Source organism: Candidatus Hydrogenedentota bacterium (genome assembly GCA_016791475.1).
Taxonomy (GTDB): domain Bacteria; phylum Hydrogenedentota; class Hydrogenedentia; order Hydrogenedentales; family JAEUWI01; genus JAEUWI01.
Genome location: JAEUWI010000011.1, coordinates 1 through 57,671 on the forward strand (window position 1 = coordinate 1; position 57,671 = coordinate 57,671).

47 protein-coding genes (1 of these 47 running past the window's edge) are annotated in these 57,671 nt (G+C 62.3%); 24 read left to right on the forward strand and 23 right to left on the reverse strand.

The window, feature by feature from the left end:
* The 5 genes from JNK74_07775 to JNK74_07795 form a co-directional block, all read left to right on the forward strand.
* On the forward strand, window positions 1–331 hold a 331-nt coding region (locus JNK74_07775), incomplete at its 5' end, for a hypothetical protein (GenBank protein MBL7646069.1).
* Between the two features lie 319 nt (window positions 332–650).
* Window positions 651–2,906 carry an alpha-L-fucosidase gene (locus tag JNK74_07780; protein ID MBL7646070.1) on the forward strand — a complete coding sequence of 752 codons (2,256 nt, stop codon included), beginning with the start codon at window positions 651–653 and terminating at the stop codon, window positions 2,904–2,906.
* Window positions 2,907–3,050: 144 nt separating this feature from the next.
* Window positions 3,051–6,299, forward strand: coding sequence for a PAS domain-containing protein (locus JNK74_07785; GenBank protein MBL7646071.1), 3,249 nt, complete (start codon window positions 3,051–3,053; stop codon window positions 6,297–6,299).
* Between the two features lie 264 nt (window positions 6,300–6,563).
* Window positions 6,564–7,820 (forward strand): PepSY domain-containing protein, encoded by a 1,257-nt coding sequence (locus JNK74_07790; GenBank protein ID MBL7646072.1) that lies wholly within the window; start codon window positions 6,564–6,566, stop codon window positions 7,818–7,820.
* 13 nt (window positions 7,821–7,833) lie between these two features.
* Complete coding sequence (locus JNK74_07795) at window positions 7,834–8,019, forward strand: hypothetical protein (GenBank protein ID MBL7646073.1); 186 nt, start codon at window positions 7,834–7,836, stop codon at window positions 8,017–8,019.
* Window positions 8,020–8,037: 18 nt separating this feature from the next.
* Here JNK74_07795 and arsB read toward each other — a convergent pair whose 3' ends face one another.
* From arsB to wecB, 6 genes are all read right to left on the reverse strand, one after another.
* Window positions 8,038–9,207, reverse strand: coding sequence for an ACR3 family arsenite efflux transporter (gene arsB, locus JNK74_07800; GenBank protein MBL7646074.1), 1,170 nt, complete (start codon window positions 9,205–9,207; stop codon window positions 8,038–8,040).
* 186 nt (window positions 9,208–9,393) lie between these two features.
* Window positions 9,394–9,837, reverse strand: coding sequence for an arsenate reductase ArsC (locus tag JNK74_07805; GenBank protein ID MBL7646075.1), 444 nt, complete (start codon window positions 9,835–9,837; stop codon window positions 9,394–9,396).
* Window positions 9,813–10,172 carry a winged helix-turn-helix transcriptional regulator gene (locus JNK74_07810; protein ID MBL7646076.1) on the reverse strand — a complete coding sequence of 120 codons (360 nt, stop codon included), beginning with the start codon at window positions 10,170–10,172 and terminating at the stop codon, window positions 9,813–9,815. The genes JNK74_07805 and JNK74_07810 overlap by 25 nt, the downstream gene beginning before the upstream one ends.
* A 185-nt stretch (window positions 10,173–10,357) precedes the next feature.
* A complete protein-coding gene (locus JNK74_07815; GenBank protein ID MBL7646077.1) occupies window positions 10,358–11,326 on the reverse strand; it encodes a PEP-CTERM sorting domain-containing protein in 969 nt (322 codons plus the stop codon).
* A gap of 185 nt (window positions 11,327–11,511) precedes the next feature.
* Complete coding sequence (locus tag JNK74_07820; GenBank protein MBL7646078.1) at window positions 11,512–12,765, reverse strand: nucleotide sugar dehydrogenase; 1,254 nt, start codon at window positions 12,763–12,765, stop codon at window positions 11,512–11,514.
* Window positions 12,762–13,880, reverse strand: coding sequence for a UDP-N-acetylglucosamine 2-epimerase (non-hydrolyzing) (gene wecB / locus JNK74_07825; protein ID MBL7646079.1), 1,119 nt, complete (start codon window positions 13,878–13,880; stop codon window positions 12,762–12,764). The genes JNK74_07820 and wecB overlap by 4 nt, the downstream gene beginning before the upstream one ends.
* A gap of 247 nt (window positions 13,881–14,127) precedes the next feature.
* On the opposite strand from wecB, the gene JNK74_07830 reads away from it, so the two are divergent.
* A complete protein-coding gene (locus JNK74_07830; protein ID MBL7646080.1) occupies window positions 14,128–15,306 on the forward strand; it encodes a PilT/PilU family type 4a pilus ATPase in 1,179 nt (392 codons plus the stop codon).
* 115 nt (window positions 15,307–15,421) lie between these two features.
* On the opposite strand, the gene JNK74_07835 is transcribed toward JNK74_07830, so the two are convergent.
* The 6 genes from JNK74_07835 to JNK74_07860 form a co-directional block, all read right to left on the reverse strand.
* Window positions 15,422–16,861, reverse strand: coding sequence for a cytochrome ubiquinol oxidase subunit I (locus JNK74_07835; protein MBL7646081.1), 1,440 nt, complete (start codon window positions 16,859–16,861; stop codon window positions 15,422–15,424).
* 27 nt (window positions 16,862–16,888) lie between these two features.
* A complete protein-coding gene (locus tag JNK74_07840; GenBank protein ID MBL7646082.1) occupies window positions 16,889–18,016 on the reverse strand; it encodes a cytochrome b N-terminal domain-containing protein in 1,128 nt (375 codons plus the stop codon).
* Window positions 17,988–18,482 carry a Rieske (2Fe-2S) protein gene (locus tag JNK74_07845; GenBank protein MBL7646083.1) on the reverse strand — a complete coding sequence of 165 codons (495 nt, stop codon included), beginning with the start codon at window positions 18,480–18,482 and terminating at the stop codon, window positions 17,988–17,990. The genes JNK74_07840 and JNK74_07845 overlap by 29 nt, the downstream gene beginning before the upstream one ends.
* Complete coding sequence (locus tag JNK74_07850) at window positions 18,475–19,587, reverse strand: hypothetical protein (GenBank protein ID MBL7646084.1); 1,113 nt, start codon at window positions 19,585–19,587, stop codon at window positions 18,475–18,477. The genes JNK74_07845 and JNK74_07850 overlap by 8 nt, the downstream gene beginning before the upstream one ends.
* A 431-nt stretch (window positions 19,588–20,018) precedes the next feature.
* Window positions 20,019–20,264, reverse strand: coding sequence for a hypothetical protein (locus tag JNK74_07855; protein ID MBL7646085.1), 246 nt, complete (start codon window positions 20,262–20,264; stop codon window positions 20,019–20,021).
* A 188-nt stretch (window positions 20,265–20,452) separates the two neighbouring features.
* Window positions 20,453–22,093, reverse strand: a complete 1,641-nt coding sequence (locus JNK74_07860) for a metallophosphoesterase family protein (GenBank protein MBL7646086.1) — start codon at window positions 22,091–22,093, stop codon at window positions 20,453–20,455.
* 271 nt (window positions 22,094–22,364) lie between these two features.
* On the opposite strand from JNK74_07860, the gene JNK74_07865 reads away from it, so the two are divergent.
* Both JNK74_07865 and JNK74_07870 read left to right on the forward strand, forming a co-directional pair.
* Window positions 22,365–23,531: an MFS transporter gene (locus JNK74_07865; protein MBL7646087.1), complete on the forward strand. Its 1,167-nt coding sequence runs from the start codon at window positions 22,365–22,367 to the stop codon at window positions 23,529–23,531.
* Between the two features lie 473 nt (window positions 23,532–24,004).
* Entirely contained in the window at window positions 24,005–24,202 is a 198-nt protein-coding gene (locus JNK74_07870; GenBank protein MBL7646088.1) for a hypothetical protein, read from the forward strand.
* 107 nt (window positions 24,203–24,309) lie between these two features.
* On the opposite strand, the gene JNK74_07875 is transcribed toward JNK74_07870, so the two are convergent.
* Together JNK74_07875 and JNK74_07880 are read right to left on the reverse strand one after the other, a co-directional pair.
* Window positions 24,310–25,104: a phytanoyl-CoA dioxygenase family protein gene (locus JNK74_07875; GenBank protein ID MBL7646089.1), complete on the reverse strand. Its 795-nt coding sequence runs from the start codon at window positions 25,102–25,104 to the stop codon at window positions 24,310–24,312.
* Window positions 25,105–25,248: 144 nt separating this feature from the next.
* Window positions 25,249–26,802 carry a hypothetical protein gene (locus JNK74_07880; GenBank protein MBL7646090.1) on the reverse strand — a complete coding sequence of 518 codons (1,554 nt, stop codon included), beginning with the start codon at window positions 26,800–26,802 and terminating at the stop codon, window positions 25,249–25,251.
* Window positions 26,803–27,035: 233 nt separating this feature from the next.
* Between JNK74_07880 and nadC the strand changes: the two genes are divergently transcribed.
* The 5 genes from nadC to lptB all read left to right on the forward strand — a co-directional run bounded on the left by nadC (window position 27,036) and on the right by lptB (window position 31,211).
* On the forward strand, window positions 27,036–27,881 hold the full coding sequence (gene nadC / locus JNK74_07885; GenBank protein ID MBL7646091.1) for a carboxylating nicotinate-nucleotide diphosphorylase: 846 nt from the start codon (window positions 27,036–27,038) through the stop codon (window positions 27,879–27,881).
* Window positions 27,882–27,956: 75 nt separating this feature from the next.
* Window positions 27,957–28,733: a type III pantothenate kinase gene (locus JNK74_07890; GenBank protein MBL7646092.1), complete on the forward strand. Its 777-nt coding sequence runs from the start codon at window positions 27,957–27,959 to the stop codon at window positions 28,731–28,733.
* Window positions 28,730–29,338, forward strand: coding sequence for an LPS export ABC transporter periplasmic protein LptC (gene lptC / locus JNK74_07895; GenBank protein MBL7646093.1), 609 nt, complete (start codon window positions 28,730–28,732; stop codon window positions 29,336–29,338). The genes JNK74_07890 and lptC overlap by 4 nt, the downstream gene beginning before the upstream one ends.
* Complete coding sequence (locus tag JNK74_07900; GenBank protein MBL7646094.1) at window positions 29,335–30,237, forward strand: hypothetical protein; 903 nt, start codon at window positions 29,335–29,337, stop codon at window positions 30,235–30,237. The genes lptC and JNK74_07900 overlap by 4 nt, the downstream gene beginning before the upstream one ends.
* A 239-nt stretch (window positions 30,238–30,476) precedes the next feature.
* The gene (lptB, locus tag JNK74_07905) at window positions 30,477–31,211 is read left to right on the forward strand and encodes an LPS export ABC transporter ATP-binding protein (GenBank protein ID MBL7646095.1); all 735 of its coding nucleotides are present in this window, start codon (window positions 30,477–30,479) and stop codon (window positions 31,209–31,211) included.
* On the opposite strand, the gene JNK74_07910 is transcribed toward lptB, so the two are convergent.
* Entirely contained in the window at window positions 31,212–31,670 is a 459-nt protein-coding gene (locus JNK74_07910; protein MBL7646096.1) for a DUF1569 domain-containing protein, read from the reverse strand.
* Window positions 31,671–32,021: 351 nt separating this feature from the next.
* Between JNK74_07910 and JNK74_07915 the strand changes: the two genes are divergently transcribed.
* Window positions 32,022–32,456 carry a prepilin-type N-terminal cleavage/methylation domain-containing protein gene (locus tag JNK74_07915; protein MBL7646097.1) on the forward strand — a complete coding sequence of 145 codons (435 nt, stop codon included), beginning with the start codon at window positions 32,022–32,024 and terminating at the stop codon, window positions 32,454–32,456.
* A gap of 112 nt (window positions 32,457–32,568) precedes the next feature.
* Here JNK74_07915 and JNK74_07920 read toward each other — a convergent pair whose 3' ends face one another.
* Window positions 32,569–33,429 carry a TIGR00730 family Rossman fold protein gene (locus JNK74_07920; protein MBL7646098.1) on the reverse strand — a complete coding sequence of 287 codons (861 nt, stop codon included), beginning with the start codon at window positions 33,427–33,429 and terminating at the stop codon, window positions 32,569–32,571.
* A gap of 173 nt (window positions 33,430–33,602) precedes the next feature.
* Here JNK74_07920 and JNK74_07925 point away from each other — a divergent pair, with 173 nt between their 5' ends.
* A complete protein-coding gene (locus JNK74_07925) occupies window positions 33,603–34,526 on the forward strand; it encodes a serine/threonine protein kinase (GenBank protein ID MBL7646099.1) in 924 nt (307 codons plus the stop codon).
* A gap of 9 nt (window positions 34,527–34,535) precedes the next feature.
* Here JNK74_07925 and JNK74_07930 read toward each other — a convergent pair whose 3' ends face one another.
* The 3 genes from JNK74_07930 to JNK74_07940 form a co-directional block, all read right to left on the reverse strand.
* Entirely contained in the window at window positions 34,536–35,450 is a 915-nt protein-coding gene (locus JNK74_07930; GenBank protein MBL7646100.1) for a histone deacetylase, read from the reverse strand.
* A gap of 191 nt (window positions 35,451–35,641) precedes the next feature.
* Window positions 35,642–38,407 (reverse strand): ankyrin repeat domain-containing protein, encoded by a 2,766-nt coding sequence (locus JNK74_07935; GenBank protein ID MBL7646101.1) that lies wholly within the window; start codon window positions 38,405–38,407, stop codon window positions 35,642–35,644.
* Window positions 38,408–38,646: 239 nt separating this feature from the next.
* On the reverse strand, window positions 38,647–39,801 hold the full coding sequence (locus JNK74_07940) for a 2-isopropylmalate synthase (protein ID MBL7646102.1): 1,155 nt from the start codon (window positions 39,799–39,801) through the stop codon (window positions 38,647–38,649).
* Between the two features lie 469 nt (window positions 39,802–40,270).
* On the opposite strand from JNK74_07940, the gene JNK74_07945 reads away from it, so the two are divergent.
* Entirely contained in the window at window positions 40,271–40,633 is a 363-nt protein-coding gene (locus tag JNK74_07945; GenBank protein ID MBL7646103.1) for an Hpt domain-containing protein, read from the forward strand.
* A gap of 95 nt (window positions 40,634–40,728) precedes the next feature.
* Here the strand turns inward: JNK74_07945 and JNK74_07950 are convergent, their stop codons facing one another.
* A complete protein-coding gene (locus JNK74_07950) occupies window positions 40,729–44,844 on the reverse strand; it encodes a DUF5011 domain-containing protein (GenBank protein ID MBL7646104.1) in 4,116 nt (1,371 codons plus the stop codon).
* A 219-nt stretch (window positions 44,845–45,063) separates the two neighbouring features.
* Window positions 45,064–45,786, reverse strand: a complete 723-nt coding sequence (locus tag JNK74_07955) for a trypsin-like peptidase domain-containing protein (GenBank protein MBL7646105.1) — start codon at window positions 45,784–45,786, stop codon at window positions 45,064–45,066.
* A gap of 276 nt (window positions 45,787–46,062) precedes the next feature.
* Between JNK74_07955 and JNK74_07960 the strand changes: the two genes are divergently transcribed.
* The 7 genes from JNK74_07960 (at window position 46,063) to JNK74_07990 (ending at window position 54,815) form a co-directional block, all read left to right on the forward strand.
* Complete coding sequence (locus tag JNK74_07960; protein MBL7646106.1) at window positions 46,063–47,724, forward strand: hypothetical protein; 1,662 nt, start codon at window positions 46,063–46,065, stop codon at window positions 47,722–47,724.
* A gap of 125 nt (window positions 47,725–47,849) precedes the next feature.
* Window positions 47,850–49,856 (forward strand): tetratricopeptide repeat protein, encoded by a 2,007-nt coding sequence (locus JNK74_07965; protein ID MBL7646107.1) that lies wholly within the window; start codon window positions 47,850–47,852, stop codon window positions 49,854–49,856.
* A 122-nt stretch (window positions 49,857–49,978) separates the two neighbouring features.
* A complete protein-coding gene (locus JNK74_07970) occupies window positions 49,979–50,782 on the forward strand; it encodes a DUF1698 domain-containing protein (protein ID MBL7646108.1) in 804 nt (267 codons plus the stop codon).
* A gap of 91 nt (window positions 50,783–50,873) precedes the next feature.
* Complete coding sequence (locus JNK74_07975) at window positions 50,874–51,704, forward strand: hypothetical protein (protein ID MBL7646109.1); 831 nt, start codon at window positions 50,874–50,876, stop codon at window positions 51,702–51,704.
* A 2-nt stretch (window positions 51,705–51,706) separates the two neighbouring features.
* The gene (locus tag JNK74_07980; protein ID MBL7646110.1) at window positions 51,707–52,966 is read left to right on the forward strand and encodes an ABC transporter ATP-binding protein; all 1,260 of its coding nucleotides are present in this window, start codon (window positions 51,707–51,709) and stop codon (window positions 52,964–52,966) included.
* Between the two features lie 91 nt (window positions 52,967–53,057).
* Window positions 53,058–53,978, forward strand: coding sequence for an alpha/beta fold hydrolase (locus tag JNK74_07985; protein MBL7646111.1), 921 nt, complete (start codon window positions 53,058–53,060; stop codon window positions 53,976–53,978).
* A 51-nt stretch (window positions 53,979–54,029) separates the two neighbouring features.
* Window positions 54,030–54,815, forward strand: a complete 786-nt coding sequence (locus tag JNK74_07990; GenBank protein MBL7646112.1) for a potassium channel family protein — start codon at window positions 54,030–54,032, stop codon at window positions 54,813–54,815.
* Here the strand turns inward: JNK74_07990 and JNK74_07995 are convergent.
* Window positions 54,773–55,627 carry a DUF72 domain-containing protein gene (locus tag JNK74_07995; protein MBL7646113.1) on the reverse strand — a complete coding sequence of 285 codons (855 nt, stop codon included), beginning with the start codon at window positions 55,625–55,627 and terminating at the stop codon, window positions 54,773–54,775. The two genes, JNK74_07990 and JNK74_07995, sit on opposite strands and share 43 nt — an antisense overlap.
* Window positions 55,628–55,929: 302 nt before the next feature.
* Between JNK74_07995 and JNK74_08000 the strand changes: the two genes are divergently transcribed.
* Complete coding sequence (locus tag JNK74_08000; protein MBL7646114.1) at window positions 55,930–56,715, forward strand: TIGR01457 family HAD-type hydrolase; 786 nt, start codon at window positions 55,930–55,932, stop codon at window positions 56,713–56,715.
* Between the two features lie 176 nt (window positions 56,716–56,891).
* On the opposite strand, the gene JNK74_08005 is transcribed toward JNK74_08000, so the two are convergent.
* Window positions 56,892–57,671 carry the 3' portion of a carboxypeptidase M32 gene (locus JNK74_08005; GenBank protein MBL7646115.1) on the reverse strand. The gene runs 723 nt beyond the window's last position, so only the last 780 of its 1,503 coding nucleotides appear in the window; the start codon falls outside the window, past its right edge; it ends in the stop codon at window positions 56,892–56,894.

Consider the following 57,671-nt stretch of genomic DNA (forward strand, 5'->3'; position numbering starts at 1 on the left):
GGTGGTGCGGGACTACGTAAACTTCTTCATGCCCTCCATGAAGCTTCTGGAGAAGGTCCGGGACGGCGCCAAGGTCACCAAGCGCTATGACAAGGCCCAGACGCCGTACCAGCGCGTTCTGGCCTCTCCTCACGTCACCAGGGCCGTCAAGGAGCGGTTGCGCAAGCGCTACGCCGCCCTGAATCCGGCGGCCCTCAAACGGGAGATAGAGGCCACTCAGAAACGATTGGGCAAGCTGGCGGTCCGCCGGCGCAACGACACCGATACCCCGCCCGCTCCGTCTGCGGACCATCCATGGCGCAAAAGCAACAAGAAAGAGAAAACGGGATAAGCATTACAGTACTCGTACAGCAGGCCCTCCCCCCATGGGGGGAGGGCCGCCAGGGGCGGCAAGAAGAGCCAGACAACCCAACAATCCCCAAGGCCCCGGGATACGTTCGAGTTGATTTACACATGAGGCAACGAAACACATTTGGAGTAGATTTTTACTTGAGGCAACAGGATGATCGACAGGACGGATTCGACCGATAGGACTGATTTGAGCATATCGGTCCTATCGGTCGTATCCGTCCTATAAAGGTTGACAAGCGCCCCCTCGCGTCGCCAGTATGCTCGGGCTGTCCACTTGCCGAAACCTCGAGGAATCCCTCATGAAATACTTCGCCCTGCTCCTGCTTGCCGCCTTCCTCTCCCCCATCGCCCTGGCCGCCGACAAGGCCGCGACATGGAAGCACCCGCTGATCAACTGGACCAAGCTGGACTCGCCCCTCGTGGAGACGACCCCCTTCGTCTTCAAAGACAAGCTCTATCTCATGGAGAGCTGGCAGGTGCAGTGGGAGACGCCCGGTGTCCCCGAGGGCAGCAGCATGCAGTACGATCAGGTGCGCATCCGCGATGTGGCCGGTGACCGCATCGTCTCCACACCGCTGGTGGGACATGGCCTTGCCTTTACTTTCGTCTGGGAGGGGCGCGTCTATGTCTTCGGAAGCAACTGGGGCACGGAGAAGAAGTGGCAGGTAAAGGACGTGAGCGTGACGTCGTCGGACGATCTGGTAAACTGGACTGAGCCAAAGGTGGTGCTGCACGCGAATGAGGACGAGAATTTCTTCAACGTCGCCGTTTGCCGGGGCGCGGACAAGTTCGTGTTGCTCGTGGAGACCAATGATCCCCGTTGGCCCGCCTTCACGTTCAAGTACTTCACATCGGACGACCTGATGACGTGGACGCAGGTGCCGGAGGCCTACTACGGCACCAACAAGTACGTGGGCGGCCCGGCGCTTTATTTCGAAGGCGACCAGTATTACACGCTCTATCTTGAGGCCCTCGGCAATGCCCACTATGAGACGCGTGTGGCGCGCTCCACGGATCTCGTCACCTGGGAAGACGCGCCGGAAGATCGTCCTTTTGTGACCTACCAGCCCGAGCTCAAGGTCCACGCCCTGCGCCCGCACTACATCCGCGAGCAGAACGCCTCGGACGCGGAGCTGGTTTACTTCGGCGGCAAGACCATCGTTTACTACACCGGCGGTGACCAGCAGATCTGCGGCGATCTGCAGCGCGCCGAATTCATGGGCACGCCCCGGGAACTGCTGGAGCACTTCTTCACGCCCGAGGGCGCGCTGGTGCCCTCGCCGCGCCAGGCCCGCTACCAGGAAAGTCAGTTGGGCGCTTTCGTCCACTATGGCCCGGCGGCCTACACCGAAAACAGCGACATGTTTGCCACGCCGCCCGCGGATACCTTCAACCCCGCCCAGCTTGACACCGATCAGTGGGCGCGCACGGCGAAGGCCTTTGGCGCGAAGCATATCGTGCTGACGGCGAAGCACCACAATGGCTACTGCCTGTGGCCAACCAGCACCACGGACTATTCCATCAAGCAATCGCCGTGGAAGAACGGTCAGGGCGATGTGGTGCGCGAGTTTGTCGATTCCGCCCGGAAACACGGCCTTTCCCCCGGTCTCTATCTGTCCGCCGGCGACAAACACGAAGGCGTCACCAGCACGCCCGACCCCATCGGCAAGCGCAAGCTCATCGGCGATCTCAACGCCTATTTCCCTAGGTTCATGGAGCAGGCCCGCGAGCTGCTCACGAACTACGGCCCCCTGGAAGTGGTGTGGCTCGATGAAGCCTTCAGCCCCATCGGGTCAGATGTGCTGGATGCCAACGGAAAGGCCATTGGCGCGCGCTATGGGGACGCCGTGGTCGATCTCATTCGGCGACTCCAGCCCGACGCGGTGATCATGGGCGGCACCCAGCAGGACCTCCGCTGGTCCGGAAGTGAACAGGGCCTGGCGGACTACCCCTTGTGGAACGTGGTAAACCCCGGCGAAGGCACGAAGAACTGGGTGCGTCACGACGCCGAGGGATGGTTCATCCCCGAGGCCAACATCTTCACCCGATCCCACTGGTTCTGGTCTCCCGATTCGGATGGAAGCCTGAAAACGATAGATCAGATGATGGACGTTTATGGCAAATCCATCGGCCATGGCGCCAACCTGCTCATCAATATGACCCCGGACACCTCGGGGCAGATTCCCCTTGCGGAAGTCGCGATGCTGGAAGGCTTCGGCGCGGCCGTGGCGGCGCGCTACGCCACACCGGTGCGGCGCACCGACGGGCCATTGCCCGTTGAGTCCGGCACGACCTGGGAACTGGCTCTCGACGCGCCTGTCTTACTGCGTGAACTCGTGCTGGAGGAGGACTTGAGTCACGGTCAGCGCATCACTGGATACACCGTCGAGGCGCGGGTCGGAGGACACTGGGAAGCGGTGGCCCGGGGTGAGACCGTCGGACGCAAGCGCATTCAGGCCCTGAAGGCCGTGACAGCCGATGCCCTCAGGTTCACCTTCGAGGGGAACCCGTCCGACCTCCACCTGCGCGATGTGACCCTCTTCAGCGCCCGCTGAGCCCGCGTGCGGCGCTGGCAATTTTGACGAGGGTGAGCTACACTCATGTCACAGTTGATTCCCGCCCGGCCCCGCTCACGGGGGCGGCCTGCCGGGGTGGGGCTACGTGGCATCGGGCGGGAAAAACGCACGGGACAGGGAGTTATGAAAAGCGTTGCGGACGTCCTGATATCGCTGGGCCAGAACATGGCTCTCGTCCTCGCCCTGCTCTTCATTTATCAGTGGATGGAGTCCCGCGCCAAACGATTGGGATTGCGCGGGGAACGCATCGGCTTCGGTCTTCTTTTTGGCCTGGCCGCTTGCGGGGGTATGCTGGTTCCCGTGGAGTTGACCCCCGGTGTACTCATGGACAGCCGGGGCATTCTGGTGGCCCTGGCCGCCTTGTTTGGCGGCGTGCTCTCCGGGGTCACCGCCGCCCTGCCCCCCTGCGCGCTTCGTCTCTATCTCGGCGGAGACGGCGCCTGGCCGGGAACCCTGGCCACGCTGTGCGCGCTGCTCGCGGGGCTGCTCTTTGCCCGCCTGGTCTGCCCCGTCCCGGAGCAGGTGAAGCGCCGCCATCTTCTGGCCCTGGGCCTCGTCGTCGGAGCCCTTTTTCTCCTTTGGACCCTCGTCCTGCCGGGGCTTTCCGGCTTGGAGAATTTCCGCCGATTTCTTCTCCCGTTGAGCGTGATTTATCCCGTCGGAGCGGTCGCCATCGGCAGCCTGATCCTCTCGGAGATCCGTCGGCGGCTGGCCGAAACCGCCCGTGACCGTGGAACCGCGCTTTTCCGGCAAGCATCTCAGGCAACGCGGATCGGTGTCTGGGAGCTCGATCCGGTCTCCGGCAAATTCGATTGGTCGGAGAATGTCGAACCCCTACTCGGCTTGCCTTCGGGCACGTTCAAGGGGACGTACCGCCATTTCCTCAAGCAGGTGCACCGGGAGGATCGGCCCCAGGTGCTGGCCAAAGTCCGGGAGGCCCTTTCCGGGCCGGACATCTTCGGCACCGAGTTTCGCATGCAATGGGATGACGGGACCACCCACTGGTACGCCGCCAACGGTACCGTGCAGCGAAATGGCGGGCGGGGCGCCGGCAAGCTAATCGGTGTGCTCACCGACATCTCAGAGCGCAAGCACGCACAGCGCGACTTGCAGGCCAGTGAAGCCCGCCTGGCGGAGTCCCAGCGCATCGCCCGGATCGGCTCATGGATTTGGCACCCGAAGGGCGGCTTTGTCTGGTGCTCCGACGAGATGCTCAATCTGCTCGGCGCAACACGCAGCGAACTGGATTCCACCTTCGATGCCTTCCTGAACCGCGTGCATCCCCCCGATCGCATGGCGCTGAGCGAACAGGCCAGGCGCCTGGTACGGGATCACGCGACGGTGCGGGTTGAGTGGCGGCTGCTCCACCCCGACGGCACGCTCCACCACATGCTCGCCATCGCCCGGCCCAATCTCGGGGCGGATGGCGGCATCATTGACTTCCGGGGTATCTGCCAGGACATCAGCACCCAGAAACTGGCCGAACTCGGGGTGCGCGAACGGGAGGACCGCTACAGGCGCCTGGTGGCGGGGCTTCCCATCTGTATTCACGAGATCGACCGTGAAGGCTATGTGGTCGCCATCAACAAGGCGGGCCTCGGGATGGTCTGCGCCTCCCAGCCCTCGGAGATCTGCGGTCGGAAGTACCTGGACATCATGGCGCCTTGTGATCGCGAACGGATCGCCGGACTGTTTGATCGCGCCCTGGCGGGCGAGCCTTCGGAGTTCGAAGTCACGCCCGTGGTCGCCGGCGCCACGCGGATCTTCAGCTCGAGCTTCATTCCCCTGATGGACGACGACGGCAAAGTCTATCGTATCATGGGGCACACCATCGACCTCACCCACGAGCGGGCCCGCGAGGCGGATCTCCACCGGCTCGGCACCGCCATCGAGCAGGCCGTGGAATCCATCGTAATCACCGATCCGGAAGCCGTTATCGAGTATGTAAACCCCGCCTACGAGAAGATCACCGGTTTCACCCGGGCGGAGTCCATCGGCAAGCGCATCTCCATCGTGAAAAGCGGGATCCACGACGAAGACTTCTACACCAGCGTCTGGAATACAATCTCCAGCGGGCAGACGTGGCAGGGCGAGTTCCTGAACCGGCGCAAGAATGGCGAACTGTTCCACCAGCGCGCCACCATCTCCCCCATCTTCGGGCCCGACGGCGCCATCGTAAACTATGTCAGCGTCCAGCACGATATCACCCACGAAGTGGAGCTGGAGAAACAGCTCCGCCAGGCCCAGAAAATGGAGGCCCTGGGCACGCTCGCCGGGGGAATCGCCCACGATTTCAACAATATTCTCCACTCCATGCTGGGCTTCTGCCATATTGCCCGCGAATCGGGGACCCAGGATCCCGCCGCACTCGATCACAACCTCCGCGAGATCGAGCAGGGGGCCCTCCGGGCCGCATCGCTGGTCGAGCAGATCCTGATTTTCAGCCGCACTTCCGATGTTCGCTTCATCTCCCTCAGCCTCGTCAAGGAGGTGGAAGACGCCCTGCGCTTCCTCCGGGGCTCCCTGCCGCCGTCCGTCAACATCCAGTTTGGCTCAGGGACCCATGGGGCCAACGTTTTTGGCGACCCCACCCAGATTCACCAACTCGTCACCAACCTCTGCACCAACGCCGTCCACGCGATGGAGGATCGGGGCGGTACGCTCCGGGTAAGCGTGGATGTGGAGCAACTGGCCGCGCCCCGCCAGACCCTAAGCGGGCACCTGCCAGCCGGAAGCTACTGCGTGTTGCGGGTGCGCGACGACGGTGTCGGAATCGATCCGGCCAGCTTCGACAAACTTTTCGACCCCTTCTACACCACAAAGAAGGTGGGGAAGGGCACCGGACTCGGACTCTCCATGGTCCACGGCATCGCGACCCGGATGGATGGCGCCGTCGAGATTGAAAGTGAGTTGAACCGCGGCACCTGCGTCACCGTCTTCCTGCCGCTCAGCCAGCAGCCCGCCCGCGAGGACCACAGACTGGACCCCATCTCCCTTCCGCCCGCGCGCGGTTCAGGGCGGGTGCTCCTGGTGGATGACGACGTGTCCATTACCAACATGGTCTCCATCGTCCTGCGCAGACAGGGTTTCGAGGTGACGGCCTTCAACGACCCCGCCGACGCGCTGGAGGCGCTCCGGGCTTCAGACACCCCCTTCGATGTCGTCATCTGCGATTTGACCATGCCCCGAATGAACGGCATTGAGCTCTCCCGCGCTATTCGCACCCTTCGCCCCAATCTTCCGATTCTACTGGCGACCGGAATCATCGATGACGAAAAGCTCGACGACGTCCAGGAAAGCGGCATCCGCGAGATCTTGCGAAAGCCCTTCCACATCAACGACTTGATTACCGCGATCAATCGCTGTGTGTGATCGCCTCGGCGTTGCAGAAACTTTCCAAGCCGCGGAAGGAGAATAGTCCGCGCCGTGTCAGTGCGGCTCTGTGGGAGCGTGCCTGGTTGCGGAAGGGAGCTTCGCTGAGACATTCGGGATGAAATATTTATTTCGGGGGGACCGGTTGAATGACATCTTTTGGTTTAGTATAATAAACAAAAGAATTAATGCCAACCCTCTGGCTTTTACAATTTACCAAACGATCATGCAACCTCCCAATCGTCGAAGGATAGTCCAAGCGCCATGACGCCTCGCACCACCCGCTGGATTCACGCCATTCACAAGTGGACCGGCCTGATCATTGGTATCAACGTCCTCATTTTCAGCATGACCGCCACCTATCTGCTGGTGGACGAGATGGTCCACCAGTACCTCCATCACGGAAACCAAGGCGAAACCGTCCTACTCGATCCCGCAAAACGACTGCCTGTTCAGCCGGCTATCGACGCGATAGAAGCGCACTTTGCACCGGTCCAGGGGGTCGTGGGTCGGGTCGCCCCCGGACATTTCGACGGCGACGTGGATCAATTCCTGGTGGTTGCGGCGGGCGGCTTTCTCGGCTTTGAGCGCGATCCCTACACGGGGGTGCTCACCCTCACACGGGGTACACTGCCCGAGGGCATCCCGCCCATGGGCGAGGCCGGCGCGGCTAACGCCGCGAAAGGCGCCTCCATCGCCGAGCGGGTAAGCCAGTTCATGCTGGAGCTTCACGCCGACCTGCTTATTGAATTCTGGGGAACCATTCTTGTGGGCGCCCTGGGCGTCATATTCCTCATATCCACCCTCACGGGCTGGATAATCTATGGTCCGTTCATGAAGGCCATGGCCTTCGGCTTTATCCGCCGGGGCAGGGCTCTTCATATGCCCATGGCGGACCTCCACAAGCTGGTCGGCATTGCCGCGCTGGCCTTCAATCTGTTGATGGCGGTTACCGGCATCGGTTTGACCTTTGGCGTTTTCGGCATCCAGTACCAGGTACGGGCCGATCTCCAGAAGAGCGAGGCCACGCTCGGGCGCTTCGAGAAGGCCGATCCGCTGCCCCCCTTTGAAACGGTGTGGGCCGAGGCACAGAAGCTCTACCCCGATCAGTACGTTTCCCGTATCGATTTTCCCGTGGAGGGCGCCATCCAGGGCACCCGCGTTTACAGCAGCTTCTCCGAACCCGACCCCCGCGACCCCGGGCTGCTCCCGAGCATCGGGATCGTGACCGCCGAGACTACGCCCCGCGCCCAGCCCTATCCCCTCGCCTGGTGGATGAAGGCCATCCTCGTGGGTGCGCGGCTGCACACCGGCGCGCTCGGCGGGAATCTCGTTCTGCTCGCCTACCTGTTTCTAAGCCTGAGCTCCGGGCTCCTCTCGGTCTCCGGTTACCTCATGTACATCGCCAAGTGGCGAAAGGCCCGGCGGGCCGCGTCGCAGCGGGGGGAGTCGGCGACATCGGAAGGGGACGCGCGGGCGCTCCCCGGAAGCGCCGCCGCGTTCTCGGTTGAACGGCGCTGAGGAGCATCGAACCATGAATCTCCACGAACGACCCAACTTCTGGCCCTGGATCTGCGGCCTCGCGACCCTGATTGCCATGACCCTCGGACTGGCCGCCGACGGCCCCGCCGATGGCATCGCGGCGCTCCTCCTCTGTGTGCCCCCGGTGGTGGTCATTCGCGGCCTCCTGCGCTCCCGACGATCCGGCGAGGGCAACTGACCGGGGGCTACGCGTCGGTCAGGCGGATTCCTGGGGGGCTCGCGCGCTGGCGAACCAACCCTCGGTACGCGTGCAGAAGCGCACCAGCGCCAGCATGAGGGGCACCTCGATCAGCACGCCGACGACCGTGGCCAGTGCCGCGCCGGACGAGAGGCCGAAGAGCATCACCGCCGTGGCGATGGCCACTTCGAAGTGATTGGAGGCTCCGATGAGGGCCGAGGGCGCGGCATCGCGGTAGTTGAAGCCCAGCACCTTCGCGAGGAAGTAGGTGATCATGAAGATCAGAACCGTCTGGATGGTCAGGGGTATGGCAATCCAGAGAATGGTGAGGGGATTCGCCAGGATGACCGCACCTTTGAATGAGAAAAGCAGCACAAGCGTCACCAGGAGCGCCGTGATGGTGAAGGGGGTCAGGACGTGGAGGAATTTCTCCTTGAACCAGACCTCGCCCTTCGCGCGAAGGATCAACTTTCGGCTGGCGTAGCCGCAGACCAGGGGCAGGGCCACATAGATGGCGATGGAGAGGAGCAGGGCTTCCCAGGGGACCGGCAGCTTGCCGACGCCGAGGAGAAACCCTCCGATCAGTCCGTAAAGCACCAGCATGGCCAGAGAGTTCACGGAGACCATGACCAGGGTGTGGCCGTCGTTGCCCCGGGCCAGATAGCCCCACACGAGCACCATCGCCGTGCAGGGCGCGACACCCAGGAGAATGCATCCCGCGAGGTAACTGCGCCACAGGGGTACTTCGAGCATCAGACCGCCGGCCGTCTCCACCACGGTGCCCGCGCCGTAGGTCGCGCCGGCCGCGAGATCGAGGCCCAGGGGCAGTTTCACCAAGTCCACGGCCCCCGCACCGATGAAGCCGTTCAGAATTCCGCCGAGAAAGAGCACCGCGATACCGTACATGGTGAAGGGCTTCACGGCCCAGTTGATGAAGAGCGTCAAAAGCATCGGCTTTGTGCTCTTTCCCGCCTGGACCACTTCACCGAAGTCGATCTTCACCATGATGGGGTACATCATGAAGAAGAGGCAAATCGCGATGGGGATCGAGACCACGGGCGCGTCGTTGATTTTGATCGACATGGCGTCGAGCGCCTGGGCGACGCCGGGCGCGATGGAGCCCAACGCGATGCCGCCGACCATGCACATACCCACCCAGACGGTAAGATAGCGCTCGAACAGGCTCATGGATGATTTCGAATCGGGACGGGCGGGCTTGTTCATGGGGCAACTCCGTTGGAACTGTGTTTTCAGATTGGTGAAGGTTGATCCGCGTCTGGCGCGACCATTCAGGGATAAACTTTCATATGAAAAGTCATTCAAAATACAAAGCGCCGACGCAGGGGTCAACCGGATACCACACCCGGTCCAGCCCTACGGCGTCAAGGACTCGGGCAGGGTCTCCACGTAGGCGCGAATCTCGTCTCGTACACGGCGATAGTGGTTCAGCCCCTCCTCTTCCGTGGCCGCTTCCCGCGCGAGTTTGGGCGGATCGTCAAAGCCGTGGTGCACCACTTTCGTGGGGCCGGGAAAAATCGGACAGTTCTCGTCCGCATGGCCGCAGACCGTAATCACGTAGTCCAGCGGGACGTCCTTGAACTCGTCAATATGCCGGGACCGATGGCCGGAGATATCGACCCCGGCCTCGGCCATGACCTTCACTGCGTTGGGGTTCAGGCCGTGGGTTTCGATACCGGCGGAAAAAAAATCGACCCGATCATCTTTCAAGTGGCGACCCCAGCCCTCGGCCATCTGGCTGCGGCAGGAATTTCCCGTGCAGAGAAAGAGAATTTTCAGCCTTTGTGCTGCATCTGACATAAAATCGCGGGGTCCTGTTTGAGAATAAGCCTGAGCTTCTTCTGGTCGTCCCGGTGGGCGGTTGATCGCGCCAACTGGCCGTAAAGCCATTCGAGGGTCTCGACCACTTCCGTGGGGGCGTCTGCGCGCTGAAAGTAGATCCAGCGCCCTTCTTTTTTCGACGTCACGAGTCCGGCCTGCCGCAGTATCGCGAGATGTTTGGATACCGTGGAGGGCGCCAGGCCCAGCAGTTCGATGATCTGGCATACGCAGAGCGGCTGGTGCTGAAGTGCGCCGAGGGCCCGCACCCGGTTTTCATCGGCCAGGGCCTTTGTGATGTTGACGATAGACCGCATATTACTTCCTTAATTCGCCATATGACGAAGTATAGCATGGCGCGACCGGGGGCGCAACTTCGACCGTTCCGTATGGGCGTCAAGACACCGAAACATGACTTCCCCCGCCTCCACAGGGCGGAGACGGGGGAAGAGAAGGAGAGGAGGGTGTTTTTCACGCACGATCTTGCAGGGCGCAATCGGGCTTACGCCTTGCGCGTGCGGCGCCTCTCGCGCAAGGCAAGAAATGCGCCGCCCAGACCGAGCAATGCGAGGGTGGTCGGCTCGGGAATGGGTGCCGTGACGTTGCCGGAAGCGAGGGAATAGAAGATCACGCCTTCATTTTCTCCGACGAGGGACCAGGTGCTCGTCTCAAGGTCGAACAATCCAATGGCGCCTCGGGCGCTGCTCGTCTGCGTATTGAAATCGTAGTAGTAGTTCGCGATTCCGTACAGGGCGTCGTTGAAGCCGTCGCCATCCGTGTCCGCACCGGTCAATCCCGCAAATCCGCTCCAGTAGCCGTCCGCAGTTTCCATGCGGGCCGCATCGAAGTCGCCTTTGGCCTCGGCGTCGCCGGTGTCCGGGTCAATTTCTATGAGGGTATTGGTTTCGAGGTCCATGCCATAGAGATAATTGCCAACACTCCCCAGGGAAATGACAAACGGCCCGTAGGTCATGTCCCGGTTCGGAAAAGCGAGGTCGATGGCGTCCAATAAGGACGTGGCGCTGCCCACGGGAACCTGCGCTCCGGTCGCCAGGTCCAGCGTGTGGAGTTGGTTCGTCTCGAAATCCGCATTGAAGGGCAGCACAAAGGCCCGACCGTCGGGCATGATTTCCAGACTTGTCGCACTGCCGGATGGCGCACTGCCGATCAGGTTGAGGGCCGCGTTCGATCGGTCCACAGTGTAGAGACTGAGACCGCTGCGGCCGTAGAGCGTACCGTCCGGCGCCATCCCCAGTCCCGAAATGCCACTGGCGATGGGCGCGATTTGCGTCGCCTCGCCGTTGGTAATGTCAATGGACCAAAGATAGTTGCCCGTGTCGTGACCATGACCGGGCGCAAAGGCCTGGCCCACGGCATAGAGTACCGTCGTGGCGTGGGCAGCCGTTCCGAGCGCAACCACCAACAGGGTGGCCCCCAGGCGCAGTGCCCGGGTTGTGAACTTCGTTCTCATGATGGGAACCTCCTTACGCCATGCGTACATGGCGGAACATAACCCGCCGCCCCTGGGGCTCCGCAGCCATACGGAACAGGGGTCGGTCTCCATCATTATATGATAATGAATTCTTAATATCAATACTGACGCAGGGCTTTATTCTGAGGAGAGAAAGGGTTCAGGGGGGTGTGGCCCGGCGCGCCTCAACCGCCGCCGAGGACGCGCACCGAAAAGCCGGCCTCGCGCCAGTCCGCGTGGCACAGGACATTGCGCGTGTCGTAGACCATTCGGCCCCGCATCAATCGTGCGGCCTGGGCCGGGCCGAGGTGGCGATACTCGTCGTGATCGGTCAGCACCAGCAGGCAGTCGGCGCCCTGGAGCGCGTTCTCCAGCGTTTCTCGGGGCACCGGCGCGTTGCGCACGAAGGGATCGTGTGCGACGACCTCGATGCCTTCGGTTAGCAATCGCCGGATAACCGCCACGGCGGGGCTCTCGCGGGTATCGTCGATATTGCCCTTGTAGGCCAGACCGAGCGCGGCGACCCGGGGGTCTTGAAGGCCCGCGAGCAGTTCGAGGACGGTATCGGCCACATGGGCGGGCATGCCATCGTTGCGCAAGCGGGCCAGGCGGATGAGACGGGCCTTTTCGGGAAAGCGGTCGACGAGGAACCAGGGATCGACGGAGATGCAGTGCCCGCCCACGCCCGGCCCGGCCTGATGGACATTGACGCGGGGGTGTCGGTTGGCCAGTCGGGCCGCCTCGGAAAATTGAATACCGAGCCCCTCGCAGAAGAGAGCGGCCTCGTTGGCCAGGGCGATATTCACGTCGCGATAGGTGTTTTCAAGCACCTTCACGAATTCGGCGGTGGTGAGATCGGTCAGATGCATGGGACCGTCGACAAACGTGGCGTAAAGATCGCGGGCCTTCTCGGCGGCGACGGAATCGAAGCCGCCAATAATCCGATCATTGCTGATGAGTTCGCGGAGGATATGCCCCGGCAATACACGCTCGGGACAGTGGGCGAGGTGAATATCCGGGCCGACGTTGAGTCCAGAGGATTCGAGGATGGGCACGAGCATGTCGAGGCAGGTGCCCGGCGGCGAGGTGGACTCCAGGATGACGAGCGCGCCCCGGCGCAGATACGGCACGATGGCCTCCGCGGTGGCGCGCACATGGCTCATGTCCGGACGATTGCCATCGGTGAGGGGTGTGGGCACGGCCAGTATATACGCATCGGCCGGTGCGGGCTTCAGGGCGGCCTTGAGGTTTCCCGACTGAATGGCCGCGCGCACCACGGTGTGGAGTCCGGGCTCCTCAATGTGGATGTCGCCCTGATTCACCGTGGCGACCACGGCGGCGTCGATATCCACACCGAGGACGTGGAACCCGCTTGTGGCGAGGATGCTGGCCGTGGGCAGGCCGATGTAGCCCAGCCCGATCACGCAGACACACTTCATGGTGTACCCTCCCGCCCCTGCATGAGGAATGTTGCTATTCGCTCACCGGCCTTGCCATCGCCGAAGGGATTTCCGTTTTGAATCATACCGGTTCGGGCACCCGTGTCCTCGAGCAGTTCATCGGCCGCCGCGACAATAGTGTCGTGGTGCGTTCCCACGAGCCGCGCGGTTCCCGCCGCCAGGGCTTCGGGGCGCTCCGTGACGTCGCGAAGAACGAGAACGGGTACGCCGAAGGTGGGGGCCTCTTCCTGGATGCCGCCCGAGTCCGTGAGAACGAGCCGGGCGCGTTTCATGAGGTGGACAAAGGGCAGGTATTCCACCGGATCGAGCAGGTGAATGCGATCATGTCCGCCGAGGAGCTTTCGCGCGGCATCGAATACGCGGGGATTCGGATGAACCGGAAAAGCGATTTCCGCGCCGGGATGCCGGTCCGCGATCGTCCGCAGGGCGCGACAGATCTCAAAGAAGGGCGCGCCGAAGCTTTCCCGGCGGTGCGCCGTGACGAGAATCAAGTCCCGCTCCCGACCGAGGTTCTCCAGGCGCGGATCGCCGGATGGGCAGGGCAGGGCCGCGGCGAAGATCAGTGCGTCCACAACGGTATTTCCGGTCACCAGAATCCGCGATGGGTCTATATTCTCCCGCAGCAGGTTCTCCCGGGCGTCCTCGGTCGGCGCGAAATGATGGAAGGCCAGGGCGTCCGTCATCCGGCGGTTGAGCTCCTCGGGAAAAGGCTGCGCCGGATGGTGGCTGCGGAGTCCCGCCTCCACGTGCCCCACGGGAATCTGGTGATAGAAGGCGGACAGGGCCGCGGTGAAAGAAGTGGTGGTGTCTCCGTGCACCAGCACGAGATCGGGTCGCTCCGAAGCCAGAATGGGTTCCAGGCCCGTGAGGACCGCGCCCGTCAGGCCCGAGAGGGACTGGTCGGGCCGCATGAGATTGAGGTCATAGTCCACCGGCAGCTCGAACAGGGCAAGGGCCTGATCGAGCAGATCGCGATGCTGGGCGGTGAGACATAGGGACACGGAAGGTTTTGCGGTATGTGCGCGCAGAGCCCGAATAACCGGGGCCATTTTTATCGCCTCCGGACGCGTGCCCAGTACCACCAGTATGTTCATCCCATCTCCCCTGCTCGCACGACCGCGAAGTCGCGTCTCCTCGGATACCTTAGCGACTATGCGGGAACAGGTTCAAGCTGGAGTTGATAGCGCGTCACGACCCATAAGACCCATACTTCAGCCGCCCATCCCGGACCGTCCAATTTCATGATACAATTCTGTCAAAGAATGTGACTGGACGCACGCATCGCCCAGCCCGCCATTCGAGGTGTGTATTACGACACGACCAGCGAAGGAGGGCCACGCCATGACCACCACCACGACCACCACCCCGCACCCCCTTTCCACCGATCTCGCCCTGCACAAGATTGTGGGCTACGCGCTGAAAAATCGCGCCTCCGACATCCACTTGAAAGTGGGACGCCCCCCCGCTGTGCGGATTGACAGCGTGCTTCGATTCGTCCCAACCGAAGACCTGAGCGAAGAGCAGTTTCTGGGCTTCCTCCACGAGATCATGGATGAGCAGCGCATTGTGGAATTTCTCGAGACAGGAGACGCCGACATGGCGGTCAGCTTTCCCGGCCAGGGCCGGTTTCGGGCCAACATCTACCGGCAGCGCGGCGCCATGGCCATGATCCTGCGCCACGTGCGCACGGAGATTCCCGATTTCAAGCAGCTCAACCTGCCCGAGAAGGCGATGGAGAAGATCGCGAACCTTCCCCGGGGCCTCGTGCTGGTCACCGGCACCACGAGCAGCGGCAAGTCCACCACACTGGCCGCCATCATCGGCCGGATCAACCAGATTCGCCATGGTCATATTGTGACGCTGGAAGATCCCATCGAGTATGTGCACCACGACAATCAATGCAGCGTGAGCCAGCGCGAAGTGGGTATCGACACCAAGGATTTTCGCAGCGGGCTGCGCGCCATCATGCGCGAGGATCCGAATGTCATCCTCATCGGCGAAATGCGTGATGTGGACACCTTTTACACCTGCCTGGGCGCCGCGGAGACGGGTCACCTCGTTTTCAGCACGCTCCACACCACAAACGTCATGATGACGATTGACCGCATACTGGACATGTTCCCCTCGTCGCAGCAAGCCCAGATTCGCTCCCAGCTCGCGCTCCAGCTCAAGGCGGTGGTTTCCCAGCGGCTCCTGCCCAATGCGAGCGGGAGCGGGCGTGTCCCGGCGGTGGAAATCATGTTCGCCACGCCGGGCATCATTTCCCTCATCCGTGAAGACGAGATCGGCCGCATACCCCAGGTAATCGCCGACGGATCGGAAGAGGGTATGCAGACCTTCAACATGCACCTGATCCAGATGGTCAAGGCGGGCACGATCTCCATGGAGGATGCGGAATTCGCATCCGACAACGCCGACGCCCTCAAGGCGAACCTTTCGGGTATCTTCGGGTCGCGGGATCGCGGGGGCATTACGAAGCACCGTCCGGTGCGCTTCGAGCAGGCGCATCCGTATGGATGATGCGCCCTGGTGGTCGGGCGCAAGTAAAGAACCCGCAGTGATGCGTCACTGCGGGTTCGTTATTTTCTCTGATCGTCCAGCCCGGTAGCGCCGGTGAACGATCAGCTTTCTACGGCTACTGGGCGGCCACCTGGGTCTTCTCCCCATCCGCGGGGCCGTGAGCCATCTCGGTGAGATAGGCCGCCAGGGCCGCGATCTCCTCCGGTGTTCCCACCAACGGCGGCATGTACGCGCGATAGGGCGAGTCGGCCTCGGGCTTGTGCAACATGGCCAGAATGTTGTCTATGGCCTGTCTATCCCGTGTGGCCAGGAAACTCCGCATGCTGCGGTAGCCCGATTCCGTGTGGCAGGCCAGGCACTGGCCCTGGAACATGAGCTTGCCTCGCTCCAGTTGGTCGGTTGCCGGTGTCATGTCCGCCGCCGGCTGAACCCCGGGCGCGGCACTCCAGCGTCCGCGCTCCTCCGGTGTGACCCAGATCGATTTCGCCAGGTAGCCTTCGGCGTTCATGCGCTCAACGTCGGAGCGGCGGATGCCGTTGGAATACATGTGATCGACGACCACATAGGGCTTGCGGATCATCTCGCGGGCCTGCTCGGTGGATGCCGTTGCCGCCAGTGCGAGAAAGAGCACCGCCAGCGCGTGGCCGAAGGTGAAGTCCTTCGGATTGCGCCAGGCGAGGAAGTATACGACGACGGCAATGGTGGCCGAAGTCATGACAATCACCAGGGCCGCGCGGGTAACCTGGGTGAAGGCGCCGGAGCCGATGGTGTTGATGCCGATGCGCAGCAGCTCCATGCGCCCTTCGGGCATCATGTAGAGATACCAGAGGAAACACACGGGGAGCAGCAGGAAGGACGGTATCAGCCATTTGACGGACCAGCGAATGACTTCCGCCTTCAGCCGGGGCTCAGCGTTGCCGTCGATGCGGCTACCGGTAATCAGCGCCCACACGCCCGCCAGCGAGATGCAGATGAGGGTGCGAAGGCAGAGACTCGGCCAGTAGGTGGGGTTGAAGAAGGCGTTCCAGAACCGCGACGCCTCGTTGCCCGTGCCGGCGACCTCCAGCCACGAAGAGCCGGGCGTAAGCATGAAGGTGAGGATACCGTTGATGATGACCAGGCTCGCCCACGCGGAGATGGCGTAGACCCAGCCCACCTTAAGGTGCGTCTCGTTGTCGATGCGGCCCCAGGTGTAGTAGTAGACCATGGCCGCCGTGATTTCGACGATGAAGAAGGTCCACTCGATGGCCCAGCCGAATACGAAGTTGTGGATGAGCGTGCTGGTGCCTTCCGGGTTCGCCAGGCCGATGGCAAACCAGATCCCCACGCCGCTCACCGCGCCAAACACTGCCGTGAGGATCATGAAGAACTTGGAGTGCCGGTGCACGGCCTGAAGCCAGTCTTCGCGGCCTTCCCGCAGGGCCTTGCGTTCGGCCATGGGCAGATAAAAACCACCGCCGACGGCGAAATGGGAGATCATGACATGGAAGATGGCGATACCGCCGATCACCCATCCACTCCCGATGTGGGGTACGTCCCAAACTGGGTAATTCATAATTCGTTCTCCTTTTCGGGGCGCGGCTCAGCCGTGGGAGCCCGCGCTCCAGACGTCGGCATAGCCGAGGATGGTCAAAATGATCATGGCCAGCAACACCGCCAGGCCAAACCAGGTGGCGTTACGCGCGCGCTTGCCGCGGGCCGTCTTTACGTCGTACAGCGGAATCAGGGTCCACATCAGCGTGGCCAGGCCGAAGAGCCCGATGCCCAGATATTCGCCCAACGCGCCGGGGAACCACTGCCCGAGCACCTTGAGCAACTGGAACTGGCTCATGAAGTACCACTCGGGGTGAATTCCCAGGGGCGCGGGGGCCAGGGGATCGGCCGGCGGCCCGAGGGACCAGGGAAACATGCTCGCCAGAATCGCCACGATATTGAGGGCGATGAGCCAGAGGGCAAAATCCTTCATGAGGAAGTTCGGGAAGAAGGGCACGCTCTTGCGCTCTTCGGCGGGCAGGGCCTCGATGGAGGGGGGCGAAGCGTTGCCGTGCTTCTGGACCAGCCAGAGGTGGAAGGCGAGCATCATGATAAAGGCCAGCGGCAGCACCACCGCGTGCATGGCGAAGAACCGCTGAATCGTGATGCTGGTGACTTCCGGACCGCCCTGCACGATGTTCACGATGACCGGTCCGAGGCCGGGAATGGCCTGGGGAATTTCAAGGCCCACCTTCGTCGCGAAGTAGGCCAGGTCATCCATCGGCAGCAGGTAGCCGCTGAAGCCGAAAACCAGGGTGATGATGAACAGCGCCATGCCGCTCCACCAGCCGAATTCCCGGGGTTTGCGGTAGGCCTTCATGAAGAAAACCGAGAACATGTGCACCACCACGGCCACCACCATGAGGTTGGCGGACCAGGAGTGAGCCGAGCGCACCAGCCAGCCGAAATCGATTTCATAGGTAATCTGGCGCACCGAGTCGTAGGCCTCGGGGCCGGGCTTGTAATACACCAGCAGCAGAATGCCGGTGAGCAATTGCACCAGGAAAAAGAAGAGCGACAGGCCGCCCCAGTAGTACCAGAAAGAGTGCTTGTGCTCGGGCACCTGCTTCTTTTTCGCAAAGGCCATGAGCTCCTCCAGGTCGAGGCGCTCGTTGACCCAGCCGTAGAGGCCGGGGATCTTTGCGGGCTCAGGCCCGGCGGATGATGACGTTTTCATCGTTCACCTCCACAGTGTAGGACTTCAGGGGCTTCGGCGGCGGCCCGGCCACATTGGCGCCGGTGCGCATGTCGTACTGGCCGCCGTGGCATGCGCAGAAGATGCGCCCCTCCTCAGGCTGGAACTGGACCGTGCACGCGAGGTGCGTGCAAATAGCGTCGAAGCAGACCATGCTGCCATCCGAGTGATGGATGAGCAGCGCTGGTTTCGTGCCGAAGCGAAACATGAGCGCCGCACCGGGTTCCGGGATATCGCCCTTCGGCAGTGCGACTTCCGACACCGCGGCCAGCGAGGCCGCCTCGCGGGCCGGCGTGGCCAGATAACGATAGACGGGGTAGCCGATTGCCGTCAGGTAGCAGGCCCCGACGCCCGCGACCGCGGTGCGGGTGAATTCCCGCCTGCCGAGGATCTCGTCGAACTCGTGTTCGGACGGAGCCTCTTCCACTTTCTTGTGTTTCTTAGCCATATGACGCCGATTCTCCTTTCGCCAGAAAGACCACGCGGGTCAGCCAGCCGATGGCCACGCCCGCCGCCACGAAGAGGAGCAGGAACAGTCCAACGGTCAGCCAGTTCGTATTCACTTCGCGGCTCCACACGTCGTAGCCCTTGAGGGACAGCGTGATGTCGCGGATGCCATCGCGGAAGGCCGCCATTGCCAGGATATTGACCAGGCTGACGGTGCCGGCCCCCGCGGCCAGGATCCATCGGGGCGACGCGCTCGCGCGCGCGGCCAGCAGGCCGAGCACGACCAGCAGCACCGCGGTCAGCGCCCAGACGGCGGTGAGGGTCAGGTAGTAGGGCGAACCGCTCAGGCCGGCCCGCACGGGTTCGTCCTGGGCACGGTACACCACGAATCCCATAATCGCCTGCACCACCGTAAACAGGGCCAGAAAGCGCCCGCCCTGGCGCGTGAGGAATCTGCCGGTTTCAGGGGTGACGTTCGTATGAATTCCCAGCAGGAGAAAGCCGATCCCGCTGACACCAAGGGAGCCTATCATCATGTAGGCCCATCGCGGCAAGGCCGCCGGCCCCGTCGCCAGAGCGCTTCCCAACGGATTGTCCCGGTACATCGCGTTCCACGATTCCGGCGCGAGCATCAGGGTCATGTTGGCGCTGTAGATGTAGCCCACTTTCAGCACCGCGATGATGGCGACCAACCCCACCCAGGCAAAGGCGCGGCTGGATTCGGCACGCTTCGCGATCATGTAGAGCAGGTAGTAGGCGAACATCACCAGAAACACCACGGAAAGCCAGTACACGCCGATCAGCACGCTGGAGGTGTAGAGCGCGCGGCCGTAGAGCACCTGGGCGAAGAGCAGGGGCGGTATCCCCAGGTTCACAACGTAGGCCATGACCACCGGCAGGCGGTAGCCCGTCACCCGGGACGCGTCCACCATGGCGGCGTCGTTGCGGCGCTGCCCGAGGAAGCCCCACAGGGTGGCAAAGAAAAGGCCCCCCACAAGCAGGTGCACCGCACCAAAGTGGAGGGCCAGCGTGACCGTGTGCAGCAGCTTGAACAGCCACACCGGCGCCGGCAGGGGAATGGGATCTAAGGCGGGAAAAAGTTCCATGGGTTATTCCTTCAACGTTGCGGGGCGCTCGACCACGGGGCCGACGCCCCAGAACTTAATATCGAAAGATTGGGACATAACGATCTTATTGACAAAAAAAGGGGGGCGGGATACTGGATGGAAAATAGAAAAAAGCATGACGCGCGGCGCGCCCAACGGGGGGCGGCGTCGCGGCAGGAGAGATCTCTGGAGACCGCGTGCGACATGCTTCAAGTGGTTCCAAGCCGCCAGGCGGCCCGTTTGTCTCCATCCCCGACCGCGCCGACACAAGGGGCCTCGGCGGCGCGTCCACCCGTGGCACAGGTTCCGGGAGACATGAAAACCTGTGGAAGCGACCGACTGATGAGCACCGGCACGCTCTTTTCGGGATTTTATATGGTGCTATTCCGATATGTCAATTTATGCCCCCTCAATTTAGAAACCGAATCCCATTACTTGTTTAGACAAGCACAATTGTCCGCCGGGAGGTTGCAGCGCTGGCATATGGAGACGAAGCGTTCCACCGGCTTGAAACCCTTTCTTTCCCGCAGTACGAAGCGGAGGAGCTGCTCTTCCGCGCCCTCGATACCCCGCTCCGCGCGATTCGCCCAGAGCTGATCCAGTTCGGCCTCGCTCAGCGTGTCGTAGTAGGCCCGACCCCGTCTGGGTTCCTCGGACTTGGTTGTCTTCCTGGTCATTGTGCTCTTCTCAATGCTCCGGCCCTGTTCAGGGGAGAATGGTGTTTCGTGTATCGGCAAGAAACTCTTGCGAATAGGACATTTGCCCGCCCGCGCGCCCGCCTCGCTCTTCATTGTAATGCATACCGCAATGGAGCCGCATCTGCGTGAACCCCTCGTATAAGGGCGCCGGGACGCAATCGGGCGGATCAGTTCCTGAATGTCCGCGTGCCGTCCCGCTCCATGTGCAGGCGCACCTTGTCGCTATACTCGCGGCGCTCGAAGCCGGTCACCTTACCGGATTCGTCGTTCACCGGAAAGGTATGCACCGCCGTCAGGGTAATATCCCAGCCAGTTCCCTGTCGTGCGAGATCGATCTCCACGTGGCCATAGTGGCGCCCGCCCTGGACCAGTTGCCGGCCCTTCCACAATTCGGGGTCGTTCTTGTGGGCAATCCACTGCTGCCATGGGTTGGCGCAGCGCGGATCCTTCACGTCCTCCGGTCCGGCGATACCGTCACCCGCCACGCCGGCGTCATAGAAGAGCACATCGCCCACGCGGGAGCGCTCGAAGGTCTCGTTATGCCCGCAGAGCACCGCGGCCACACCATATTCCTGAAAGGACGGTGTGTAGGCGCGCATGGGCACGCCGGCCTGGCCGCTGCTGTCTTTCATGGACACGGGCAGAATATGCCCGCCGCTTGAATAGGGCACATGGTGGAATTGCACGAAGATCACCTGGCCCTTCCCACGGGCGTCCTGGAGTTGCTCCATGGTCCAGTTCCACTGATCCGAGCCCGGATTCAAATCCGGCTGGTCATCGCCGGGATAGGTCGCCATATCGATGTTTATGTTCGTGTCGAAATCCGTATCGTCGGGCACTCCGTTCGTCGAGTCCAGCGTCAGGATCGTGACGGGACCGTAGTCGGTCCGATAGTAGGCATTGTCATACTTCGGGTTGTTGTTTGGCGCGCCGTCGATGTGAGCCAGCGACTTCCGCCGGCTGGCATGGACGGCTTCCGGGGCATACTCGCCGTTGCGCGCGCCAAAGGTTTCCCAATTGCCCATCGCCAGCAGCAGGGGCGTGTGGGTCATCAGGGTGCCGAACTTCCCCGCGGTGTGAAAGAAGAATTCATCCCAGGCGCGCTGATAGCCGCCGCCCTGCACGATATCGCCCGCCAGCATCACCAGATCGGGCTGGCGCGCATCGATGACCTTCAGGTTTTCAATAAAGCCTTCCGTCTCCGTCACGAGGTACTTTGTCACATCCGCAGGACGCCCCGTGCCGTCGGGGTGCTGAAAGGCGGGCTCCCACGAGCGGAACGTCACTCGCCCTTCCGGATCCGTCTCAGAGTCCGCGAACGCAATGATGCGCAGCCGCTCCGCCTGGTCCGGCGCGGGCGCGGTTCGAAACGTCGCGCTGAAGGTGCTTTCGCCCTGGCGCACCGAATACATGTACTTCGTACCGGGTTGAAGTCCCTCCAGCAGGATCGAGTGCTTGAAGTTCGCATTGGCAAACATGTCTGAAAACTGCGGCCGCTCCGATTCCTCCAGTGCCGAATAGAGGGCCTCGGCCATGGGTACAGGCGTGCTCGTGATCTCCCGCACATCGCCGGCACCGCCCTCCGGCGACACCTGCAGGGTCCCAGGCTCCCCGACGGTGGTGAACCAGTTGATCCGCATGCCCGTGCATGCCGGCTCCTGTAGATAGGGCAGAATGCGAAACGCCGCCAGACTCGGGTCGGCTTCGGGGGGCGTAAAGGCACGCACGTCCATCGCGAGCAAGACTGAAAACAGCAGAACAGGAAAATACAAGGGAAGCGCAAAGGTGCGGACTTTCAAGGTGCTCATGAGAATTCCAACGGAGGTTCTTGCGACAGGGGCGGAGTAGAAAGCCCTATTCTCCCCCTTTCCGGCAAGTCGGGGCAAGTCCGAGTGCGCGGTCGATCTGTTACAATAGCCGCCCTACCCATTCCCGATGCGCATAGCGCCCCTGATGGGCAGGCGGCAGCCCCTCAAACCAACCACGGAAGTACCCATGAGCGATATTGCGGAAGACGCGGTCTACGAAGAGATTGAACATGCCCAGGAAGCCGCCATCGCCGCGGCCTCCGCCACCGCCATGAGCGTCCTGGTGGCCCTGAGCCTGTCCCACATGCTCAACGACACGATTCAGGCCCTGATTCCCGCCATGTACCCCGTGTTCAAGGAAAGCTACCGGCTCACCTTCACCGAAATTGGCCTCATTACGCTTACGTTCCAACTGTCCTCCTCCCTGCTCCAGCCGCTGGTGGGGCTCTATACAGACCGCAACCCCAAGCCCTACTCCCTCGCGGCCGGCATGGGGATTACCCTCGTGGGGCTGCTCTTCATGTCCCGCGCGGCATCCTTTCATGCAATCCTCGTGGCGGCGGCCCTGATTGGCACCGGCTCGTCCATCTTCCACCCCGAAGCTTCGCGCCTCGCCCATATGGCCGCCGGAAAACGCCATGGTTTCGCCCAGAGCCTCTTTCAGGTCGGCGGTAACTTCGGGAGTTCGCTGGGTCCCCTCCTGGCCGCGTGGATCATCGTGCCCCGGGGACAGCACGCCGTCGCCTGGTTCTCCATCGTCGCCTGCATCGGCATCGTGCTCCTTTCCGCCGTGGGCCGCTGGTACGCCGCGCGACTCCACGCGGGCCGGGCCAAGTCGGGAGCGAAAGCAGCCCCGCGAAAGTTTCAGCTCAGCCGCAGCCGCACCATAGTGGCCCTCGGTGTACTGGTCATACTCATCATTTCGAAGTACTTCTACCTCATCAGCCTCACCAACTATTACACCTTCTACCTCATCCAGAAATTCGGGGTGTCGGTTCAGGCCTCCCAGGTCTACCTCTTCATCTTTCTGTTTGCCATCGCGGCCGGAACTATCGCTGGCGGCCCCCTGGGCGATCACTTCGGTCGCAAGGCGGTCATCTGGGTCTCCATACTCGGCGTGGCCCCCTTCTCTCTGGCCCTTCCTCACATGGGCCTCGCGGGAACGGTCATCCTGAGTATATTTGCCGGTCTCATACTTGCGTCGGCTTTCTCGGCTATTCTCGTCTTCGCCCAGGAGCTCGTACCCGGACGCGTCGGTCTCGTCGCGGGACTCTTCTTTGGATTCGCCTTCGGCGTCAGCGGCATCGCCTCCGCCGCCCTGGGCAAGCTCGCCGATTTGACCAGCATCGACTACGTGTTTCACGTGTGCGCCTGGCTGCCGCTACTGGGGCTATTGGCGGCCTTCCTGCCGGGAACGAGGAAGAGAGTTGATAGTTGATAGTTGATAGTTGATAGTTGATAGTTGATAGTTGATAGTTGATAGTTGATAGTTGATAGTTGATAGTTGACAGTGGACGGTGGACAGTGGACAGTGGACGGTGGACGGTGGACGGTGGACAGTGGACAGCGAAGTAGGCTGGGACCTAGAAAGGTCTTGCCCACTACCTATTGTCCATTGCCGATTGCCCATTGCCCATTGTCAACTGTCAACTGTCAACTGTCAACTGTCAACTGAAATTCGTAGTTCACCCCGTCTGGGTGTGATACACTGCCCGCGTTGCCCCGTCTGGGGCAGAACCTCCTTCCGGGCCTGCCGGTCTTCGCGCTACGCGAACCGGGCTTTCCCCAGGGCCTGAATTCGATCCGCTCTCGGTGCTTGTGCATCGCCCGCGTTCATGCGATACCCACGATTAGGGCCACCACGCCCGTCGGCCATTTCCCAATAGCCGTCAACCGCCGAGGTTCACTTCATTGGCCAAGCAAAACTTCAATTACGAGAAACGCCAGAAAGAAATGGCGAAGAAACAGAAGAAAGAGGAAAAGAGGCAGAAAAAACTCGACAAGGCGACCGCTGGACTTGTATCTGCGGTTGCGGACGGCCTTGTCGCAGGCGCCGATGCGGAGCCCGATGAGAATTCCAGCAACGACGAGAATGGCGAGGAAGAATAAGGCCCCGGGCCTCTGAAGCTATGAAAGCGCCCCATGCATGCCTGAGCAGGCCCGCATGGGGCGCTTCCGCTTGGTCACGATCAAGACCGGAAGGCGATGCGAGGTGTTCACCCTCCGAAGAGGATCGGACAGCGTGAGGAATCGTCGATGAATTCGGCGAGCCCTTTCCGCTCGCCGTTTTTCGGCCTGGATTTCTCCGTGCGCAGGTGAATTGCCAGGCTGCAGCGCGGCATCCCGCTGCGGTTCGGCCCGCTCGCGTGGAGCGTGAGACTGTGGTGAAAGCTCACGCCGCCCGGCGGAAGCGCGCCCGATGCCTCCGACCACACCTTGCCGTCGGGCACGCGAATCCCGTGGGACTGGGCTTCGAGATCCTGCCCGTAGAAGTCGCCCTGCCCCAGCAGACCCCTTGTGTGGGATCCCGGAACAAAGTGCATACAGCCCGCCTCCTCCGTCACATCACTCAGGGCCAGCCAGGCGGTAAATACCTCGCTCCCCTCCTCCCAGCAATCCCAATACTGAAAATCCTGGTGCCAGCCCACGTTCGTCTTGAAATCACCCTCGGGCGCAACGGGAGGCTTGATCAGGAGCTGCACCCACCACGCCTGAATCATCGAAGCGCCGGTGATACCTGCGGCCACCTCTCCCAGCCGCGGATTCGCAACCGCCGCCATGATTGCGCGATTGCACTGTTGGGCCATCTCGATCTTGCAGAGCGTGCGCGGATCGTTGCCCGGCTTCCAGGGCGAGTCCTCCGGGGGAATGCCCGTCTCGTAGTGACCATCGCGCACCCGCTCCATCCCGCGGAGGGTGGCGTCAATCTCTCCGGGTGAAAGCACGGGCGCGGCATGGCAATAGTAGCCATGATCCCGATAATAGTCGGCGGCATCACGTGTGGCGTTCATCGCGGGCTCTCCATCGCGGTTTGGAAGTGCCCTGATTCTAACGACTGAAGCCCCGAAATAAAAATGTCGCGACGTCCGGGTCTCGACTCCCAGTACTTGAGCAGTTTTCCAGCGCGGCCTGCCGCGCTCGGTCCTTTCTCGCCTTCAGCGCACAATCATCGTATACTCCAGCGCGATCTCCCGCTCCTCGCCGGGCGCCAGCGTAAGATTCCACGTGAGCCGCGTGCTCTGGTTTCGGCGACCGGGTCCCGCCGCCCCCACGACCGATTCCGGTTCGCCGTCGGCCCGTCGCAGGGCGCCGTCAATTTCCTCGTGGATGATCATGGCCACCGCTTCCGCGCGCTGATTGCGTACCCTAAGCTTTCCCTGGACTGTGCTCTGGATGACGGGGAAGCCCAGTTCCACGATCTCCCGGCGGGAAACTTCCTGCTCCTCATAGTCGCCGCGCACGCTCAGGGCCTTGCTGACATAGGCCAGGGCCGTTGCGCCCGGATGCGTCCAGCGGATTGTCTTTGAACCCAGAAAGCGCCCCTGGGATTCCACCATCGCCGGTCCCGTGGAAATGGGAAAGGGCAGGGGATTCTGGAAGCGCAACGCATCCCACATATCTTCCGCCGGCGCCTCCGTGTCCCCGCTCATCTGCCGCGTCCGATCCAGTGTCCACTCCACCACCCGCTCATAGGGCGCGTCGGCTTCCGCAGTCTTCAGCACCAGCGCGCCGCCGCGCTTCACCGATTGAGCCCCGATGGGCGCATAGTGAATGTCCGCGCCATCGTCCGGCGTAAAGGTGGGCGCAGCGAAAGATCCGGGCACAAACTGCGGCTCCACGTTGTTGCTGAGGATCTGCTGGGTCACCGCGGTGCTGAAGCGCTGGGGCTGTTGCACGAGTTGCGACAGAAAGGCGCTCCACGTGGCATCCGCAGCGAAAGGCGATGTCACCTGCAGAAACTCCACGTTGGGAAAGCCCGAGATTAGATCCAGCGCCACGCCCTCCAGATCTTCCAGCTCGTTGCGAATCGCCGCCGACTGGCCGATACGCAGGGTGTCGCCGTCCACAAGGTCAATCCGATACGTTGGCGCCCAGGAGAGACCATGGGCCAGGTAGCGCACGCGGATGACCGAAGGACTCGGAGCCCCGTCCCCAACCTCCAGCACGAGCACCGACCGCTCTTCCGTCTCCGGCCCGAGGGCTTCCAGCGCCCTCACATAGGCAACCAGGTCCGCCGCAACGAAGCTGCGAAGTCCGTCGCGCTCGATCACATACGTGGACGGACCCACCGGGGCGGGCCGGACCGAGCGATAGGGATCCAGAATCTCCTGCGGGACTATCGGCGTTGCGATAAGCACCCCCGTGAACGGATCGGCCCCTTCCAGCCGGAGCCCGATCTCCACCTGCTTGCCCACCAGCAGGTTCGCGGACCCCGCCGTCGCGGTGGCTCCGGACGCTACTTCCACCGTCTCGCTCCCGGATCGCGCCACGACCGCCGCCGCGCTCTCCACCCAGAGCGTGCCGTGAACCGGACTGCCGAGCGAGGCAAAGGTATAGGTGCCCGGCCCCGGCACGGTGTACTCCCGGGTAATGACCGCCAGCCCGTTCTTGAAAAGCCCCGCGGCAACGGTCTTCTCCTGCGGCGCAGCGAGAACCGCGCTCGAAGTAAGCGCGGCGCAAATAATGAACAGCAAGAGTCGTATACGCATGGTGGTATCTCCAATCGTTTGTTTCAACTGGTCATAGTAACGAAACCAGGATAGCGAGCGGCGACACGAATGGACGTAACAAAGCGGTAACAATCCGGAGTGCCCGGCCTCCGCTACGCGCTGTTTTCGCACCCCCTGGCGCTTTTGTGGTACTATTCGGGATTAACGTTCAGGTCAATAGTGCTCCAAAATGGAATGTTGTCCCCCACGTTTCCAGCCAGGTAAAACCAGTCATGATTCACGCCCTCCAGCACACCGTCGCCGCCGCGCTGGCCGAAGATATCGGTCAGGGCGACCTCACGTCCCGCGCCCTGGTGCCTGTCGGGGACCGCTGCACGGTCACCCTGCTGGCCAAGCAGGCGGGGGTGCTGAGCGGCATGGCGGCCTACCGCTACGCCTTTGACCACTGCGGGGCGGCTGTGGATGACTGGACGGGGCTGGACGACGGCGCCCCATTTGCCTCGGGCGAGGTCGTTGCGCGCTTTACCGGAGCGACGAGGGCCGTGCTGACCGCGGAGCGGACCGGCCTGAATTTCGTGCAGCGCCTGTCGGGCGTCGCCACAATCACCTCACACTTTGTCGCGGCGGTCGAGGGGTTGCAATGCCGGATCTGCGATACCCGCAAGACAACCCCCCTGCTGCGCCATTTGGAGAAGGAAGCGGTGCGCCATGGCGGCGGCGCCAATCACCGTTACAATCTTGCCGACGGGATTCTGATCAAAGAGAACCACATTGCCGCGGCGGGGGGCATCGCCACGGCGGTGGCCCGCGCGCGCGCCGGGGCCCACCACCTTATGCGGGTGGAGATCGAAGTCACCAATCTGGCGGAACTGGGCGAGGCCCTGGAGGCGGGGGCCGATGTGGTAATGCTGGACAACATGGATAACGAAACCATGGCGGAGGCGGTGCGGATAAGCCGGGCGCACAACGGGGGGCGGGTCCTGCTGGAAGCCAGCGGAAACGTGAACCTGGCGCGGGTGCGCGCCATGGCGGAAACGGGGGTGGATCTCATCTCGGTCGGCGCGCTGACTCACTCCGCGCCGGCGATCGATCTTTCACTGCTTATCAAACCGCTGTAAACCGAGGCGCGGAACCCGACCGGTCAACGTACTAAATATCTCCATTCCAAATTCGTCTACACGGATCAAGAGGCCATGCTGTTAGTCATAGATGTTGGAAATTCCAATACCGTGCTGGGTTTGTACCAGGGCGACACCTTGCAGGGTCACTGGCGCGTGAGCACCGGCAATTACCGCACGGGCGATGAACTGCGTATTCTGTTCACCATGCTGCTTCACAACGACGGCGTGGACCCGAAGTCTATCGAAGGCTGCTGCATCTCCAGCGTAGTCCCCCAGTTGAACATGGCATTGACCGAGGTGAGCAAGACCGCCTTTGGCGTGGAACCCCTCATGGTCGGCCCGGGCGTCAAGACCGGCCTCCAGTTGCAGTGCGATAACCCGAAGGAAGTGGGCGCGGACCGTATCGTGAACGCCGTGGGGGCCATCGAAGAGCACGAAGGCGCTCTGATCATCATCGATTTTGGAACCGCGACCACCTTCGACGCCGTCACCGCGAAAGCGGAGTGGCGCGGCGGCGCCATCGTACCGGGCATCCAACTGTCCGCCGAGGCCCTGTTCGAACATTGCGCGAAACTGCCACGCGTCGAAATTACGAAGCCGGAGTTCGCCATTGGCCGCGACACCGTCACCAACATCCGCTCCGGCCTGACCTATGGCTACGCCGATCTGGTGGACGGCATGGTGCGCCGATTTGGCGAGGAAATGGGTGGCAAGCCCCGGGTCATCGCCACGGGCGGTCTGGCCCATGTGATGGCGGAGGTGGGCAAGTCGATTGACGTGGTGGATCCGTACCTGACGCTGAAGGGCCTCAAGGCGGTATACCACAAGAACCCGAGGCCAAGCCTGTGAAATACTGGATTGTTGTAGTCTTCCCGGCGCTGACCCTGGCCGCCTGTGGAAACGGTGCGCCGCCGGCCGCGCCACCGGCCCAGCCCGACGCGGAAAGCGCTTCCGCGGAAGTACCGGAAAACGCCATGGACATGACCAATATCGAAATGCATCTCTGGCCCTCCAGCGAAGCGCCCGGCCAGGAGGAGAAGCCCCTGCTTTCCATTCGCGCCCAGCGCGTAACGGGCAATATGGACGGAAGCGGTGCGGAGCTTTCCTTCGAGGGCGCTCAGGCCGTCGTGCCGCAACAGAAGCCGGAAGACTCTCAAATTCACTTCGAAGCCGCAAGCGGAACCTTCCAGGAAAATCAGCGCGCGGTCCTGAAGGGCGGCGTGAAAGCCCAGATCGACGATATGGCCATCGCCCTTGAGGAGATTACCTGGGAAATTGCACCCCGGGAAGGCGAAGACAGCGGCACCGGTATGGCCTTCAGCGACAAGCCCCTTACGATTACCAGCCCCACACAAAAGCTTGAGGCGGCTCGACTGCGCCTTTACCCTGATTCAAATTCCATGGAATTGTATGAAGTATCGGGTGTTATCACCTTTACGGGAGAAAAACCATGAGGCGGATTGCCGCATTCTTACTCGGGGCGATGCTGATCGCCGCACCGGCCCTCGCCCAGGGCGGCGCCGATGGCTACAACTCCATGTCGGTCAAGGCGGGCATGATGAAGGGCAATATCCAGACCGGTAAACTGGACTCGCTCACGGGGGGCGTATTCATCGAACTGCTCTCCGATGATGCCGCAAAGCCGAGCTTGCCGATACGCGCCAACAACATCACCTTTGAGTGGAAAGAAGGATCCTCCATGCCGTCGAAGATCAAGATGGACGGCAATGTGGACATCAAACATCCCCAGGGACAGATCAAGGCGCAGCACGCCGACTGGAACCTGGAATCGGGCGATTTGGTTTTCACCGGCAACCCCGTGATGGATTCCGACACCTTTAAGAATCTGGCCGCGGAGCGCATCATGATCAACATGGAGACGGGCGCCTTCTCCCTGGAGCAGACCTCCGTCGACAAGATGCCGCTGAAAGGCGCCGAGGGCGGCAGTGGCGCGGGTGGTGGCGGTGGCGGTGGCGCGCCCCTGCCCGGCGAACTGACGGAGGCGGATGTGACCGATTTTGAAGGCCTGATCAATACCCTCAAGAGCCAGGCCAAAGCGAGCGGCGACAACCCCGGCAAGCAGGTCATGGCCCAGCTCAACGCGACCGTTCGCGATATGCTGGAAAGCCAGGAGACCTCGGTGCTCGTGGGCGCCAAGGCCGACGTAATCAAGCAGCTCAACGCGGTCATCCGGAAGCCCGGCATGTACAAGCGGGCCGCCTGGGACGGGATCGCCCTCAGCGACGAGGTGAAAGCCCTGATCGCCAAGAAGGACCAGACCCCGGAAGAACAGGCCCGACAGAACAGACTCTTGCTCAACGCGGCCTACCCCGCTATGATTAAGGGACTGTAAGTCCCCGCTGGATAGCGGTGGTTTGTTCGTTGTTCCAGTATTCCTGGGAGGTATGGAGCGGGGGCTTTCCAGCCCCGAAGCCGAGCAACGAAGTTGGACGGCTACCCCGTAGATTGTTTCAAACGACTGCGTTGCATGAAATTGGGGGGCTGGAAAGCCCCCCTACATCGTTTCAAGTGCCTCTATGGGTGGTGAAGTAACGCGAGGAAAGTAGACACGTGCCCAAAACCGATTCAGCCCTGCTCCACACGGAAAACCTGGAAAAGTCCTTCAAAAAGCGGAAGGTCGTCCGGGGCGTGTCCATTGCCGTGAATCCGGGCGAGATCGTGGGGCTCCTCGGCCCCAATGGCGCGGGAAAAACCACCACCTTCACCATGACCGTGGGGCTGCTGCGCCCCGACTCGGGCAAGATCTTCTACGACGGCCATGACATCACAAAAATGCCCATGTACCTCCGGGCCAGGGCCGGCATGGCCTATCTGCCCCAGGAGCCATCGGTGTTTCGCCAACTCACCGTTCGCGAAAATATCCTCGCCATCCTGGAGTATCAGCCCCTGACCAAGGCGGAACGGGTCAAGCGGGCCGACGAACTCCTGGACGAACTGAACATCGCCCATCTTGCCAACAGCCCCGCCTACACCCTCTCCGGCGGCGAGCGACGCCGCACGGAAATCGCCCGGGCTCTCGTGACCAATCCGAAGGTCTTTCTTCTCGATGAACCCTTCGCGGGTATCGACCCCATCGCCGTGGCCGACCTGCAGGACATGATGGGCCAATTGAAGAAGAAGGGCATCGGCGTGCTCATCACCGATCACAACGTGCGCGAAACACTCGGCATCTCCGATCGCGCCTATATTATCATCGAGGGCGAGGTGCGCGTCTCCGGCACGCCCGACGAAATCGCAAACGATCCGACCGCGCGCAAATACTACCTCGGCGAGCGATTCAGCCTGAGTGGCGCGACCGCCGAGTAATCACACCCCGTATTGCCGGAGGTGATGGGCCAGGTGGACTCCATGCACGCGGGACCAGCGGCGCAGGGAAATGTTTCCCAGAAGGGGACTGAAGCCCTTCCGCTCCGGCGCGGTCTCCAGCGCTTCCACGAAACGCCACAGGGCCGCTACACACCGGGCCCGCTCTTCCTCCAGCATCGCATCGCCATCGGGGCAGAAGCTGTCCGGCGCTTTTATCTTCCCTTCGGGCCATCGGGTGAACCAGACGAAGAAAAGGTACCAGACCACGAAGCGCGGCAACGGGATAAAGACCTTCTCCGCCCGTTGCTCGTTGAGGGAAGCTTCGAACACATAGTTCAGATGGCGCATGAGGGCGGCCGGGTCCAGCGTACCCCAGCGGCGCTGGTCGGACGTGTTTATCGCGTCCAGACGTTGAACGAAGTCACCCGCCGAGGTCCGATTCAGGTCGATGGTGGCCATGGTTTTCTCCTGTGTCTCCGGGGAATGTAGCAGGGACGATGGTGGTCAATTCAAGTGCGATTTTTTACACTCCGCCTCATCCACCCCACCGGCAAGATCGCCAAAAATCCGTCGCCGCAACCACTTACAGCAAACGCAACCTGGGGAAATTTTCATGTTCTTTCTTGCAATCCGTGTACCGCGAACGTCGCCAGACGACAAATTTTGTCGCGACCCGCAATCCCCGCAAGGTTGCCCGTTTTCCTCAAGTCAACTAATTACAGGAACTTAACACTGTCGTGGCACATTGGCACATACTTTGCATCCTCTTGCTGTGCGCGAAGCAAAATGCCCAGTAAAGGAGAACCCGCTATGAAAAACAACCAGGGATTCACGCTGATCGAGCTGATGATTGTTGTCGAAATCATCGCCATTATTGCCGCCATCGCCGTACCCAACTACATTCGGACCCGCATCCAGGCCAATGAAGCCTCCGCCATTGCCAGCCTGCGCGTAATCCTCGATGCGGAAACCAGCTACAACACCCAGCACTATGAATATGCCGACGACATTACCGACCTGACCAGCGCATCACCCCCCTTCCTCGAAGGTGGCGACTGGACCGGACCGCGCAGCGGCTACCAATATCGCGTGGAGGGCGACGGTACCAGCTTCGTGGCCTATGCCACCCCCGTGGAATGGAACGTCACCGGCTGGAATGGCTTCCGAATCGATGTATCGGCGGCCATACGCTACGAGCAGGGTGCCGAACCAGACGAGACCAGCGAGACGATCTCCGGAAACTGATGGACTCGGTCGCAGCGGGCTCAAGCACGCCCTTCTTCGGGACAGCAGGGAATTCGCCACCTGCTGTCCCGTTTTCCATTTTTCCCCACGTCGGCACGCTCACCCTTGCGGGTCAGTCCACCACCGGATTCGGTTGCGTCCTGGGAACACCGTGATCGTCCAGATAGAGGTCGGTAAGCCGTCGGGTAAGATAATCATAGGCCTCGTCCACCGTGTCGCAGAAGGTGAAGAGCTTCAGGTCGTCCGGGCATACATAGCCGAGTTCCACGAGCGCCTCAAAATTGAAGACCCGCTCCCAGAATTCGCGGCCGAATAGCACAATGGGCATGTCCTTCGCCGTCTTGTGGGTCTGCACCAGGGTGAGCACTTCGAAGAGTTCATCCATGGTGCCGAAACCGCCGGGAAACACGATCAGCGCTTTGGCCAGGTAAACGAACCAGAACTTGCGCACGAAAAAGTAGTGGAACTCAAAGGCGAGCTCGGGCGTCTGGTAGGGGTTGCCCGCCTGCTCCATCGGCAGACTGATGTTGAGCGACACCGAGCGCCCACCCGCCTGCCGGGCGCCTCGATTTGCGGCTTCCATGATCCCGGGACCACCGCCGGAACAGACCACGAAGTGGTAACCCTGGTTTTTCAACTGCATGGACCAATGGGTGAGCCGCTCGGAAAGGGCCACGGCCTCGCCGTAGTACTTTGCATTGGCGGCGTCCCGTCGCGCCACGGCGAGTCGCCGGGCCTGCTCGGAATCGAGCGTCTCCAGCCCCGCCAACTCGGTCTCGATCTTTTCCAGCCGTTCGGCGGCCACTTCCGGGGCCAGGGTGCGGGCGGAACCGAAAAACACGATGGTGTCGCGGACGCGGTACTTTCTGAAGCGGCTTTTCGGCTCGGCAAATTCGCACAGGACGCGGATCTGGCGCGCGTCGGGGGAGTTCAGGAAATCCAGATTCTTATAGGCTTTTTCGGGTTTTGACAAGGAAAGATACCTCTCTCGCCCCGGAGGGCGGCTCAAATGGGGTGCGCCGGGCCCGCCGTGAAAACTTGCATCGCGCGGCGCACATGGATCCTAATGTAGCGGGATTGCCCCCTTCCACACAATCCCGGACGGGAGAACTGCGTGCAGCTTGGCGTACAGGGCCAGAATTGTCCATGAAGTACGAGAACCTTGAGGGCCTGCGTATATCCAACCGATACGCGGTGGGCCGGTTGCTCGGTTACGGCGGCATGGGCTCGGTGTATCTGGTCCACGACGAGGCCAAACATCGCCAGGTGGCCCTCAAGGTACTCCACGAAAAGCACCGGGACCACGATTGGATCGTGGCCCGTTTCGCCCGGGAAGTGGAGGTGCTCCGCACCCTGCACCATCCGAATGTCGTCGATCTTTATGACGCAGGAAAAGACGGTCGCCGCCTCTATTACACCATGGAGTACATCAAGGGCTGCAACCTCCGGGAGTGGATGTTCCGCCATACCCCCATGGATTTCGCCTCGGCCGTTCACGTGATCTGCCTTGCTTCGCGCGGGCTCTACTATGTGCACCAGCGATACATCCACCGGGACATCGCCCCGGAGAACATCATGCTGCGCAAGGATGGCGTGGTAAAGGTCATCGACTTCGGGCTGGCGCGCAAGAATCAGTGCAACGAGGGGCTCACCCTCTTCGGATCCAATCTCGGGCGCAATGAATACAACTCCCCCGAACAGAAACGTAACGCCGCCCTCGCGGATTTCCGGGCGGATCTCTATCCTCTGGGCGTCATGTTTTACGAGATGCTCACCGGCGAACTGCCGCCCGAGGGGGTCTCTCCAGAAATGCTGGGGAAAAATCTGCCCCGGGGCTGCGACGAATTTCTCGCAAAAACGCTCGCCCAAGATCCTTTCGAACGCTATGCCAATGCAAAAGCTGCCGGTGCTGCACTGCTTGAAATCTACCAGCGCGCTCATCGCCGTGAAAAGGCCCAGCGATTTGCCATGGACGAGGTCGAGGCGAAGCCCTCGCGCTGGGAGAAGTTCCGCTCGGCCTTCCGCCGCATATTTCAGCGTCTACACGGAAGACTGCTCAGGCGCCGATAGTACCGCCGCCTAACGCTGAAGCGCGTGGAAATGATACGCGGCGCTTTCTCCGAGGGCCTGAAGATTGTAACCGCCCTCCAGCAGCGATATGACCCTCCCCCCCGCCACACCCTTGACCAGCTTCGTCATCTCGCCGTAAGTCTCCGATTCCAGCCGCTGGCTCGCCAGCGGATCGAGGCGATGGGCGTCGAAGCCGCAGGAAATGATGAGAAACTGGGGATCAAAACGCTCGAACTCCGGTAGAATCGTATCCGTGATTGCGCCCAGCCAGTCTTCAGGGCCTTTCCCATAGGACATGGTGATATTTAGATTCGTGTTGTTCTTCCCCCGCTCGGAGGGGTGCCCCGTTCCGGGATAGAGCGGGGCCTCATGGATACTGGCGTAGTAGATGGAGTCGTCGTTGTAGGTGATGTCCTGGGTGCCGTTTCCGTGGTGCACGTCCCAGTCCAGGATCGCCACGCGATCGAGACCGCCTTCCGTACGAAGCCAGCGGGCGGCGATGGCGGCATTGTTAAACAGGCAGAAACCCATCACCCGGTTGCGCTCCGCGTGGTGTCCTGGCGGGCGCATGGCGCTGAAGGCGTTGTCACAGCGGCCTTCGAGCACCGCCCGCGCCGCTTCGATCGCACCGCCCGCGGCAAGCATGGCCGCCTCCCAGGAGCCGGGTCCCATCGCCGTGTCGGGGTCGTTGAACTCTTCCCCCGTGGTGCAATAGCGCTGCACGATGCCGATGTGGGCCTCGGCGTGGCATCGGGACAAGTCGTCCAGACGGGCCGGCTTTTTTTCCAGCAGCAGATCGGGCTTGAGACCCGCCGCCTGCATGGCGTTGCGGATGGCGCCCATGCGGCCCGGGGATTCCACATGGCCCGAGCCGGTATCGTGCTTCTCCGCTTCCTCACACTGAAAAAAGGCCGTTTTCGACATGGTTGTACTGATCTCTCTCGTTAAAGGCGGGTGTCCGCGCTCCCCCGCGGAGCGGTGCCGGCTTCTTCGCCGGGCGCGCCCTTCGGGATGGTCGCTAATCGCGGAGACTGGAAAGGCGCTGCTCGAAATGGTCTCATATTCGGCAGCGGCTGGTCCACCAGAACAGGCACGGCACGCGGGTGCACGCGCCTTCAGCCGGACGGGGGCGGCGCGGGAGCGGGATTCCCCTCGCGTGCGGGCGGTGGAATGATCGGTCCCAAATTGCGCTTGCCCGCGAGAACGGCGGCGCGAAACGCGCGTACGGGAAGGCGGGCATCGTCGAGCTGGGCAAGCCCCGGATCCCGTGCGCGGAGCAACTTCTCGGCGGGACCGCGATTGCCCAGGATGGCCCAGTGGATCGCGGACATACCATACTCGTTGTGCGTGTCCAGGCGCGCGCCCCGTGCGATGAGCACTTCCATGGCCCGGGTGTTGCCCAGAAACGCGGCCCAGTCCAGGGGGTGCATCCGGGCCTCGTCGTGAACCAGCTTATGAAAACTTGCGCGCTTCTCATGCGTCCCGACGGTCTTGCCTATTATATCGGTAAAGCGCTCGGTGAGGGCGTCGCTATGGTAGGCCATCCAGCGGCCGGGGTGCATGGGGTCCGCCCCGCGATCCAGAAGCAACTGGAGCAGGGCGGTGTTTCCCCGCCAGATGGCGTAGTACACCGCGCTGAAATCATTGATATCTCCGGCGTTCGGATCCGCGCCGCGCTCCAGGAGCCAGTGGGCCGTTTCGTAATCCCCGTGATATGCCGCCTTCAGCAGCGGCGTACCCCGGCGAATGAAGGATCGCCAGTCTTCCCGCGCGTTGATGTTTGCGCCGTGCCTAAGGAAGAATTCCGCAAGTTCCCGATTGTGCGCCCACAGAAAGGGCGTCGCGCCGTTGAGGTCCGCCGCGTCAACCGCCGCCCCCCGCGCCAGCAGCACGGTGGCCGCCGCCACGGAATCGACCAGGTGCAGGGGAACCACCCCCGCTTTGTTTCGGACATTCGGATCGGCCCCCCCGTCCATCAGGGCCGCCAGTACGCCGGTATTCCCGAAGAGCGCGGCCAGATGGAGGGGACTGAGCCCCAGGGGGCCCGCTGTTTGGGGAGACAGGCCCGCCGCCAGCAGGGGGGGCACGACGGCGCCGTCCCCCTTTCCCAGCGTGGCCCAGTGCAGCGCCTGCGCGCCGTCGCGCGTGGTCGCGCCGGGGTCCGCGCCCTCGGCGATGAGGTGCCGCACCAGTTCCACATCGCCCTGGAGTGCGGCATAGTGCAGGAGGGTCGCCCCGTCGTCCCCACGCCAGGCCACCGGCGGCCCGGCCTGCAGGAGACGGTCGCGAACGCTCTCGGGATCGGTCGCGAGGGCGTGAAAGAGGCGCGCGTCGCGGGAGGTCCAGATCATGACCAGGACGGCGAGGGCGACGGCGGCAAGAACCGACAGGGCGACACGACGCGACAGGCGCGCCCGGGACGCCCAGAGGCGCCAGGGCGGCGTGTGGGCCGTGTCGGGCACTGCGGGATAGGCGACGTAGCACTGGTTGTACCAGTGCGGCCGCCCGCAGAGGGCCGCGGCGAGAATCACGGCGCGATCCCAGTAAAGCGCGGCCAATACACAGGGAAGCAGGTAGGCCGCCGCCTCGACGTAGCGCGCGATGGGCGGTTCCACGAGGATGACCAGCAGCATCTTGGTCAGAAAGAAGGTGCCCGAGAGGAAAAGGAGCACTGTCGCCGCACGGCTGAAGAAGGGACGGGAACCCTCGCCAAAGGCGCGCCGCTCCACGGGCCAGCTCAACAGCGCCAAAACGATCAGCGCCAGGAACACCACAAGGGAATAGTCCGGGCCGAGACCAAAGCCCTCGTCGCGGCCACCGCCCAGCAGAAGGACGAGGGCCATTCGAAAACTCTCCACCGCGGCGCCCGCCAGCCAGTCGCCATACATGGGCCATTCAACGAGAAAGGTCTGGAGGCTCAGGCGGCTCATGGCCTGGTCCCGCTCGACATTGCCCGCGGCGCCTTCCACGGGCGGGAACTTCGCCTGCAGCGTGCGACCGATGCGGTTCACGTTTGCGGCGTAAATCGGTGCGATGTAGTTCCAGTCGTCGCGAAGCCCTTTTCTCGTAAGGAACCGTGGATCGGGCCAGGCCTCGCGCCCTCGGGCAAAAACCTGCCCAAGGGGCCGTTCCCCGGCGGGAAGGCGCGATACGGTCTGGCTGTCGAGCATTTCGATAGAAATGCCGATGGTATTCTGTCCGCCGAAAGATACGAGACCGAAGTGACCCACCAGGACGAGTCGCATTGCGCTGAAAAGCAGCAGGGGCAATACGCAGGCGGCCATGCACCGTGCGAACTGGCCCAGCCAGCGGACCTGATGGAGTCGGCCCCACCGGCGTGTATAGAGCAGAATCCACGCGGCAGGCACCCAGGCCACCAGAAAAAGGAAGGCTGGCCGCATCTGATAGGCCAGGAAAATGGAGAGCGCGAGGCCGATGCAGGGGAGCAACGTACGCGTGCCGGCGAACCAGAGGAGAAAACCCGCCGCCGCGATGGCGAAGCACTTCGCGGGCGTTTCGGGAATGACATGCGCCACCGGCACGATCCAGATCAGGGGCGAGGCGGCGACAAGCGCGGCCGGGCCCGTCAACCCGTAGGCGCGCAACCCCAGACCGAAGACAAGGACGCAGGGCAGAAGGAGCAGCATCTGGGCTTCGGGGTAGGCCGGCAAGCCATGCCCCTGGCCGGCCACGAAGGCGTGGAAGAGTGGATACCCAAGGGTACGCAGGCCACTGAGGGCCTCGGACAGGGGCGACAGCGGCACCTGAAAATAGGAATCACCGAGCGGTGGCACGAAGGGCGCCAGAAGGCGGGCATACCAGAATGCGATACCGGCCTGAAGGACAAACAGCAGCAGCGCGGTGTAGTCACCTCGTTTCATGGGTGCTCCGGGGATTTGGGGGTCTTATGGGTCTTATGGGTCTTATGGGTCTTATGGGTCGTATGGGTCGTATGGGTCTTATGGGTCGTGTGGGTAGGGCCTTATGGGCCCAAATGACTTCATTCGACCCATAAGACCCATGTTCACACTCCAGCCTCCAGCCTCCAGCCTTCAGCCTTCAGCCTTCAGCCTTCAGCCTTCAGCCTTCAGCCTCCAGACTCCAGACTCCAGACTACAGCCTAAACCCGGCAGCCTACAAGCGCCCGCGCCACGAGGGCATCGAGATCACTGCCATCCACCGCGCCGTGAACGGTGTCCGCAAAGCGTACAAACTCGGTGTAGATTCGGTCCCGATCGGATTCGGCCACAACATGGCCCCGGCTCTTTGCCACGTGAAACACGGCATTGCGGCCCGAACGGGCGGTGAGGATGAAATCGTGACCGTCCTTCCCAACCATTTCCGGCGCGACAAACTGGTAGTTCTCCGCCGCTTTCAAGATGCCGTCCTGATGGATACCCGAACTGTGAGTGAAGGCGTTGCGGCCGACGATGGCCCGGTTGGGCTGTACCGGCACACCCGTGGCCGCCGCCACCATGGCACTGATCGCAGTGAGGCCGCCGAGCTGGATGCCGGTGTCGCCCGCGCCCTTCAGGGCCGCAATGACGGCTATCTCCTCCAACGCGGTGTTCCCCGCGCGCTCGCCGATGCCGTTTACCGTCACCTCGACCTGGCGCGCGCCGCCGCGAATCGCCGCGAAGGCGTTGGCCGTGGCCAGGCCCATGTCGTTGTGGCAGTGGGCCGACACGATGGTGGACGCGCCGAGAAACTGGACCATGTCGCGCACCATGGGGCCGAACTCGTCGGGTGTCATGCAGCCCACGGTATCGGCGATATTGATGCGCGACGCGCCCGCCTCCACGGCGGCTTCGGCACACTGGCGAAGGAATATCGGGTCGCTCCGGGTGGCGTCCTCCAGGCTGAACTGGACCGCCTCGGCCCACCGCCGCGCCTGGCGTACGCTCCGGTCTATGGCCGAAACCGCCTGGGCCCGGGTCATGTGCAACTTGTGGGCCAGGTGGATATCCGATGTGCCAATGACGAGATGCATGACCGGCGCGACAGCCGGACGCAACGCCTCCCCGGCGGCATCAATATCTCCCGGGACGCACCGGGACAAGGCCGCGACTTCGCAACCCCCGATCAGCCCGGCGATAGCCCGCACGGCCCCGGCGTCGCCCGGAGACGACGCGGGGAAGCCCGCCTCAATGGTGGCCACGCCGAGGGCTTCGAGGGCCTCCGCAATGGCAGTTTTTTCGTGAACGTCCAAATGGACTCCGGGCGTCTGCTCGCCGTCCCGGAGGGTGGTGTCTAATACTCGAATCTGTTTCCGCATGCGATTACGCGCTCCAGGTAGTTTTTCTTTCCAATCGAAAAAGTTCAACGCGAGCGTCGCAGCATGTGGATTCGGGCTATCGCAGTCCCAATTCCATTCCACTTCCCTCCTTTCCGAGTTGTCACCACAAAAAAAAAGCCGCGGGCTCCAGCCCGCGGCCTCAATCACCCTTTCGGGGAGATTATCGAATAAGAATTCGAGGCACAACGGACCTGCGTTCCTCCAGCAGCTGGAGGAGTGGGAGTCGCAGTTCCAGATTATGCTTCGAATTAGAAAACATGTTATTCCTCTGAGAGAACTCTACCAGAGAATGGAATATTTTTCAACCGGCGGCAATTTACCGATTGAAAAGCGCGGCAGGATCTACTACACTCACCTGAGCGGGTAATGGGAGCGCGGGCAGCGGTACTTTTAACCGCGTGGCGCGGATCCACAGCTCCAGCACCTGTCGAACGGAGAGCGAGACAAGATGAACACCCCAGCAGCGGACGGACGGGCGGCAGTGGATTTCAGCCGTATCAAGGAAACCTCGGATGGCGATACGGACTTCGAGAAGGAATTGTTCGGGGTATTCCTGGAAGACTGCGAAGAGCGGCTCGAGCGGCTGAACGAGGCCCTGACCGCCGGGCGGCTCAGTGAAATTCAGCGCGAGGCCCACACCATCAAGGGCGCGGCCGCCAACGTGGGCACGACCCACCTGCAGGAAATCGCCATGCACCTGGAGGCGCTCGCCGACGCGGAAGCACCCGAGGGCAAGACCCTCGCCAGTCAACTAGCGGACGAGTTCGCCCGCGTAAAATCCGCGATTCTCGACTACCTCTCCACCCTCTGAAATCACCCCGGCAACTCCGGCCAACGGAGTCCCCTCGATACTCAAAGCCCGCGCCCCGATTCATCGGGACGCGGGCTTTCTTTCTTCTTCAGCGGCTACACGGTGCGCCGGCCTGTTCCCAGAAACCCGACCAGCGCCAGGAGCGAAAGCCCGAGGAGGAATACATCCCCGAGGGACTCGCCGAGCTTCGCGGTCAGATTGCAGCCCGAGGGCTCCTCGATCTGGGCCTCCAACTCCGCCAGGCTCAGGAAGCCATCGCTGTTCGCGTCGAGTTCTTCGAACTCATCCGTGCTCAGGGCTGGATAGGTCACCCGTGCCTCACTCAACGAGAGCCGGTTATCATCATTGGTATCGGTACCCGCAAAGGCATCGGCCAGTTGCTCGGCGATTTCGTCGAGAGTAAGTTCACCTTCACCTTCACCTTCACCTTCACCTTCACCTTCACCTTCTCCTTCTCCTTCTCCTTCTCCTTCTCCTTCGCTTTCGCCTTCGCCTTCGCCTTCTCCTTCGCCTTCTCCTTCGCCTTCGCCTTCACCTTCACCTTCACCTTCACCTTCACCTTCACCTTCACCTTCGCCTTCGCCCTCGCCCTCGCCTTCGCCTTCGCCCTCGCCCTCGCCTTCGCCTTCGCCTTCGCCTTCGCCTTCGCCTTCGCCCTCAGCGGAACAATTGTCCAGTACGGTCACTGTCCGCGCAGCCATCGCCTCATTTCCACTTGAGTCGATTGCCCGGTAGTTTATCGTGTAGGTTCCCTGCACACGTGAATCCACGCTCCCTTCAACTATGACTTCAATAGGAGTCCCGGAATTGTCCTCGGCCGATGCGCCAAGCTCAATGTAGGTATCGGGTTGGCAGTCTATCTGGTTGAACTCAATCGTGTCGCTGTTGATGACGATTACCGGGGCCGTGGTATCCACAATTCGGACGGTTCTGCTCACCGTTGCTGAAGCGTTCCCAGCGGCGTCACGAGCGGCATAGCGCAACGTAAAAACTGTGCCCACGGCGGCGTCATCGCCGATCACTGGCCCATCCGTTGTGGTCTCCACCGGCCCACCTCCCGAATCCTCAGCGTGGACACCTGGATCCTGCCACGGGGTTCCAACTTCATGATCCAGTGCTGCTTCACCTTCCAGCGTAATCACGGGATGCGTATTATCAATTTGGATTTGTACTACGGAGGCAACAGAGGGAGCCGCATTTCCCGCTTCATCCACAGCCGTCCCGGAAGCAATCGCAATGGAAATAGTTCCATCTCCGGTAATTTTATGCACCACCGCCACGGGGGTGCTGGTGGTTCCCTGGCTGATCGCGACCTGGCCTGACGCGCTGCCCGTGGTCACCAGGCTGACCTGCTCGGGACTGAGACTGACGCGCTCCGCGTCTTCGTAGATCAAGAGAAAGGGCAGCGGGCCGGATGACGTGACCCGGGTACTTGGTTCGGTTATGGATAGGCCCGGCGCCGTGTTGTCCACCAGGACGGACGCGCTGGACCGGACCGCCGCACAGCGGTTCCCTGCGGCATCTTCCGCAGTACCCTCACTAAGCGCTATCCCCAGCGTGCCGTCGCCTTCAATAGCATCGATGGTCACGGTGGCGCGCCCCGCCGACTCGTGCTCAACACGCACCCGCCCGAGGGCGGTGCCTGTAGTCTCCAGCCCGATGTCGTCCGCTTCCAGCGACAGGACGCTTGCACCGGTGTAATTTACCTGAAATATGACCGGCCCCCCGGCGGTCAATACTGTTGAAGGGGGCCCCACTTCCACAGAGGGCGCGGTATTATCCACCAACACATCGACACTGGCCCGGACTTCGGGGGACAGGTTTCCGGCGGCATCCGCCACCGCTCCCGCCTGCAAGGCAATGCTCAGCGTTCCGTCACCCGTGGTCTTATCGATCCCTATCGAACTAGAATTCCCCGTACCTTCCGAGAAAGTCAGGTTTCCCGTGGCCGTGCCGGTCGCGACCAGCGCCACATCTTCTTCGGTCAATACAAAGGGAACGGCATCCTGCGCAGTCACGACAAACTCCACTGGACCGGTGTTTGTCAGGAGCGGCGACGGGGATTCAATAATCGGCAGGGGGCTGGTATTGTCGACCACGAATGCGTCGCTCGATGGTGATGGGGTGGCGACATTGCCCGCCGTATCGGAAGCCGTCGCGGCCCCAATCGAAATACTGAGCGTTCCGTCGCCTGTAATGTTGTCTACCGTGACCACGGGCGCGCTGGTCGTTCCGTCCGTAACAAAGAGCTCCCCGCTGGCGGTGCCGGTCGCCACGAGCGCGATCTTCTCCATCGTCAAAGCCACCGTGTCCGCGCCTGTGTAGTGCAGTGCATAGTGTACGGGGCCCACGTTCGTAAGCGAGGTGCTCGGCGCTTCGACCGTCAAGATCGGCGGGCTCTGGTCGAATACGACGGGCGCACTGAAGACGGTCGCGGCGAGCGGGTTGCCCGCCCGATCCACGATGTCCGACTCCAGGTTTATGCCGAGTTCGAGGCTCCCGTCACCGGCGACATCGGCCAGCGCAACCGTGAACGCCATCGGTCCACCGCTAATGACGGCGTCGGAGAAGTTCAGACTGGCCTGCCGGAATACCAGATCCGCCGCACTTTCAAAATTTTCCACATACTCGCTGAAACGCACGGTGAACTCGATGCCGCGCAGCCGGGTGGGGCCAGTTAGCGACGGAATTATGGAAAGCACATGGGGCGGCGTATCCAGAAAGGAGATTCGTCCCGCAAAGATGTCCGTACCGCCGGCACTCGGCTGCGCCTGGCCCGTCGGGCCAAGGTCAAAATCGGCTTCGTCGGAGTAGATGCCAACGGCTTGAACACCGCCGGAACCATCCACGACCAAATCCCGGATGGCATCATTTTCATTGCCGCCGGTCTCAAACGCCGCGATAAGTGCCCCGCTCGAATCGAGCTTCGACAAGAACAGGTCCGAGGAGTAATAGCGCGATTCCGACACGAGCGGGAAGTAGGCATCGCCCGGATCGGCGTCCAGCGCCCCGTGGAAGCCGCCCGCCAGGTAGATGTTGGACGATGCATCGGTGGTCAGACAGCTCCCTCCGGACATCAGCGCGCCGTAGAACCCGCGAACCCACTTGAATTGCCCGTCGGTCCCGAACTTGTGGAGAAAACTGCCGCTCGAGTCGGACCAGGGGGCCGTCAATCGTGATATGCCTGAGCTGGGATCAAAATCCACCGTTCCCGTAAAACTACCGGCGGTCAGGACATCCCCCGACGGATCCACGGTCAGATCATAGAGCTGGTTTGCCCCCGCGCTTCCGAGCTGCCTGACCCAGACAAATTCGCCTGCGGAACTCCACTTGAGGATAAAGATATCGTATTCGCCAACCAGATTCAGCGTTCCGGTACAGGTTCGATAGACCGCTCCCGGACCGGGATCGAAGTCCGCTATTCCGGAGAAAATCCCCGCCGCATAAACGTTACCCACCGCATCAACCTCGACGTCATAGCCAGAAACATTAAGCGTGCCCCCCGCAGTGCGCGCCCAGAGAAGTTGTCCGTCCGGATTCAGTTTCTGTATGAACAGATCTTCCGCCCCGGGTGCCCCCTGGAGTTGCACACCCGGTCCAAAGTCAAAATCCATGAACCCGTCAAAGCGCCCCGACGTGTAGATAGCGCCGTCGCCGCTGATGACAATGTCGGCGCCGATATCCATGCTTACGGATCCCATCGCGCCACCCCAGAGAAAGGCGCCATCGGCGTCCAGTTTCACGACAAATATATCCCGGCTTCCGGCGGCGATTGCCAACGATTCTCCAGGTCCGGGATCGAGATCAACGGTTTCCTGGAAAGTTCCGATCGTGTAACTGTTTCCTGAATCGTCAACCGCGATAGCGGTCCCGACATCATAGCTCGCGCCGCCCAATGACCGGGCCCATACGAGATTGCCATTGGCGTCCAGCTTTTGAATGAATGCATCGTCACTGCCCTGGCTCGCCGTGAGCGCCGTGGCCAAACTCGGATCGAAGTCCACCGTTCCTTCAAACTGGCCGGTAAGGTAGAGATTACCATCGAAATCGGACGCAACGCCGTTGCCATAGTCGTTGCCCGGTCCGCCCACGGTCGATACACCATCAAACCGGGCATTCTGTCCGTGGGCCATACCCGACAGAACAATGCCGACCGTCGCGCTGAGGCGCTTCAACGTATCCAATGAAGATACCTGTGCTCTGAGAAACACGGTTGACTCCCCTGGGTGGAGTTTTTCCACCCCATTGACCAGCGGACAGTTTCCGCCGGTGCCCACCCTCGCCCTCTCCCTGAACATTATAAAGCCGCTGACACCTTGAGACACTCCCGTCGCCGTCTGAAATGAGTATATATTCGATAAAGAAAGCTGACAATGCGCCATTGCAGCGTTCCTAAAATACACTTCGCAACATAATACAACCTGCTGCCCCTACCGCAAAAACTTCTCCAGCCACATGCCCAGGTGGATGATGGGGTCGGAGTAGGCGATACCCATGGGAATATGCTCCACCTTGAACTCGTTCGGGTGGCTCCCGGGCCCCAGCACGCGCTTTTCCTTGCCGGAAACGATCATGCCGAGGATCTCGCCGGTGTCGGGGTCGAAAACGGGACTGCCGCTGCTGCCAGGCCCGGCGCTGATGTCGAGGATGAGGCGGCTGCCCATCTCTATGGGGCCGATGCGGATGTTGGTGGCGGCGCTGACCACGCCGGTGGTGAGGAGGCCGTTGAGCCCGGTGAAGGAGCCCACTTTGTATTTCACGCCCTGATCGTAATAGCCATACTGGGCGATGGGCTCGCCGCGCCGAAACTGGAGCTTGGGCGAAAGTGCGACGGTCGGGAAGGTCTTCCGGGGGGCCCGCACCTGGAGCACGCCGATGTCCCACTCGTGTTTCATGCGGGGGTCGTCTTTTTCTTTGTTGATGGTGAGTTGTTCCACCACCACATCGCATTCGAGGAGCATGGCGTCGTAGAGCACCCACTTGTGCTCCAGCCGGGCCACATGGGCCGCCGTGGCGAGGCAGCCGCGCTCGTGTATAAAAAAGCCCGTGCCGCAGATCATGAGCTTCTGCGGGGCCTCCGGAAAAAGCGCCAGGATGGGCACCACGGCGTGGGCGATCTTTTCGGTATTATCGATGAGAAACTCGTAATTCATTGGCCGTTGTGCTCGAAAGTGACTGAAAAGGGGACTCTTGAGTCTCGGGGACCCATACGACCCTTCAGCCCAGTATAGGCGCCCGGTTGTGATCTTTTCCAAGGGGGCTATATACTGCCGGAAAGGCATTGAGCGCCTTCGGCCCGCGGCGAAGGGCGATACGACCCACCCGGAGGAGTACCTGTAAATGCACCGTGCGGAACGCAGCACTTTCCTCCCGGGGGGCCCGGCGAGCACGGGCCGCCCCGCCCGCCCCTTCACGGGGGAGCACGCCTCATGGTAACGCGCGCGAAGCGGAGAAACCTGCAGAACGAGCTTTCCGCGCTGCTGGCCTGGCCCATGCTCGAACAGATGCCCCGCCTGTTGAGCCAGGTGGATCGCAACATGCACTCGCCGACCTATGGCTGCGCCTGCCGCAATCACTGGCACTACCGAACCGAAGATATTGCCAACAGCCCCATGCAGGAACTGGTGCTGAGCCTGGCCCTGGCGTGGAAGCTGGAGATCCCCGACAATCCCTACTATCGCTCGCCCCTCCTGCTGGACTGGATCGAGGCCATGCTCGATTTCACCATGCGGATCCAGCGCCCGAACGGCAGCTTCGATGCCGTCTTTCGCGGCCGGGACGCCTACGCGGCCACGGCGCTTGTGACCTTCCATGTTTCCGAGACCATCCTCCAATTGGAACGCCACCTGAGCTCCGGCATCCGCAATGACGCGAAGGACATGCTGAACCGCGCCGCCCAGTGGCTCTCCCGCGGGGGCGAAGCGGGGCCGGGCCACCAGATCGCGGGCGCGGCCGCGGCGTTCATGAACCTGGCCGCGCTCGACCCCGGCCTCGGCTGCGAGGAGGAACTGGAGCGCCTGCTGGCGCACCTGGAGGGGTTGCAATCGCCCGAAGGCTGGTTTCCCGAGGAGGGGGGCGCCGACATCGGGTGCGCGTCGCTGACCTACGGCTTTCTGGCCCTCATCGCAAAGCGCACGGGCGCGCGGCGGGCGACCGCCCTATCGGCCCGGTGCGCCGAGTTTCTTCAGCATTTTCTCCATCGGGACGGCACGGTCGGCGGGGTCTATGGCAGCCGCAATACGGAATACTTCATCCCCCTGGGCGCGGTGCTTCAGGCCCGCAGAAGCGACGCGGCGGCCCGCATGGTGAAGCACCTGGAGCACCATCTGGACGTGGGACGCCATGTGCTGATCACGCGGTGCGTGGATGATCGCCACCTGGCCCGCCTGAGTCCTTTTTATCTGCTGTCGGCCCAGGCCGCAATCGAAGCGGGGAGCGGCGCGCCGGAGAACCCGGGCCCTCCGCCCCGGGCGACCTGGTTTGAAGAAGCCGGGCTATGGTCGGTGGACACCCCGGGTCTCAAACTCGTGGCCAACCTCCGCAAGGGGGGCGTATTCCATCTGGACCTGGGAGGCCACGCCTTTGTGGATTGCGGCTACTTCGCCGAGGTGCCGGACGGCCCCGTGGTCACGACGCAATTCCTCCAGGAAAAGCCGGATATCGCGGTGGACGGGCTGAATGCCCGAATGTCCGCGCGCCTCGTGGTGCTCAGGCCGGTCACCGCCGGTCCCTGGAAGAACCTGCTTGCTCGGGCCTTCAACCTGTTGACGCCCCCCGCCCTTCGCCGCCCCCTGACGGAGTTCCGCCGTCGGCGCGCGTCGGCCGGCGTCGACAGCGTGGGCAGTGTCCACCGGAACATCGTCATAAGCGACGAGGCGGTGGACGTGACGGACTTCATCGAGGTGACCGAGCCGGTGGTCCGCATGATCCTCCAGCTCGACACGGAGCGGGCGGCCTCCTTCGGGGCGACGGGCTTCTATCAGCCGCAGGAGTTGAACCGCGATGGCGGCATCCTGCCGGTGGACCTGGAAGCGGGAAAGGTTATCGTCCAACGGCGCTACGACGGCGACGGACTTACGGTCTTTTCATGAGCGATACCGCACGGCCGCCCATTTCCCGCCGTCCCCGGACAGCGGGTATACTGTCACGGTGCCTGGTTGGCCCGGAGTATACGCGGCGGACCGGCAGACTTAACCATTCATAGGATTCTTACTGCATGCGCGTTTACATTCGTTTTCTGCCGCGCACCGGTGCGGCGACGCTTTGCCTCGTGGCGTTGGCGTTGAGCCCCGGGCTCGTGGTCCCCAGCGCCCTCGCCCAGCCCACCGCGCCAGAACCGACATCTGCGCCGACACCTGGGCCGAGTCCCGCGCCGACACCCGCACCGACACCCGCGCCGACACCCGCGCCGACACCCGCGCCGACACCCGCGCCGACACCCGCGCCGACACCCGCGCCGACACCCGCGCCGACACCCGCACCCGCACCCGCGCCGACACCCGCGCCGACACCCGCACCCGCGCCTGCACCGACGCCCGTGCTTCCCGGTGCGCCCATGGAAAAACTGCGGGCCATGGCCCAGGACACCGCCGCCACGCCCGATCTGGCGGAGGCCGCACTGTACGCCGCGCAACTGATCCAGCCGACCAGCGACCCGGCGGTCTATCTCAAGAAGCTGAGCGACCTGGCCCAGCGGCTACGGGAGCGGGTGGCCACCGCGCCGACCCCCATGGACGCGGCCGCAGCCATGGCCAACTTCTTTTACGTGGAGGAGGGCTACGCCAACAGCACGGTTCAGACGGCCGATGTTTTCGTGGGGCTCGATCAGGTGCTGGACAAAAAGCAATGGAACTGCGTGGGTATGACGCTGCTCTACTGCGCGGTGGGAAAGCGCCTGGGCTACCCCATCCAACTGGTGGCGGGCCGGGGCCACGTCTTTGCGACGTGGAACAGCGACCCCGCCTTCTTCATTGAAACGACGGCCCAGGGCGGCCTCCAACCCAGCCGGGATTACCTGCTGCAATACCTCCCTTTTCCCTGCGTCTCGCCCAACGGCTACACCGTGCTGGACGAACGGAGCGCTATCGCCATGACCCTGTCGCAGATGGGCCTGGCGATGCAAAAGCTACAGCGCACCCAACTCGCGGGGGCCCTTTTTGACCTGGCGATCCAGTTCTCCGAAACCTATGCGGAATCATATGCCGGCCGCGGCTTTCTTCGCGCGGAAAGCGGCGATACGGATGGCGCCATCGCCGATTTCCGCAAGACCCTCGATCTGGATCCCACGTTCCGCGAGGCCTACGCGGGCCTCGGCACGGCCTTTCGCGCCCAGGGGAGCCTGGCGCAGGCGGTGGAAGCCTATCGGGCGCTCGTGTACCAGTGTCCCGACGACAGCGCGGCGGTTTTCAACGCGGGTCAGTTGCTCTACGAGTCGGGGGATCTGGAGGGGTCGGTCTATGCCTACCGGCGCTATATCGAACTCGAACCGCGGGACCCGGAGGGCTACATGCGCATTGCCTATCCCCTGGAGGACGGTGGAGATCTGCAAGGGGCGGCGATGGCCTACCAGGAAGTATTGCGCCTTGCGCCCAATACACCGGACGCGCTGGTGAATCTCGGCTATATCTTTGAGAAGATGAACAACCTGGAGGGGTCCATCCAGGCCTACCGTCAGGCCCTGGTGGCGCAGCCCGGCAACGCACTGGCCATGGGCGGCGTGGGGCGGGTCCTGGGCAAGGCCAATCGCTATGACGAGGCGCTGCGCACCTTTCGCCAGGCCCTCCAGCTCTATCCGAAAGACGTGACCCTGTGGCTGGACCTCGGCCAGCTTTTCGAAGACTATGGCGAACTGAGGCAGGCCGCGGGCGCCTACCAGGAGGCCACGCTGGCCGATCCGGGTAGCGCCGATGCCTACTATGCGCTGGCCCGCGTGTTGCGGCAGGCGGGACTGCCGCAGGACGCCCAGCGCGCCCTGGCCCAGGCGCAGGCCATTGAAAGAGCCCAAACCAGCCCCGCGGCGGGTACCTCCGGCACGCCGCCGGGCGGCGAGACGACCGAAAGCCTCTTCAACCAAAGCCCGGAAGTAACGGCGGCACCGCTCGAAGATCCCGCACCCCCGTCGGAAACGCCGATGAAGGTGGAGGACTCCACGACGGAGGCACCCGCGCCGTCAACGGTCGCGCCCCCGGTCGAGACGCCGACTTCCGGCGAGGGCACGGAGTGAAGCGCCGGTCGCCGAGGAACAGCATCGCCTGATATCGTTCAACGCGCGGTGTGCCGGAGCGCGCTCCGGCCCGAACACCCGCACAACACCCCCGGCTCCCAACTCTCCCCAGGACACGACGCGTGGATCTCAGACCGCACAATCCGACTCCCGAACAGGTCGGCGCACTCAAGGGCCTCATCGGCTATCAGCCCTTCATTCTTAACGACGACGTCCAGACCGGTATCGCCGATATCTGGATTCACAAGTCGGACATTAAATCGATTCGCCGCAGCGAGGTTTCCCCGGAAACGTGGACGCGCTTCTGCGCATCGAACGCCCGGCTTCGCGCCATGTATGACGGCTGGATCGACGCCATCGCGGCGGCCACCGGCCCGCTGGAGGGCAAAACCGTGGCGGATACGGCGTCCAACGCGGGCTTTTTCCTTTACCGCTTTCTGGAAAAGGGGGCGGCGCGCTGCACCGGTTACGATATGAATCCGAAGCTGGCCGCCGTCTATCCCCTGCTCAACGAAATCACGGGACTGAATGTGGAGTTCGTCAACACGACCTACGATCAGATGACCCACCAGATGCCGGGCTGCGCGCCCGCGGATATCGTGATCTCCTCGGCCATCATGTGCCACATCAGCGATCCCCTCTATTACCTGAACTATCTCGGGTCCATCACGCGCGAAACGCTCTTTCTCTTCACCTGTATCGACGATGACAAGCGATTGCGCATTACCTACGACGAGCCCCGGCGCTTCTATCCGGATTATGATTTCCCCATTTGCTTCGACAACATGACCACCGTGTCCCGACCCCTCATCGATCTGGGCCTGCGCGAGCTCGGCTTTCGCAAGGTCATCGAAGTTCCCCACCAGCCGGACTGGATGCCGCTGAAATGGTACAACCGTTTCAAGGCCTTGATCGCCCTGCGCTAGCAATCCCGGCGCGGGCCGCGCTATCATGCGCCCCCGGCGGCATGCGCCCGCCGCAGGCCGCAACACAGCCACCCCGAAGCGAGCCAACGCCATGAGCAAACCTGTCGCTATTTACTCCGCCGAATCCCGCGCGCGAGAGAGCGGCGCCATTTTTCGCGCCATGGCCCGGGGCCTGCTTGATGGGCGCTACGCGGCCTTCCGCCTCGCCCTGCGCGATGTGAAAGGCGGCTACGCCAGGACCATGTTCGGCCTCTTCTGGGACCTCGCCGATCCCCTCGTGTTTGGGGCGATCTTCTATGGGCTGATGCTCGCCGGGATCGTGAGTCCCGGCAAGCTCGCCATCCCCTATCCCCTTTTCGTGACGTATGGCATGCTGCTTTATCTCACCATCACCGAAGGCTGGCTCGCCGCCCTTCGCCTCTTCCAGAGCTCCCGCGTCGTGCTGGCCCAGGTGAAGGTTCCGCCGGAGGCGCTCATCCTTTCGGTGGCCTTTCGCGTCGCCTTCAACAGTAGTTTCCGCATCCTGGTGCTGCTCGTGTTTTCAATCGCCATGGGGGCCTTCTCGCCGGCCGGCTTCTTGAAGTTTCTCGCCTGTTATCCACTTCTCATTCTCGCGGGCATGGCCCTGGGCCTGGGCCTGGCCCCCTTCAACGCCATCTACAACGACGTGGAGCGCGCCGTGCGCCTTTTCATCCTGCCCTTGCGCTTTGCCAGCCCCGTCTTCTTCGTCATCGCCTCCGAGCGGCTCGCCCGCGCCAACCCCATCGCCGTGCTGCTCGACAACCTTCGCGGCCTGGCCACGGCCAATCAGTTTACCGATCCCGGCGCGCTGGCCCTATGGAGCGCGGCCTTCGCCCTGATGTTCTTCTGCGGATGGTACCTCTTTCACCTGGCTGTGCCGGTACTCGCGGAGCGCGCGTGATCATGCCCCCCGCGATCCAGGTGGAAGGCGTTTCCAAACGCTATTCGCGCAACGCACAGACCCATCTTTCCTATGGCGTGACCGATTTGATGCGCGAGATATTCGGAGGCGCGGCCCCCTCCGAACTGCGCAAAGACGAATTCTGGGCCCTTCGCGATGTCTCCTTCGAGATGGCCCCCGGCGAGTCCATGGCCTTCATCGGACGCAACGGCGCGGGCAAGAGCACGCTGCTGAAACTGATGTGCGGCCTTACCAAGCCCGACGCCGGGCGCATCCGCATCGAGGGCAATGTACGCGCCCTGATCAACCTCGGCGCGGGCTTCAACCCCACGTTGTCGGGGCTGGAGAATATCTACAACGCCGCCTCCTTTGCCGGATTCCAGCGCCGGGAAGTGCGCGCCGCCGTGGACGCGATCGTGGCCTTTGCGGAGCTGGAAGAGGCCATCGACAGCCCGGTGCAAACCTACAGCTCGGGCATGAAAGCGCGCCTGGGCTTCGCCGTGGCCGTGCATGCCCGCCCGGACATCCTGTTCATTGACGAGGTGCTCGCCGTCGGCGATTTCGCCTTCCAGAACAAGTGTTTCCTGCGCATGGAGCAGCTCAAGCAATCCGGGGTCACGATCGTTTACGTTTCCCACAGCCATAATATGGCCATCAAGCTCTGCGAGCGGGCGCTATGGCTCCACCGGGGCCGTGTCATGGCGGCGGGATCGTCGGTGGAGACGGTGCGGGCGTACCTGGCCTTTCTTGAAGAGGAAGAGCGCGCAAAGAACCCGGCGACGATTGCCGGTCCCGGGGCGGAGTCCCGCCCCGCCGCCGCAACGAAGGGACTTTACGGCCCTGTCGTCTCGACGCTGGAGCACGTATGCGATATTGAGTGCGGCCTCCAGGTGGGCGGTGAAGCCGTTGCGGCCATCCCCGTGCACAGCGAGGTCGTGATTCGATTCGGGTTCACGCTGAAGCGACGCGTGGAGGGCCTCAATATAACGCTGAATTTCTTCCGGGACGACGGTCTATTGATGGGCATCGTGACTTCGCTGTATGAGGGGCGCCTGGACCACCTCCATGAAGGCCGCGTGCAATGCGAGGTTCGCATCGCCGATCTCGATTTCGCTCCCGGGGCCTATGCCATTGTAATGCCTATCTCGGAAGGGCAGGGTTACCTCTGGCGCGACATCGCGGCCCGCTTCCATGTCACGGGCGGAGGCCGAATAGCCGCCGGCGTGAAGCACATCGCCCACGAATTCCGCATTCTGGAATGAACGCCCACGGCGCAACCCACTTGACGGCCCGCGCCGCCACTGCTATCGTAGCGACAACATCGCCAACCTCAGTCTCCCGGAGCACGCCCCCATGAAACGCCTTCTTGTTTTCTCGTTGCTGCTGCTTTCCAGTTCGTTCCTTCCCGCCCTCGCCGAGGCTCCCGCGGCCCCGCCGGTTGTTGGCGAGGAGGCCCATAAACTCCTTGTTCGCATGTACGACTACGACGCGACCATCCCCCTGGAAGCGCGCGTGGTCCAGCGGGAGACGAAGGAAGGCACCACCCGCGACAAGGTGGTCTTCCGCAGTACCCGCAGCTTTATGGTGCCCGGCTACTTTGAAGTCTCCGAAACGGCCAAGGCACCCTACCCCTGTGTCGTCCTCATGCACGGCTGGTCCGGCAGCAAAGAGCATTGGTGGAAGGACGGCGGCTATCTCCACGGCGGGGAGGTGCGCAAGGCCCTGCTGGCGGCCGGATTCGCCGTCTTCGCACTGGATGCACAGGGCCATGGCGATCGCATCGCGGAGAACGATTACCACGTGGTGAATCTCTTCGAAGAGCCCGGCGCGCCGCCGCGCAAGAACTATTTCACCCTGCGCGACGTCATCACCCAGACCGTCCTCGATTACCGCCGGGGCATCGACTACCTCGCCACGCGGGGCGACGTGGACATGACCCGAATCGGCGCCATGGGCTACAGCATGGGCGGCTTCCACGCCGTGTCGCTCACGGCCGTCGAGCCGCGCATCAAAGCCGCGGTCGGTTGCGTGGTGCCCGTCTCCTGGCGCGAGGACCCCATTCTCGATCCGGCCAACTACCTGCGCGGCATCGGTGAGCGCCCCTTCATGATGGTCCAGGGCAAGACCGACGAACTCTGCAACGAGGCCCAGGCCCTGGAGCTCTACAAGCACCTCGAAGGACCCAACACGAAGCTGGAGATTTTCGACAGTGGCCACAAGCTGCCGGGTGAATATGTGGGCGTCGCGGTGCCGTGGTTGATCGCGCGAATTTGAGGCGGAAGACAGGTCGGATTCGACCAATAAGGCAAAAGAAAGGAATTCTCAATGAGCAAGGGGGAAGCGAAGCAGAAAAGCGAGGGTCTCGCCACGCGCGACTTGATTGTGTTGGTCCTCTCGGTCTTTGTGCTCATCTTGCTGGCGATAGATGTCTTTCTTCCAGTGGATGATGCAACACGAGACATTCTCTATGTCGCGGACACTATCGTATGCGTTTTCTTTATTTCGGATTTCTTCATCGGACTCTATCGCACCAAGCACAAACGGAGCTATCTCAAGCGCAATTGGATCGATCTCGTTTCCAGTATCCCCATGGTGCCATTTGTACGTATAGGCCGTCTTTTTCGAGTATTGCGGCTTTTCCGACTTCTTCGGGCCTATCGTTCCTCACATCGGCTTATGCAGTACTTGCTCGTTCACCGACAGTCCTCGACCTTCGTAGCTGCCATGGCGCTCACGTTTATGGTGGTGGTGCTTTCGAGCGTTTCCGTGTTGGAGGTGGAGAAACTTGCCGAGAGCAATATCAAGACGGCGGGTGATGCGGTCTGGTGGTCATTGACCACGATGACGACGGTTGGGTATGGGGACAAATTTCCAGTTTCGACCCCCGGTCGCATTATTGCCCTCTTTCCCATGCTCTGCGGAATCGGAATCTTCGGCCTGATCACCAGCGTGATTGCCGCGTGGTTCTTGAAGCCTGCAGAAGAAGAGCAATCACGAGAAATGGAAGAAGTCCTAGTCAGGCTTGAAAGAATGGAGAGACTTCTCGAATCTCTGACTCGCACGACGCATCAGCCCGATCCTTCTAACCCAATCCCCCGCAACCTCGGATAAACCGCCAGCAGGTGCTCGGGTAGTTGAAATCGTCCGCCGCCCAGCGCCGCCTGGATCTCCAGGGCATTGGCCACGGCCTGCCCGTGAAAGTGGTTGTTGGTGACCACGTACACATTCTTCGCCTTGGCCTGCATGGACTGAATTAGTCCCAGCCACGGCCGGAGTTCATCCTCGCTGTAGAGATAGTCGTAGCGCTCGTTCTGGCTCACGCCCTCCTTGAACCAGTTGGCCTTGTTGCGTCCGTGAAAGCGCACGTAGCCCATTGATGCGGTGACGTGGTCGGATGGCGCGATAGAATCCTGAAACATTGGCTGATCGATATTGCAGAAAGCGATCTCACGCGCGCGGAGTCCATCAAACACTTCCGGCGTGTTCCACGATTCGTGGCGCACTTCCACCACCAGGGGGTAGCCTTCAAAGCATTCGGCGATACGCCCGAGCCACACCCGGTTCTGCGGCGTGCGCCGAAAGCTCCAGGGAAACTGTACCAGCAGGGCGCCCAGCCGGCCAGCCTCGGCCAGCGGCGCGACACCATCTTTGTACTGCGCGATTTCATGCGACGTGGGCCACGAATCCCGATGGTGCGTAAAGCGCTCCCACAACTTCGCGGCGAACCGAAAATCCTCCACCTCTTCCACCAATTTCACCCAGGTCGCCGCATGCTTCGATTGCGGGGGATGGTAGAAACTGGAATTAATCTCCACGCAGTTGAACCATTGCGCCAGCCAGCGCAAGGGATGAAAATCCCTGGCGCGGGCCTCGGGATACACGATCCCGTTCCAGTCCGCGTAGGACCAGCCGGCGGTGCCGATGTAGAGTTTGCCTGATGTCACGGGGCGCCTTTCGATTTGAGAAGAGTATAGCGTGAAATGTCCGGCAGATAGGACAGATTGGACTGATACGACCGATTGAAGATATCCGTCCTATCGGTCGAATCCGTCCTATCCCCAGAAATTTAACCCTTCCCTAACATTGGCCGTACATTCACCCGGTATGATTCCGACAACTAGAGAACGTAGAAAAATAACCAACACACGGCGCCCCCCCAACAACCCACCCGGTCGCCAACGCGCGGGCCACGCAGTATCCGCCCGCGCAGGAAAGGAATACCCCCATGAAACAAGGCTTTCTCATCGACATGGACGGCGTGATCTACCGCGGCAATGAAATGATTCAGGGCGCGGTCGAGTTTGTCGCCGCCCTGCGCGCCCGGAAGATCCCCTTCCTCTTCCTCACCAACAACAGCCAGCGCACCCGCCGCGACATGGCCACCAAGCTCCAGCGCCGGGACTTCGACGTGGAAGAGAAGCACATCTTCACCTGCGCCATGGCTACGGCCCAGTTTCTCGCTCACCAGAAGCCCGGCGGCACCGCTTTCGTCATCGGCGAGGGCGGTCTACTGAATTCCCTGCACGATCACGGCTACGCCATCGTGGATCACGATCCGGACTATGTGGTGGTCGGCGAAGGGCGCACGCTGAACCTGGAACTTATCGAGGCTGCGGTCAACTTTATCCAGGGCGGCGCGAAACTTATCGCCACCAACCTGGACCCGAGCTGCCCCACGCCCAACGGCATCCGCCCCGGCTGCGGCGCCACCATCGCCATGCTGGAAGCGGCCACGGGCGTGAAGGCCTTCAGCGTGGGCAAGCCCAGCCCCATCATGATGCGCGCCGCCCGCAAGGAACTTGGCCTGAGCGCGGACGAAACCACCATGATCGGCGACACCATGGAGACCGACATCCTCGGCGGCGTGAACATGGGCTATCGCACGATCCTGGTGCTCTCCGGCGGCACGCGCGAGGAGGACCTGAAGCACTATGGCTACCGGCCCGACCTCGTGGTCAACTCCGTGGCCGATTTGTACAGCCAGGATTTCCTTCGCGATTCCGCAGCCTGAATCTCTCGTTGACGGGCAAATCGGGGACCGACGCGCGCGGGCACTCCAGCGACGCCAATTCATCTTCCAGCGTAGGCGCACGTTGTCCGATTCACCGCCCCTTTACAGGGGCGTGATACATGGACCCCGTGTGCTCGGGCCGGGACGGGTCGCAGGTGCGCGTCCGCGTCAGTCCCTCATGCCAACCCGTATAGCGGCAGGTATTTCTTTTCGAGGTACTTCATGAAGGGCTCGGCGGAGGGGGCCTTGCCGGTGACGTGGGTAATGAGTTCAGACGCGGTCATACGGCGGCCAACCTGGTGGATGTTGGTTCGGAGCCAGGCGAGGAGGGGGGCGAAGCGTCCGGCCTCGATGTCGCTCCACAGACCAGGCAGCGCCGCTTCGATGGCTTCAAGGAACTGGGCGCCGTAAAGGTTGCCCAGGGCATAGGTGGGGAAGTAGCCGATGCTGCCGTGGGACCAGTGGATGTCCTGGAGGCAGCCCATGGCGTCGCTAGGCACGTCGAGGCCGAGGTATTGCTTCACCTTTGCGTTCCAGGCCTCGGGCACTTCGGAAACCTTCATCTGGCCTTCGATGAGCGCGCGCTCGATTTCGTAGCGCAGAATCACGTGGAGGTTGTAGGTGCATTCATCGGCCTCCACGCGGATGAAGCTGGGCTGAACGCGATTCACGGCGCGATACAGATCTTCCGGGGTCTTGCCGTCGAGCTGGCCGGGATAGGCCTTTTGCAGGCGCGCGGTCTGGCGCTTCCAGAAGGGCAGACTCTGGCCGACGATGTTTTCCCACGTGAGGGATTGGGATTCGTGGATGCCGAGAGAGATGGACTGGCCCAGGGGGGTGCGGCGATCACTTTCGCGGAGGCCCTGCTCGTAAAGGGCGTGGCCCCCTTCGTGCATGGAGCCCATAAGACCGGAGAACAGGTCGCGCGGATTGATACGCGTGGTTATGCGCACGTC

What these genes read in the sequence shown, in the direction of transcription:
- JNK74_07910 (MBL7646096.1), bottom strand. Translation starts at nt 31,670, where the DNA reads ATGGCCACCATCGACCTGAATCGGACCTCGGCGGGTGACTTCGTTCAA.
- nadC (MBL7646091.1), top strand. Translation starts at nt 27,036, where the DNA reads ATGATTCACGCCCTCCAGCACACCGTCGCCGCCGCGCTGGCCGAAGAT.
- JNK74_07930 (MBL7646100.1), bottom strand. Translation starts at nt 35,450, where the DNA reads ATGTCGAAAACGGCCTTTTTTCAGTGTGAGGAAGCGGAGAAGCACGAT.
- JNK74_07830 (MBL7646080.1), top strand. Translation starts at nt 14,128, where the DNA reads ATGACCACCACCACGACCACCACCCCGCACCCCCTTTCCACCGATCTC.
- JNK74_07940 (MBL7646102.1), bottom strand. Translation starts at nt 39,801, where the DNA reads ATGCGGAAACAGATTCGAGTATTAGACACCACCCTCCGGGACGGCGAG.
- JNK74_07795 (MBL7646073.1), top strand. Translation starts at nt 7,834, where the DNA reads ATGAATCTCCACGAACGACCCAACTTCTGGCCCTGGATCTGCGGCCTC.
- JNK74_08000 (MBL7646114.1), top strand. Translation starts at nt 55,930, where the DNA reads ATGAAACAAGGCTTTCTCATCGACATGGACGGCGTGATCTACCGCGGC.
- JNK74_07955 (MBL7646105.1), bottom strand. Translation starts at nt 45,786, where the DNA reads ATGAATTACGAGTTTCTCATCGATAATACCGAAAAGATCGCCCACGCC.
- JNK74_07985 (MBL7646111.1), top strand. Translation starts at nt 53,058, where the DNA reads ATGAAACGCCTTCTTGTTTTCTCGTTGCTGCTGCTTTCCAGTTCGTTC.
- JNK74_07810 (MBL7646076.1), bottom strand. Translation starts at nt 10,172, where the DNA reads ATGCGGTCTATCGTCAACATCACAAAGGCCCTGGCCGATGAAAACCGG.
- JNK74_07880 (MBL7646090.1), bottom strand. Translation starts at nt 26,802, where the DNA reads ATGCGTATACGACTCTTGCTGTTCATTATTTGCGCCGCGCTTACTTCG.
- JNK74_07980 (MBL7646110.1), top strand. Translation starts at nt 51,707, where the DNA reads ATGCCCCCCGCGATCCAGGTGGAAGGCGTTTCCAAACGCTATTCGCGC.
- JNK74_07960 (MBL7646106.1), top strand. Translation starts at nt 46,063, where the DNA reads ATGGTAACGCGCGCGAAGCGGAGAAACCTGCAGAACGAGCTTTCCGCG.
- arsB (MBL7646074.1), bottom strand. Translation starts at nt 9,207, where the DNA reads ATGAGCCTGTTCGAGCGCTATCTTACCGTCTGGGTGGGTATGTGCATG.
- JNK74_07840 (MBL7646082.1), bottom strand. Translation starts at nt 18,016, where the DNA reads ATGAAAACGTCATCATCCGCCGGGCCTGAGCCCGCAAAGATCCCCGGC.
- JNK74_07975 (MBL7646109.1), top strand. Translation starts at nt 50,874, where the DNA reads ATGAGCAAACCTGTCGCTATTTACTCCGCCGAATCCCGCGCGCGAGAG.
- JNK74_07935 (MBL7646101.1), bottom strand. Translation starts at nt 38,407, where the DNA reads ATGAAACGAGGTGACTACACCGCGCTGCTGCTGTTTGTCCTTCAGGCC.
- JNK74_07865 (MBL7646087.1), top strand. Translation starts at nt 22,365, where the DNA reads ATGAGCGTCCTGGTGGCCCTGAGCCTGTCCCACATGCTCAACGACACG.
- JNK74_07860 (MBL7646086.1), bottom strand. Translation starts at nt 22,093, where the DNA reads ATGAGCACCTTGAAAGTCCGCACCTTTGCGCTTCCCTTGTATTTTCCT.
- JNK74_07820 (MBL7646078.1), bottom strand. Translation starts at nt 12,765, where the DNA reads ATGAAGTGTGTCTGCGTGATCGGGCTGGGCTACATCGGCCTGCCCACG.
- JNK74_07780 (MBL7646070.1), top strand. Translation starts at nt 651, where the DNA reads ATGAAATACTTCGCCCTGCTCCTGCTTGCCGCCTTCCTCTCCCCCATC.
- JNK74_07915 (MBL7646097.1), top strand. Translation starts at nt 32,022, where the DNA reads ATGAAAAACAACCAGGGATTCACGCTGATCGAGCTGATGATTGTTGTC.
- JNK74_07845 (MBL7646083.1), bottom strand. Translation starts at nt 18,482, where the DNA reads ATGGCTAAGAAACACAAGAAAGTGGAAGAGGCTCCGTCCGAACACGAG.
- wecB (MBL7646079.1), bottom strand. Translation starts at nt 13,880, where the DNA reads ATGAACATACTGGTGGTACTGGGCACGCGTCCGGAGGCGATAAAAATG.
- JNK74_07835 (MBL7646081.1), bottom strand. Translation starts at nt 16,861, where the DNA reads ATGAATTACCCAGTTTGGGACGTACCCCACATCGGGAGTGGATGGGTG.
- JNK74_07790 (MBL7646072.1), top strand. Translation starts at nt 6,564, where the DNA reads ATGACGCCTCGCACCACCCGCTGGATTCACGCCATTCACAAGTGGACC.
- JNK74_07965 (MBL7646107.1), top strand. Translation starts at nt 47,850, where the DNA reads ATGCGCGTTTACATTCGTTTTCTGCCGCGCACCGGTGCGGCGACGCTT.
- JNK74_07785 (MBL7646071.1), top strand. Translation starts at nt 3,051, where the DNA reads ATGAAAAGCGTTGCGGACGTCCTGATATCGCTGGGCCAGAACATGGCT.
- JNK74_07945 (MBL7646103.1), top strand. Translation starts at nt 40,271, where the DNA reads ATGAACACCCCAGCAGCGGACGGACGGGCGGCAGTGGATTTCAGCCGT.
- JNK74_07890 (MBL7646092.1), top strand. Translation starts at nt 27,957, where the DNA reads ATGCTGTTAGTCATAGATGTTGGAAATTCCAATACCGTGCTGGGTTTG.
- JNK74_07850 (MBL7646084.1), bottom strand. Translation starts at nt 19,587, where the DNA reads ATGGAACTTTTTCCCGCCTTAGATCCCATTCCCCTGCCGGCGCCGGTG.
- JNK74_07925 (MBL7646099.1), top strand. Translation starts at nt 33,603, where the DNA reads ATGAAGTACGAGAACCTTGAGGGCCTGCGTATATCCAACCGATACGCG.
- JNK74_07900 (MBL7646094.1), top strand. Translation starts at nt 29,335, where the DNA reads ATGAGGCGGATTGCCGCATTCTTACTCGGGGCGATGCTGATCGCCGCA.
- JNK74_07805 (MBL7646075.1), bottom strand. Translation starts at nt 9,837, where the DNA reads ATGTCAGATGCAGCACAAAGGCTGAAAATTCTCTTTCTCTGCACGGGA.
- JNK74_07990 (MBL7646112.1), top strand. Translation starts at nt 54,030, where the DNA reads ATGAGCAAGGGGGAAGCGAAGCAGAAAAGCGAGGGTCTCGCCACGCGC.
- JNK74_07855 (MBL7646085.1), bottom strand. Translation starts at nt 20,264, where the DNA reads ATGACCAGGAAGACAACCAAGTCCGAGGAACCCAGACGGGGTCGGGCC.
- JNK74_07815 (MBL7646077.1), bottom strand. Translation starts at nt 11,326, where the DNA reads ATGAGAACGAAGTTCACAACCCGGGCACTGCGCCTGGGGGCCACCCTG.
- JNK74_07875 (MBL7646089.1), bottom strand. Translation starts at nt 25,104, where the DNA reads ATGAACGCCACACGTGATGCCGCCGACTATTATCGGGATCATGGCTAC.